Source organism: Nostoc sp. (genome assembly GCF_036917465.1).
Taxonomy (GTDB): Bacteria; Cyanobacteriota; Cyanobacteriia; order Cyanobacteriales; family Nostocaceae; genus Nostoc.
In genome coordinates this window covers 1-57,671 of the sequence record NZ_JBALDL010000003.1, presented here as the reverse complement: position 1 = coordinate 57,671, position 57,671 = coordinate 1, and the positions used below count along the sequence as shown (strand labels likewise).

Here is a 57,671-nt window from a genome sequence, read left to right as displayed (position 1 = left end):
ACTACCAATAGAGAGAGTAAAACGTCCCCAAAACTGGCAATACGCCCCTTTTAATGGTTACACTCTTCAAAACGAAATGATACAAGTTGCGGGTGGGGTAGTAAAACTCGGCAAAGCCTTTGACGAGCCGACTTATGGATGGGATATTGATTATGGCGATCGCACAGTTGAAGTTCAATCTTTTTTAGCCAGTAAATATCTGATTACCAATGCAGATTTTATTTATTTTGTCAAGGCTTGTGGCTATGAAAATCAAGCGTATTGGGATGAAGAATCTTGGTATTGGAAAACTGAAAATAACATCAAATATCCCAAATTTTGGATACCTCAAAATGGCAGCTACAAGTATCGAGCCATGTTTGATCAAATCGACTTACCCCTAGATTGGCCTGTAGAAGTGAATCACTATGAAGCAATGGCTTACTGTCGTTGGCAAGGAAAAGATACTCGTTTAATGAGTGAAGCCGAATATCATTTAGCAACTTATAATAGTGGTTTCGTAGAAGATGTAGACAGTTACAATGTCAATTTAAAGTTTGGCTCACCTAGTCCAGTAGGAATGTTAGAAACCGCCAAAAGTTATTCTGGATTGTACGATTTACGTGGTAATGTTTGGGAACACTTGAGCGATCATTTAAATCCCTTGTCGGGATATAAACCTCATTATCTCTACGAAGATAATTCTGCTATCTTTTTTGATACTAAACATCAGATGATGTTAGGAGGATGTTGGATAACTAACGGTACAGAAGCTTTAAAATATTATCGTAACTGGTTTCGTCCCAATTTTTATCAACACGCCGGTTTTAGGATTGTTGAAGATATCAAGCATTAACGTTACCATGAGGTTTTACAAAGATAATTTTGCAGAATACTAATAGTTACAGTGATAGTATTTTTTACATTATTCATTTCTCCCTGTAATCCTCATGCTCAATATTTGACTAAAACAACATATTACTAAGCCAAAATATCGGAAGACTAGTAGGAAAAATTTACCTAAAATTGAATTAACGCGAACTGACTTTGTATGTTAAAGGCAACGTAAAAACAGGAAATTATTAACTATGAGACCAAATCCTATTCCCCCCGAATCCGGTCAAGAGTCAGTTTGGGATTATCCGCGTCCGGCTCGTTTAGAAGATAGCAACAAATTAATTAGGATAATTGTTAATAATATTGTTTTAGCAGAAACAAGTAAAGCTAAAAGAGTCGTAGAAACTAGTCACCCTCCTTCTTATTACATTCCTTCAGAAGACATTAAAATAGAATATCTGATAGAAACACCTAAAAAAACTTGGTGTGAATGGAAAGGTAAGTGTCAATACTATGATATCAGCATCGGTGACAAGTATATAAATAACGCTGCTTGGCGATATTTTGACCCCACACTTGATTTTGTAACGATTCAAGAATACTATGCTTTTTACCCTAGTTTAATGGATGCTTGCTATGTAAATGATCAGCTAGTTATGTCTCAACCTGGTGATTTTTACGGGGGATGGATTACTGCTGATATTGTCGGGCCATTTAAAGGTAGTCCCGGAACAATGGGGTGGTAATTTTTGACATATCTTTAATCCCTCTCCTTAGTAAGGAGAGGGACAGCTTTTACTACGTAAAAGCAGGGTGAAGTTTCTCAGTGGCTCTGAGAAGTTGTTTGAAAAGTCATGATTGATGTATCAAATATTTTTTACCCCACCCTAACCCTCCCCTCTATAAGGGTAGGGAACCGGATTTTTCTTGTTTCCCCCCTTTACAAGGGGGGATTAAGGGGGGTAATAATGTGATTCAAATTACAGCAAACTACTTTTCAAACAACCTCTGAGACTTAACCGTAAATTGCCTCACCAAAGACTTGTGTGTACACCGTAGCTGATTCTTGGGGAGGGATTATCTACACTTAAACTACTCAATCCAAATTACTAGACGACTTCATCGTGATATGCTCCAAAGAAGCTACAGGAAACATAATTCCTAGCTTCTTTGTAGGAGGATTTAGTGTGTTGAATAACCTGTCCCAAAATCCTTGAATCCCATAGTTTCTCTTAAAACAACTGTGGTGAAGATCGTGAAAATCTGATGGAACAAAAAATATTGATAATGAACTATGACCTTCTAGATTGTAAGCATTGCCTATAATAGTCCAAGCACATAACTGGGTTATATCATACCCAAATATAAAGATAGGCAAAAGGTCTGTGATAGTAACAATAATATATTCAGTCAAACTCTTGTGTCCAGCAACAAAACTTGATGAATCTGCAAACTCATGATGTTTTAGATGTATTTTCTGTAAGAATTTTCTGTGAAGTAGAAAATGAGAAACGTAAAAACATAAATCAGCAATAATTATTCTCATCAAGAACCATCCAAAGTTGAGTAGCAAGCTATTTCCTCTATTTACCTCTGGTGCTAGATAGAGGATTATTAAAGCTGCTATCAAACTTCTAATTTCCCCAATAATCATACCTTTCGCAGTAAAAGAGGGAAATGGTTGTTTCTTGACTTTTTTAACCCTGACATTCAGTTTTTCTGTCCAATTGTCATTGTTTTTTATTACTTTTTCTATGAATAGACCAATGCTATAAAATGACACAGAACCAACTAGCCAGTACAAAAGCACCTGAATTATAAAGTTGAGTTCGATATTGTGCAAGAACCAATAAAATATCTGCTGAACAATTGTGCAACTAATAGCGATTTTTAGATAAAATTCAACCTCAAAACAGAAATCAAAAATTTTTTTCATCACTGTATTATTGTACTTGTTACTTCATCAGATTTAATCTTTTCATGGAATCAGATTTTTTGTGTAAGTATAAATTAAAACACACATCCTTTTTCTGTCGCTTCATCTGTTTTTAACCAACATAATCAATAATTCCTTCATGGTACATAGCAAGCAGATTTATCCGTGGGGTCAATTCAAAATTCCAACTTCTCTGACTTATGTTCCCATTTTATTTAGCAGTTTCTTAGACTTTAGCCACTTGCGAACGACTTCTTCAGCTGGGCGAGATTGATTATCAACTTGATAATTCATTTTTTGCATTTCCTCATTAGAAATTAACCCAGCTAATTGATTAATAACTTCTCGTAACTCTGGATATTTTGCCAGAATTACTTGATTAAAGATAGGGACAGCTTCATAAGGTGGAAAGTATTTCTTGTCATCTTCTAAAATGACTAAATTTAAAATAGGAATCAAGCCATCTGTGGAATTAGCTGCTATTAAATCTACTTTTTTTTCTTTTAAAGCTTGATACATCAATCCTAACTCCATTTGTCGGGGAGGTTTGGCAAATTTTAAGCCATAGGTTTTAGCTAACCCTGGATAACCATCTTGTCGTTCCAGAAACTCATATCCAAATCCTGCTTGCATTTGAGGTGTATATTTAGCAGCTTCAGAAAGGGTTTTAATCTGCCACCGTTTAGCATCTTCACCCCTGAGAATTATAGCAAAGGTGTTGTTAAATCCTAAACTTTGCATGACTTCTAATTTAAATTTTTGACTGTAATCTTGTTTAATTTTTTCGTAGACAAGTTGAGAATTGCTAATAGGTTTATGTTTCAAAATAGATGTGAAACTCGTTCCTGTATATTCTACATAGCCAGCAATTTTCCCTGCCTTTACAGCTTCATGACATATAAAAGTTCCTCCTAGATTTAAGCGTCTATCAACCCTTAATTTAGTATGAGATTCAATTTGTTGAGCCAGTAACTCTCCTAAAATAACTTGTTCGGTGAAATTTTTAGAGCCAATAATAATTGTTGGTGGTGTTAACCAATAAGTAAAGCCAATTAATCCTCCAATAATTAACGTTAAAATAGCCAAAAAAACGGTAGTTTTGCGATTAATTTTTATACTTTTCTCTCTTTGCTGCGTCAGATTTTTTTCTAACCATCCCAAAGACAAATCTGCACCTAACGCAATCAACGCGGCGGGTATTGCTCCAGCTAAAATTAGCTGATTATTAAGGGTAGAAATCCCCCGAAAAATAAACACACCCAAACCCCCGCCGCCAATAGCTGAGGCAATGGTAGCAATTCCCACAGAAATAACTGTTGCTACCCTAACTCCTGCCAAAATCACGCCTAAAGCTAGGGGAATTTCTACCTGAAACAGCAATTGATTATCTGTCATCCCCATCCCTCGCCCAGCCTCTCGAATTGCTGGATCGACGCTATTAATGCCAATATAAGTGTTACGAATAACTGGAAGCAAAGCATAGAGAATTAAGGCGAAAATAGCCGGAATTTTGCCAATTCCTCCAATAAATGGTACAGAAATTAGAAAGCCAAATATAGCTAAACTAGGAGTAGTTTGAATAGCATTAGTTAGACCGATAATAGGTTGAGCGAGTTTCGGTTGGCGAGTGATGAAAATGCCTAAAGGAATGCCGATGGCAATGGCTACCAGCATTGCAATGAAAACTAATATTAAATGTTCCCCAGTGCGGAGGAGAATTTCTAGGAAATATTGGCTGAAAAACAAAGTTATCTCCTAATACAGTTCATTAATTGTAACAACATATATTTATCACCGAAGGTAGGAGGGAAAATGCCCTCTGTCTGCTACCACCCTTTCCTGCCTTTATTGATAATACAGTTTTTTATAAATAATCAGATTTGCAGGTAAGTAGATAAACAAAAATATTTACAGTGATTGCGAACGATCGCGTCTCCTTTACGGGAAAGCTTCGCCTACATTCAGCTTAAGTAAGTTGGCATGATAAAACTCATGTATATTTAGTTTTGTAAAAACTATGGAATGACCAATTTATTAGCTATTTGCTGATTTTATATCTCGTCACATAGCCTGATTTTTTAACGCCGACTTACTTACTTATTCATTACAGAGTGATACCTTCTCTACGAGAGGCTACGCCAACGCTAACGCAAAAATTTTGGTCTACTGACATTTGCAATTATTTTCTAGCTACCTACTCACTGACAGAATTTTTGTGCCTACGGGATTTTTAATCAATAAAAATTCTAAACATTACACAGTGAATGATAGAATTTGGATTGGATTAATGCCAACTTCCTTTACCTTTTAATTGCAATTTAGAAAAAGACATGAAATTACGAAAATCAAATTAGTACAATTTGCCCAACTAAAAATTCTAAATTTAGAAGGCACTGACTGGACGCAAGAAAATCAAAATTCTCTATGCGATCGCACTTTCTATCGATGTAAAAAAACATTATTCAATCAATTGGTTTGATGCAAATTGAAAATACGTTGCGTTTTAAAGGAATAATGCTGCTTATCCTTGTTAATGTGATTAGCGCTACAACTTTTCCATTGACTAAAGACATCGTTAGTAGCCTTCCACCAAGTGCAGTGATTGCTACACGTTTTGTCATAGCAGCAGTAGTATTTACCGTCAATTTACGTAATATTAACGCACTTTTACTTCGTGATGCTACAGTGCTAGGGCTTTTCCTTTTCTTGTTTTTAGCCATAGAAACAATAGCACTTAAGACAATACCAGCAAACCGGGCTGCATTCATTGGCAGTTTGAACGCACTCATCGTCCCGCTACTAGGATGGCTGAGTGGTCAGCGCGTACCATTGAAAACTTTCCTAGCTTCTGGATTAGCTGTGATTGGTATTGGGGTGATGTTTTTGGAAGGGGGAGAACTAGGAATTGGCGATCTGTTAATGTTTGTTGATGCTTTTGTATATGCAGGTTACATAATTTTCCTAGACCGAGTTGCGTCCCGTCACCCCACCTTAACACTTACCAGTGTTCAGCTTTTATTCATTGCGGTGCTAGGTCTGCTCTGGAATAACACGCAAATTCTTAACCAATTTGAGGTAATTTACCAACACTGGGGAGTGATTTTATACTTAGGTGTGTTGGCAACGGCTGCTGTCATTTGGCTTCAAACATTAGCGCAGCAATGGGTTTCAGCTGAAGAAACAGCTTTACTTTATACACTTGAGCCATTGTTCGCCACAATTTTCTCATTTTGGCTACTGGGAGAGCATCTAGGAATACGCGGTCTAATTGGCGCGATTCTGGTGTTAGTAGCTCTGCTTCTAAGTCAAAGCCCTGAAAAGATTGATCCGGAAGCAAAAGTTGAGGTACAGAGCAGTTAACTGACTTTTACTTCAAAAGTGAAATCTAACTAAGCCAAGTTTGAAACTTGGAAGCCGCAAGAAATTTAAACATAGTAGGTCTTTATCTATGAATACAATAGAGTCGATTTCAGTTGCAAAGCTCAATTTTCATGTGACGATTCAGGAAACAGCAAAAGGACGAGGAGTGTTTGCTACAAAAAAATTTGCTCAAGGAGAAACTGTTGTGGTGGGTATCCCAATTGAAGAAGTTCCCCAACGAACAATTTATTCCTTTCAGATGGATTTTAATTTGTATGTCAACTTAGATGAGCCTGCTGTCGTAATTAATCATTCTTGTAATCCAAATACTGGAGTAAGAAACAATCAGTTTGGGGGATATGACTTCGTTGCTTTGTACGATATCGAAGCAGGTGAAGAAATTAGCTGGGACTACGAAACTACTGAATATGAATCAATTGCTGTCTCTCGGTGCTTGTGCAAATCTTTATCCTGTCGAGAGAAAACATTAGGATTTAAATTCAGAGAACAAATGTTGCGCGATCGCTATGGAGAGTACATTGCAGATTATCTCAAAACTAAAAGCAAATGATGTTTGGTAATGCATCTATCTATGCATTATCAAACATCATCTATACTAATTTCAAAATCATTGTAGAGAGACGTTACAACAATGCAACGTCTCTACATTCTTAAGCTTTTTTCAACCAGCTAAACATAGCGCGTAAATCTTTACCAACTTCTTCAATTTTGTGTTCAGCTTCTTTACGACGCAAGGCGGTAAATCCTGGTTTACCAGCTTGGTTTTCTAGAACAAATTCTCGTGCAAATTGCCCAGATTGAATTTCGCTGAGAATCTTCTGCATTTCAAGCTTGGTTTGTTCGGTAACAATCCGTGGGCCACGGGTATAATCGCCATATTCAGCAGTGTTTGAAATGCTGTCGCGCATTTTAGCTAAACCGCCTTCCACAACCAAGTCAACAATCAGCTTGACTTCATGCAGACATTCAAAATAAGCTAATTCTGGTTGATAACCAGCTTCTACCAAAGTTTCAAATCCGGCTTTGATTAAAGCACTCAAACCACCGCACAATACGGCTTGTTCGCCAAATAAATCTGTTTCGGTTTCTTCACGGAAAGTAGTTTCGAGAACACCTGCGCGAGTCCCACCGATACCTTTAGCATAAGACATGGCGCGATCGCGTGCCTGACCACTAGCATCCTGATAAACTGCAAACAACGCGGGTACCCCTTCCCCACTTTCATAAGTCCGTCGTACCAAATGCCCCGGCCCTTTGGGTGCTACCATCACCACATCTACATTAGCCGGTGGTATAACTTGCCCAAAGTGAATATTAAAGCCGTGGGCAAAGGCTAACACATTCCCTTCTTCTAGATTTGGTTCAATCTCGTTTTTGTAAATCGTTTTTTGGACTTCATCAGGTAACAAAATCATGATGAAATCAGCAGCATTGGCAGCATCTGCGACATTTTTCACAGTTAACTCAGCAGCTTCAGCTTTTGCTACTGACTTACTACCCGGATATAGTCCCACAATCACATTCAAACCACTATCTTTGAGATTGAGAGCGTGGGCATGACCTTGAGAACCATAGCCGATGATAGCAATAGTTTTTCCAGCCAAAAGGTCTAAATTGGCATCTTCGTCATAATACATCCGGGCCATAGAAGCATCTCCTGTCAGCAAGCATCGTCATAAATTGGCAGACTTTTGATTTTACCTCAAATTGAGTACCTACAGTTAACAATTCAAAATTCAAAATTAAAGACAATTTAAGACAGGAATTGAAGCTACGTGTAATGGTACAGGTCTTTAACCCTTCGATTTACGATGAACTGTGAGCAATTACTAATGACAAACCCCGTTACATAAATCGCAACAATACAGGGTTTTAGTTTTACATCAGCAATACTGGGGTTAACTTCATCCATCTGAGGATAGATTATGTACGCTTCGACTAAATTACCGCGCACATCTGCTTTATTTGTGAGTGCATTGTTAGGAGGGTTGATTTTTAGCAGCTGCGCCTCTTCTCCTCAGTCAGCAAATAAGGCTTTACCTCCAATTGCAGCCGATGGTATGGCAAATCCAGCCGCCGCACCTGCTAGGGAAAGTAGTATTTCCCAAAAGGCGCAAGCTTCACCAATAACCCGTTCTCGTCCCCAACTCATAAAAAAGGCAGCAATATCTTTAACTGTCAACTCTGTAGATAAGACTATTAATGCTGTTTCGCAAATTATTAATAAACAGCAAGGAGATTTAATTGGGTTGAAACAACAACAACCCAAAAGTGACAACCCGCGTTACACAGCAACAATCCAATTGCGGATACCAGAGAATCAGCTAGAACCTACTCTGGAAGAACTAGCTAAATTAGGCACTGTTGAAAGTCGTAATATCACTGCCGAAGATGTAGGCGATCGCTTGGTAGATTTCCAAGCTAGATTAACCAATTTGCAGAAGACTGAAGCCAATTTACAAAAAATTATGGATCGGGCAGGTTCGGTTAGAGATGTGCTTAGTGTTGCCCAAGAACTGAGTAATGTCCGAGAAACCATAGAACAAATTAATGCCCAACTCAAAAGCCTACAAAATCAAGTTGCTTATTCCACCATTACGCTGAATTTAGAAGCAGCAGTTTCTAAATTCAGCCCTCAACCTGCCTTTGGTTTGCAAGTTCAAGAAACTTGGAACAATTCCACCCACTCTTTGAGTGCATTTTCTGTTGGCTTACTCAAGCTGGGTATTTGGTTAATTGTTTACAGTCCCTATTTGTTAATTTTTGCTGCTCTTGTCTATGGCTTTAGCCGTTGGAGGCGAACTCATTCACCACGTTGAACACAAAAAAGTTCTCTTTATCTTGTAGTTTTGATTACTTTAATACTTTTTCAAATGTAAACAGCAATACAAAATATCTGACGACAAATTTGATACAAATTTGTTAAGAATAGTTACAATAGTCAGAATACCGGATAATATTTCTTATGGTAAATTCACTTGACAATAATCCACCCCATCAAGTAGTTATTGTTGGCGGTGGCTTTGGTGGACTTTATGCGGCAAAAACACTCGCCAAAGCGGCGGTAAACGTTACCCTAATCGATAAACGTAACTTTCATCTATTTCAACCCCTCCTATACCAAGTCGCCACAGGTGCGCTGTCTCCTGCGGATATTTCCTCACCGTTGCGTTCTGTTCTCAGCAAGAGCAAGAATACGAAAGTGCTACTGGGAGAGGTGAACAATATTGATTCAGAAGCAAAACAAGTGACTGTGGGCGACGAAGCAATAGCTTACGACACCTTAATTGTTGCTACAGGTGCGAAGCATTCCTACTTTGGGAAAGATAACTGGGAAGAATTCGCCCCAGGCTTGAAAACAGTAGAAGATGCTATAGAAATGCGTAGCCGGATTTTTTCGGCCTTTGAAGCCGCAGAAAAAGAAACCGATTTAGAAAAACGCCGGGCTTGGTTAACTTTTGTAATTGTGGGTGGCGGCCCAACCGGTGTAGAGTTAGCGGGTGCGATCGCAGAATTGGCAAATCAAACTCTCAAAGACGATTTCCGCAACATCGACACATCAGAAGCCAAGATTTTGCTGTTAGAAGGGCTTGATCGCATTCTGCCACCCTTTGCACCAGAGTTATCACAAGAAGCGGAGGCATCTCTGACGCGGTTGGGGGTAATTGTCCAGACAAAAACGCTGGTAACGAATATTGAAAATGATGTTGTTACCATCAAACAAGGCGATGAAGTTAAAGAAATTGCCTCAAAAACGGTATTATGGGCAGCAGGTGTAAAAGCTTCAGCAATGGGAAAAGTTCTAGCAGAACGCACAGGTGCAGAATGCGATCGCGCTGGACGCATTATTGTTGAACCTGACTTGAGTATTAAAGGACATCCTAATATTTTTGTAATTGGCGACTTAGCAAATTTTTCTCACCAAAATGGTAAGCCGCTACCTGGTGTTGCACCTGTAGCGAAGCAGCAAGGTGAATATGTAGCAACATTAGTTCAACAGAGGCTTGTAGGTAAAAATTTGCCACCCTTTGCTTATACCGATCATGGTAGTTTAGCAATGATTGGGCATAATTCTGCTGTGGTAGATTTGGGCTTTATCAAGCTGAAAGGTTTCTTTGCATGGCTGTTTTGGCTGGTGATTCACATCTATTTCTTAATTGAATTTAACAACAAATTAGTAGTGATGATTCAGTGGGCATGGAACTATTTCACCCGTAATCGTGGAGCAAGATTGATTACAGGCCAAGAATCAATTACGCAATTTGGAATTAGCGATCGCACCAATTATTCAGCCGATAATAAACAGCCTGTAAACGTCTAATTGGGCATTGGGCATTGGGCATGGTTATTCTCTTAGTCCCCATTCCCTAATCCAAGTCCATAATCCAAGTCCCAATACGCTTTGGTTAAGATCCCCCCGCCTGCGGCGACTCCCTTAAAAAGGGGGTAAAAGATAGTTAAAAGCCCCCCTTTTTAAGGGGGGTTGGGGGGATCTTCAGACATATAGCAGTCGCCAAAGCCGTTAAGACAGTTCGCGGGATAACGCACCTTCAACAGCGTACTTTGTGATTTTATTGCTGTCCTAAGCTCCCTGTCCGTTGCTATATTAAAACGTTAACCGAACCATATTGATCCCAGTCCCTAATCCCCCGCCCTCATAAATTAGCAGTAAGCTGTTTGAGGGCGTTTTTCATAACTTAGACATGGCAACTATTAACGACAACTACCTGAAACTGAAAGCAGGTTATCTGTTTCCAGAAATTGCTCGGCGGGTGAATGCCTTTGCTGAAGCCAACAGTAATGCTAAAATTATCCGACTGGGCATTGGCGATGTTACCGAACCTTTGCCGGAAGCTTGCCGCACAGCGATGATTAAAGCTGTGGAAGAAATGAGCGATCGCAATACCTTCAAAGGCTACGGCCCAGAGCAAGGTTATGCTTGGTTGCGGGAGAAAATTGCTACTCACGATTTTCAAGCACGGGGAGCCGATATAGATGCTTCCGAAATCTTTATCTCCGATGGTTCCAAGTGCGACAGTGGCAATATTCTGGAAATCTTTGGTCATGACAACATCATTGCCGTTACTGACCCAGTTTATCCCGTATATGTAGACACTAACGTTATGGTGGGAAATACTGGAGATGCTAATGACAAAGGCGAGTTTGAAGGCTTAGTTTATTTACCAATTACGGCTGATAACAACTTCACCGCCGAAATTCCCTCCAAGAAAGTAGATTTAATTTATCTCTGCTTTCCTAATAACCCCACTGGCGCAACTGCTACCAAGGAATATCTCAAAGCATGGGTGGACTATGCTAAAGCCAATGGCTCGATTATTTTCTTTGATGCAGCCTACGAAGCTTATATTACCGATCCATCACTTCCGCATTCAATTTATGAAATTGAAGGTGCAAGAGAAGTTGCGATCGAGTTTCGTTCTTTTTCCAAAAATGCAGGTTTTACAGGAACTCGTTGTGCGTTAACTGTGGTACCGAAGACACTCACAGGAAAAGCCGCCGATGGTTCCGATGTAGAACTATGGAAACTCTGGAATCGCCGCCAGTCTACCAAATTTAACGGCGTTTCTTACATCGTCCAACGGGGAGCCGAAGCGGTTTATTCTGAAGAAGGACAGGCGCAAATCAAAGGATTAGTTAGTTTCTATCTAGAAAACGCCAAAATTATCCGTGAAAAACTCACAGCCGCCGGATTATCAGTTTATGGTGGCGTGAATGCACCTTACGTTTGGGTAAAAACACCCAATGGTTTATCCAGTTGGGAATTATTTGATAAATTGCTGCAAACTGTCAACGTTGTGGGGACACCTGGTTCAGGCTTTGGTGCTGCGGGTGAAGGTTACTTTCGCATTTCAGCGTTCAACAGTCGGGAAAATGTCGAAGAGGCGATGAAGCGGATTACAGAGAAGTTTAAGGTGTAAGGCATATTTTGCATTAAGTCTAACTATCTTAGTTAAACTCAATCTGTAAGTCTCAAAGCTTAGGGTGGGCAGTGTCCACCCTATTTGAGAATCAAGATAGTTAGTATCAAGTTGGCAATAGGAGCTTTTTATGAAATTACTACGAGTCCAAGTTCCAGATTTTCGCATTTTAAAAAACGTTGATATAACTTTTGAGCCAGAATTTATACCTAGTATTTTCCCTCTTGGAAGTCAAAATGGTGGTGGTAAAAGTACACTTTTGCAATTAATTTTTATTTTATTGCATTGTTCTACCGATCCTGAAAAAAAAGATTTTGTGAAAAATATACTTTATGGATTTACGATTAATAACAATTCTAACAAGAGAGTATTAGCCATAATTGATATCTGGAACGAAGATAAAATTGTACAGCTTCAATTTTTATCTTATAACGACTCTTATCTTAGAGAGCTATTAATATTAAATGATAAGACCGAGGTTGATAATGATAATTATCTACAATTCTCTGCTTCCAGTCAATTAGAAAAAATTATAAATAAAATTTCAATTACTGAAAAGGAAATACAAGATTTAGAGAAAGCTATTACTAAATTAGATAGTGTGATAAAAATTGAGAGTAGTGAGGATAGACGTTATATATTGAGAGAGCTAATGGATGAACTTCGACTATTTGGATTTAGAACTCTTAAACTAATGTCGAGATTAGGACTAACAAATACATCTATAGAAGAATTTAAAGAAGAAGTTCAAACAAGACTCGATATATTTAAATTAAATCTTGAAAAATATTATGAACAACGTGAGCAGCTTAAACGTATCTTACAGAGAGTTTTAAAATATTTGCAATCAGAAAATCTATTATATATTTGTAATTATTCAGCTAATGGTAATAAAGATGAAGATGAAGTTTTACTTTGCCGGATAAGTAACATAGATATGAACAAAGTAGAAATATTCATGAAGGAATTATCACAAAAAATATTTCTTGCTGCTCCTTCTACCCAAGTTTTTCTTTTTAATTCTAAAGAATCTAGAAAACTATTATTTAAAAAGCAGGATAATGAAACTGATTACTATTCACATCTTAAATTAGCCAAATCTAAACTATCAGGCTTTTTTACCTATGATTTTCTGGCTGTAGATATCCTTATTGAAGCCTTTAAGTCTGCTCGAGACAAAGACTTTGCTGAAGCTATAAAAAAAGGGGAGTATGGTAATAGCTACAAAGCACTAATAAATGATTTAAATATAATATTGTCTAATAAAAAAATAAATGTAGATGCAGATTTATCAGGTGTCAGTTTCAAATTAGATAAAGATGATTTAGAACTATATCCCGAAGACCTCAGTCATGGTGAGTTAAAAAGATTGAGCATTTATATGTGGATAAAGTACCATAATATAGAAAATGCGATTGTGCTAATGGATGAGATTGAAATAGCATTTCATCTAGATTGGCAATATCAAATAATTGCAGATATCAACCAATGGTCGCCAAGTAATCAATATATTCTTGCAACTCACTCATACGAGTTATGTCAAGCTCTTACACCTGCTCACGTTAAGGAACTAGAACCAAAACTTTTAAAGTCAGAAGCTAAAAATTAAATATGAGTCTTAAGCCGGAACAACTAAAACAACATTGTGAAATAATCTCGTAGAATTAAAAATAAGATCGTTGTACTGTGCGAAGGCGAAGGTGGTATTTGGGATACTGAAGGCAGACCATCACCTCAATCATATAGCAAGATGGAACAGATGCCAGATTCCAACTTTTATAAGGCGTGTGTTCCAAAGTTATGGAGTCAATATCGACCAGAGTTTTTTAACTGCGGAGATCGTAAAGATGTATTAGATACATATTTTACTCTTTCAAAGTTGCATGATGAAAATAAGAACAATTCATATTTAACTTTAGAAAAACTTTTTGCAATTGTAGATGTTGATCTACAAACACAAAATATAACAAAAGAATATAGTTATAGTTTTTCAGATACAGAAGCAATTTTCTGTGATCTTTATACAAAACTCAATATAAATGAAGAAAATGCAAAACAGCACCGTATATGGGTTACGGGTCTAATACATAAAGAAGCATATTTTATCATGCCTGAAATACAGCCAATATTTGATACTTTTTCTACACTTTATAATAGTAATTCTCTAGTACTTAGAGATATTTATCTTACTATGGCAGATGCTATAATTACTGATTCTGATTTAGAAAGTAATTTATCAAAAGTATCTAATCGCATTAGTCATTGCTCTGGATTAGATTGTACTGCAATAGATAAATTGAGAGATTCATGGAAAGAACAGTTTGAAAATGCTCAAGATGATACGCAAAAGAATGAGTTAATTTTAGCTTTATTGGCACTCAAAAAAGCTAAGTATTACTGGAACCAAATTCAACCACCAAGTGACTGGACTTCTTCAGTTCAGACATTTAAAGATCAACTCTTGTTAGAAATAGGAAGATTTTATTCAGAACAAAGTAATCATACTAAATATCATATCCCTTGCTTTTTTAAGATATTAAGGCAATTTGCTGAATAGCTCTAACAAATAAATCAATTACTTCCTCGTGCTTCGCTATCATCAGGTAAATCAATTTTTTGCTCAACTTTTTGCAGTCCATAATTAGCCAAAGTCACCCCTTCTTCTAAAGATACAGCAGAGTATTTACTCAACCCAATACGTTGTGCAGAGTAAATTCCAGAATGACCTGAAAATAGATAGCTCACTACACAGCCAATAGCAATAAATACTCCCGATTCCAGACCAAATAATTCAATTCCCATTAAGGTTGATGCTATCGGTGTATTTGCTGCACCCGCAAACACACCCACAAATCCCATTCCTGCTAACAATGGTACTGGTAATGCTAAAAGCAACGACAAAGCATTACCTAAAGTTGCACCAATGAAAAACAAAGGTGTAACTTCTCCTCCTTTAAAACCTGCTCCTAAAGTTAGGGCAGTCAAACCTAATTTTGCTGCAAAATCCCAAGGGGGTAGTTGAGTGAAAAAAGAATCAACGATAGTAGGGATACCAAGCCCAATGTATTTAGTTGTTCCACTCAACCCAACAATTGCTGCTATTATCGCACCGCCTATAAAAGGACGCATTGGAGGATAAGATATTTTTGCTTTAAAGAAGTGACTAATTTGGTGAGTTACTTTAGCAAAGAATCTCGCTACTATTCCAAAGATTGCACCTGCAATAATGCTAGAAATCAGTCCCCAAATTGTAAGTGTCGGTATAGAGGGAGTGTGTCGGTATGCGGTATGATGCAAACCTAATAACAAGGTGACTTGATTTCCAACGATCGCAGCAATCAAAGAAGGGAAAAGAGCGTCATAATTAAGTTTCCCAATCGCTAAAACTTCTAAACCAAATACAGTCCCAGCTAAGGGAGTGCCGAAAACTGAAGCGAATCCCCCACTGATACCCGCCGTTAATAAAATTCGCCGATTGGCTCCTTGAAAATGTAATATTTTAGTTAACTGATCTGCCAAAGAAGCACCCATTTGTAATGCTGTACCTTCACGACCGGCTGAACCTCCAAATAAATGTGTCAGGTTTGTTGCTAGCAAAACAAGAGGAGCCATACGGAAGGGAATAACACTTTTGGGGTTATGGATTTCTTCTAGTAAAAGGTTATTTCCGGCTTCCACAGTGCGACCGAATTGATGATATATCCAACCACTTAAAAAACCACCAAGGGGAAGTAAGGCAATAATCCAGCGATGAGATTCTCGCCAATCGGTTGCCCATTCTAATGATGCTAAAAGAACCGCCGAAGCTGTTCCAGCAAAAATTCCAACTACAACGGAAATAGGCAACCATTTAATTAAGTGTGGTAATGCAATAAATGGTTCGAATTGACGAAACTTTTTCATAAATACACTGGCGAACATCCCGTGACTCCTTGAAGCGCAATTTGTAGATTCACACTTTCTACAGGGGAGTCAGGTGATGCATTTAGCCAAGCCCTACTCTCCCGCAGTCAGCGAAGAAAGTAGGAGCCATCAGCCTTCAGTGATTATTTTTAGTCCTGAAAAGGCGGTTTTGGCGAGCTCCATCGCCATTGTTTTAAGGATACCATTTTTGCTTTTGGTGGAATTAATATTTGTTTTTTTGAGTGATTAATAATAATACAGATGCGATCGCAAACAAACTCCCAGCGATGAATGTCGCCTCTGCTCCCAATGTTTGCCACAATCCCCCAGCTAGCAAACTCGCAGGTAAAAGCGCTAATCCTACAGCCAAGTTGAGAAATCCAAAAGCAGTACCGCGCAGATTTGCAGGTATGCTATTTGCCACTAATGCCAATAGCAATCCTTTACTCATACCTAAATGCAGTCCATAAAGGGCAAACAATCCCCAGACTTGCCAAGGTGCTTGTACGAAGGCGAAACCCAAATACACTAGAGCATATAGGAGAAATCCGCCTACTAGTAACCAAAATCTACCCAAGCGATCGGAAAGTATTCCTATTGGGTAGGCGCTAAAGGAGTAAGCCATATTCATCACCACTAATGTCAACGGGATGAGTGAGGCAGAAATCCCTATTTGCTCGGCTCGCAGCAATAAAAAGGCATTGCTAGAGTTTCCTAAATTGAATAGTAGCGCGACTGCTACGAGTACCCAATATTTTTGACCCAAACTGCGTAAAGTTTCCCATTGCAGAGGATTGCTTCGACTAACTTGAGTTTGCTCTGCTTTCGGTTCGCTCACTCCCACAGTTAATAAAGCCACCGCCAAAAAACCAGGAATGAGTGCTAGCCAAAAAACGAGGCGGAAGTTGTTTTGGAAAGCAGCCATCAAGATAAATGCTGCCAATGGCCCCAAGAATGCTCCAATCGTATCGAGGGATTGACGTAATCCGTAGGCTGCACCGCGTACCTCTGCATTAGTAGAATCGGCAACTAAAGCATCACGGGGTGCTACCCGAATGCCTTTGCCAATGCGATCGCCAAATCGAGCTATTAACACCCCAGTGGAACTAGTAGCTATAGCAAATAGTGGTTTAACAAAGGTAGATAAACCATACCCAAATATCGCTAATCCCTTGCGATGTCCCAAATAATCACTCAATGCTCCCGAAAATATCTTTAAAACTGAAGCTGTTGCTTCTGCAATGCCTTCAATAATGCCCACAGTCAACACATTCGCCCCTAAAACTGACACCAGAAATAAGGGCAATATAGAATTAATCATCTCAGAGCTAATATCTGTCAGCAGACTGACAAATCCCAATACCCAAACAGTGCGGGGAATTGTCTGGAAAAATTTGTTTTGTAATTGCATATTTCCTGTTTATCTGACTGGCATTTACTGGAAGCATCTCATTTTTACAGATTACAACTCAGGAGTGAAGACTATAGAAAGAGCTAGTTGATAGAGTTCACGACGGGGAAGGGAGGTAAATTTTGCTAACTGACGGCTAGCTTGCGATCGCGATATTCCCTGACTGATTAACTGTTTCAATTCGGCTTTCAATTCCTCTTCTGTCAGTTGGGGCTGACTAGCTGGAATTCCTGCCACTACTAATGTATATTCACCTTGGGGTTCTCGTTGGCTGTAGTGAGCGATCGCTTCGGCAATTGTTCCCCGCCAAAATTCCTCATACAATTTAGTTAACTCTCGACACAGCACAATTTGGCGATCGCTTCCCCAAACTTGTGCTAAGTCTTGTAAAGTATCTCGCAAGCGGTGGGGCGATTCATAGAAAATCAATGTGCGAGATTCTGTTTGCAGAGATTCTAAATGTTCTTGTCTCTGTTGAGTTTTCGCCGGGAGAAAGCCTTCAAAGACAAATCGATCTGTTGGTAATCCAGCCGCACTCAAAGCGGTAATTGCTGCACTAGCGCCAGGAATGGGAACTACGGAAATCCCCGCCTCAATACAGGCTTTCACCAGTTCATATCCAGGATCGGAAATTCCTGGCATTCCAGCATCACTCACAAGAGCGATCGCTTTATCGTTAACTAAATGCTCTAATAATTCTGGAATGCGGCTAGTACGATTGTGTTCGTGGTAACTCACTTGGGGAGTCTTAACTTGAAAATGTTGTAGTAGTTTCCCTGTGTGACGGGTGTCTTCCGCAGCAATAATGTCTACTGTTTGCAAAATTCGTACCGCCCGAAAGGTTATATCTTCCAGGTTGCCAATGGGTGTGCCGACAACGTAAAGTGTTCTTGGTTTTGGATCGGTTTGCATGAGCAAGAGTTAGGAGTTTGTAGAGACGCGATTCATCGCGTCTGTGCAGGAGAGACAGGAGAGACGCGATAAATCGCGTCTGTACAAGAGAGACGAAACATATATGATATATGGTTAATCCAAAATTCAAAATTCAAAATCCAAAATCGGATTGTGGGTTATTTGTAGGTTTAGTAACCTTAGATTTGATTTACCTTGCTGACTCTGCCCCGAAGAATAATCAGAAGATTGTTGCTACTGACTATACTGTAGCGGCAGGTGGCCCAGCAACGAATGCGGCTGTGACTTTCAGCCATTTAGGTAATCAGGCTACAGTCTTAGGTGTAGTAGGTTCTCACCCAATGACACAGCTAATTCGAGGTGATTTGGCAAATTACCAAGTTGCGATCGCAGACCTTGAGCCTACCACTGATTTAGCACCGCCTGTTTCTTCAATTATTGTCACTCAAGCCACGGGTGAACGGGCTGTGGTTTCGATCAATGCTGTCAAAACCCAAGCTAACAGCGTATCTATCCCGCCAGATATTTTGTCAAATATCAATATAGTACTAATTGATGGACATCAAATTGCAGTTAGTTATTCTATAGCTCAAATGGCTAAAGCTAAGAATATCCCAGTAGTAATTGATGGTGGCAGTTGGAAACCTGGATTTGAGCAAATTTTGCCATTTGTAGATTATGCCATCTGTTCGGCTAATTTTTATCCACCCAATTGCCAGACCGCAGAAGACGTTTTTGCCTATCTGAGCGGATTTGACATTCCTGACATCGCCATTACCCACGGACAAAAACCAATTGAATACTTGAGTTGCACTAAAACTGGTATCGTATATGTGCCACAGATTCAAGCGGTTGATACATTAGGGGCTGGAGATATTTTCCACGGTGCTTTTTGTGATTACATTTTACGGGAAAGTTTTACTGATGCGCTGGCGCTGGCAGCTAATATTGCTGCTGATTCATGTAAATTTTTTGGCACTCGACGCTGGATGAATTTAAAAAACTAAATTATACAAGGTCAAATTTAATGAAAGACTTAGAAGAAATATTAGCGATCGCTCGTGAGATCGGCTGGGGTGCAGCAGATATACTGCGATCGTATTACCACGGCACAGCAAAAGACCCTAATTTAGACGTACAATATAAAGAAAATGAGCCTGTTACCGTTGCCGATGTAGCTGTAAGTCAATATATTTTGCAGAAACTACAAGCAACTTTGGGTAACGAAGATTTTGCTTACATTAGCGAAGAAACTTATCAATCGCCAACTATGGGCGCACACCCTTCTGCCCCTTGGGTATGGATAATTGACCCTTTGGATGGTACACGAGATTTTATTGAAAAAACTGGAGACTATGCAATTCACATTGCTTTAGTCAAGGAAACACGCCCAGTATTAGCAGTTGTAGCAGTACCAGAAACAGAAAAATTATATTACGCCATCAAAGGTGGAGGGACATTTGTAGAAACCCGTGATGGATCTGTTCCTTTACAAGTATCGTCAGGTAAACGAGTTGAGGATTTAACTTTAGTAGTTAGCCGCTCTCACCGCAACCAACGCTTAGATTACTTGCTACAAAAATTGCCCTGCCAAAATCAGAAAGCTGTGGGTAGTGTAGGTTGCAAAATTGCTACCATTGTCGAGCAACAGGCAGATATCTACATTTCCCTCTCCGGCAAGTCTGCGCCCAAAGATTGGGATATGGCAGCACCAGAACTGATTTTAACAGAAGCTGGTGGCAAATTTACGCACTTTGATGGCACTCCGTTGCAATATAACACCGGAGATATCAATCAATGGGGAGGTTTGCTGGCTAGTAATGGTGAATATCATGAAGTACTGTGCAAGGAAGCAGAAAAGGTTTTAGCACAGTTTGACCAAAGCTAATGAGTATTTGAGAATGAGTGTTGTTTAATTAATTTGTTTTTAAAATATACCCATAAAGTATTGTAGATATCGTTAGTCTGCGGCTTTGGATTTTGAAAAAAAATGTTACGACTTTATCATTTATTATTAGGTTCTATCTTGGTGGTGTCAGTACCTCTGGGAGCAAAATTTGTTCTTACGCAATTTTCTCCACCCAAAGTAGTAAAGTCTTCTACCGTTGTAAAACTTCCCAACCCTAAAGAGGGAAATATCTGGCAGAAAATTCTGGGAACCACTGCTGCTCCAACTAACTGGCAAGTTGCAGCTTGTGAAGGAAATGCACTTTTGTTGTGTATCTCCTCCAAAGGGGAACGTTTAGGTACAGTTGAGATTAATGTTTACCCTTTAGCAAACCATGAGGATTTCCAAAAGAAACTCGTAGCAGCTGGTATTCCACCTGGTTCTCAAGTGGACTACCAAAGTCCTAAGTATCAAACTCAGGTATTACCAGCACTCAAGGCTTGGGTTACAGATCACTACGCTGTGTTTGCGAAAGATCGTCAGCGTGAATATGGAAAAGAGATTACTTTCTCAACCTACCCAACGCAACCGATACCCATTGGTAAGCTTCAGGGAATCCGCTATGGGTTCGCCGGACTTAAGCAAAAAGGCGGAGTACAAGAGCAACATATCGGTTATGTTGCTTTTGATGGTACTCAACTTTACGTAATTACCACTGCATTTGACACAGGTACACAAACAGGTAAGTTTGAGAAACTAGAAAACTTAGCTATTTTTCAACCTTACTTGGATGCGATCGCAGCAGATTTGCGTTTACCCTAAGAGCCAAGGTTACAGGTTACAGAGAGAAATCTGTCTCCTGTAATCTGTAACCTATTCCCTTCTTTAATCCCCCATCAACCTAAATCTCAGCCACCGCTCGTTCAATCAAGCGACGCGCTAAAGTTTGCGTGCCAGTATGTTCATAATAATTCGTTGCGACATCTAGAAATGCCGCGAGATAGTCTAACTTGTCATCGGCAATATCGGCAAAACTTTTCAAGTTGTGGACAACCTTTTGTGGCGTTAAATTATTGGCGGAGACTAGCCCACTCATCCAACCTTTAACTGAGTCAAAGCTTTCGCCGATAAAGTTGAGTTTACCAGCAGGACTGTCCCCTGGAATCACATCTTTAATGCTTTGGAAAGTCGAGTTTTGCTCTAATTCGTGTGGATTTGTTTGATTAAGCCCAGATAAAGCTTTGCTGATAAAATCTGGGCCTAGGGGTATCAAACCATCAACGCAAATCAATGCCACCATCCGAATGAGTGACTCACCACTATACTCACCTAAAGAGGCAACAAAATCCCCAATACTGTCTCCAGGAATGCCGTTAATTTGACAGAATGCTACCAACTCAGCTACCAATTTTAATGTCAAATCAATAGTTTGAGCTTTGTCTGCTTTAGGGGTGACAGAGTTTAAAAAACCCAATAAAGGAATTTTTTCACCGATTTTGTTAGCTAATGCGGCTGCACCAAGGGCTTTATCTGTAGCATCAACGGTTTGATATAACCACAAAGCCGTTTGGTATCCTTGGGATTTGTCATTGAATAGAAAAACCGCTCTTTCGCCAATTTGCTGAATTAAATCTTCGTCGTCTTCGCCAGTGACAGTTTTAATGGTGTTGACAAAGCCGACAGTATTTTGCCACTCTCCAGGAGCAACAAAATCGAGGGACTTCAACATAGAAATAGTCAAGCCACCGGTTGGCAATTGATCGACTAAATCAACAATCGATTTGCTCACAAAAATCTCCTTATTTAGGTTTTGTTATCTCAGTGTTCGTAGTCCAAATTATTTGAGTTTAGCTAGAGCATTAAGATTAAACTTCTCTAGCCAATTGGCGCGATCGCTAGCTGTAAATGACGGATCGCGGGAAAGTACTTTTACTTGGTACTTACCTACCAAAATTGCAGTTTGCGTTTTACCAACTTCTACTGCGGGATAACCGCCAATTTTTTTGGTACTTTTAGAAAACTTGGCTGCTGTACTAGGTGTACTTGTGGTATCAGAAATAGATAGTAATGCTAGTTCTTTACCACCTTTTTTCAACTTCGCTTCTGCAAAGCCTTTTTTCTCTTGGGTATAGACGCGCTGGTAGCCATCACCTGACTCAGGGAAAAGTTTATTAAATTCGCTACCCTGAGTTGCGGTTTTAGCTACTGCAACGTTTTTTTGTTGAGTACTTTCTTTTTGCGCTTGGTCAAAACGTCCAGGTGTTTTTGGACTACAAGCCGTTGTAAGTAATACCACTGACAGCAACAAAGCGGCTACTGCCCTACGCCCACGGTGTAAAATCATTCTTGGCTTCTCCTTATACTTGAGCTTTGAGGCAATTATCTGCGCTGCTAGCAATTATTACCCGTAAAATTAACTTTTTGAAATTATTACCTAAATTCTGGATTTAATGAACGTTAATCAATGCAAAAACGCCCCCCTTTCGGGAGAGCGCTTACCAAGCAACTGAGGTACAGCTTAACCTCACCCCGATAAAGAATAAGCTTTATCTCCCCTCTCCTTAGCAAGGCTACGGTGTACACACATCTTTGTACAAACCTAAAATCGTTGGAGATCCCCCTAAATCCCCCGATAAATTGGGGGACTTTAAGAGACTTTTGCCCCCCTTTTTAAGGGGGGTTGGGGGGATCAAAAGCCTATGAGGCCACTCTCAAAGAGTTGTGTGTACACCGTAGCCTTAGCAAGGAGAGGGGTTAGGGGTGAGGTTTTAAATTTGTTAATGCATTTACTTCTTTATTAAAAAATATGCTGTGGCATACTCTGGCAATTGTGTGATATTTTGCCCAAATTCTTGTTTATTCTTAAAGATACCTGCTAAAAAATCGAGTTGATAAAGATTGGGTAAAAAGGCTCCGCCTGTATCGGCGATGACTCCCATTCGCAGATGTTTGCGGCCACCTTGAGTATGCTCAATCACAACCACTTTACCTAAACCGATATTCAAAACATCTCCCGCAAAAGTAACTCCGGGTTTAACAGAAATTTTTGCGTCTATTTTATATCCATAGCCTTTAATATCATCAACTTCTCTAAAATACCAATAACGCTTTTGTGCTGTTGCTTTCAATCCGCGGATATAAGATATTCCATTATTTCTATCTACATTAAAAAATGCCTTATAACCATCTGTAAAATTAATTAGTATTGTTCCTTCCATAATTGCTTCTTCTAAGCCGTTTCTGGTTAGATAAGCAAGATTGGTAACTTTTCCAAATTCTCTACCACCCGGTTCATAAATCCCTGACAAAACATCCTGTTTGGTATATCTTGTATAGAATTTATCGTTATTAGCGTTTTCTTTTAAGCTATAAATTGGTGTATTAAAAGTAGAGGTTTTCTGGCGAGAACCGGGATGAGTAAAGACAGCATATTTGGTAATTCGTAATTGCTTTTGCTGTTTATCCTTTGGGTTGTAAGCAGACCATTTAATTACTCGGAAATTGGTATTGATAAAGTTAGAATCTTGCAAACGAGTAACTCGATTATTAGCAATATCTTCCTTTAAAACAGTAATCATGAAGTTCAAAGTGTTGAGAACATCTGGCAGAGTAACGCCTTGAGTGGCAAGCATTCCTGGACGAAGAATATCTGGGTCTTCTGAAGAGTAAGTTTGAAAATATTTTCTAGTATTAACGAGAACAGTTAATAAATCTTTTTGATTAAAATTCACCTTACTACTTGGTAGTTTGGCTGGGGTAACAACTTGGCTGCCATTAATACTAAATTTATATTTCTTGAATTCATCGACAACTGCAAATGGTGCAGATGCAGCTAACAAATTCTGCTGAGAGAAGAAAGCGTTTTGCTTGCCTATAACCTCATCAGATATTTCTTGAGCGACAAAAGGACTTTTAAAATTAGAGGCGAGGGAAATTTGTGATTGAAGTAGGGTAAAGGGCTGATTTTGCTGATCTAACTGTTTACTTTTTGACTGAGTATATAAATGGCTACTGGCTAAACTTGCAACTAATAAGGCAGCACAACCTACTGTGAAGCGAAATTTGGAGCTGGATAAGATATTCATAACTGGGAAAATAAATTTTTAATACTCAATAATCAAGGTTATGTTTCTATCACTTCACGCACTAATTGGGCTAACTTCTCAGCACTATCGGGTACTGCGATCGCATGAGCGTTTTCCCCCATTTTTGCTAACTCTTGCGGTGACTGCAACAAATTCAACACATTACTTTGCAATATTTGGGCTGTCAACTCCGATTGCTTCAGCGTTAACGCCGCGCCAGCTTTGGTAAATACGTCTGCATTGTAAGATTGATGATCTTCTGCGGCAAAGGGGTAAGGAATCAAAATCGCTGGTTTCCCACATACTGCCAATTCTGTCAAGCTACCTGCGCCAGAACGACTAATGGCAAGAGTTGCTCGTTGTAACAACGCCGCCATATTATTGTAGAAAGGTAAGGCTATATACTGTGGATGTTTGAGAGTATCTGCTTCGGGATCGCGATCGCCAGTTAAGTGTACTACATAAGCACCAGCATCAAACCAAGCCTTTGCAGATTGGCGCACCAACTTATTAACCGCAACTGCACCTTGGCTACCACCAAAAACGACAATTAAGGGAACATCGTCAGGAATAGCTAAATCCAGGGGTGCATGAATTGCGCCATCGAGAAATTGCGCTCTTACTGGTGTACCAACGCAGACATTTTTAGCACGGGGCAAATACTTAGCAGCGACTTCAAATCCCAAAGCTACCGCACTACACCAAGGGCCAAAAAAGCGAGTTACTTTACCTGGTAAGGCGTTAGATTCGTGGAAAACCACGGGTAAATTAAGGGAACGCGCCGCAATGACGGCTGGCCCGGCAATGTAACCGCCTGTGGTAAAAACTCCTTGAAAATTTCCCTGCTTGAGAATTCGTCTAACTTCTAGAATCGAAAGGGCGAGTTTACCGAAGATGCGAATCGAGGAGAGTCCAAACCCTTGCTGAAACCCTTCAACTGCAATAGTATTCAAGGGATACTCTTTAGGGACAAGTTGAGTTTCTAGGCGATCGGGTACTCCCAGCCATTCGATTTGATAATCTGGAAGTTTTTGTGCCAGTGCGATCGCTGGAAACAAGTGTCCACCAGTTCCACTGGCAGCTATTAATAATCGTATCGGTGCGTTTGCCATCAAACCTCTACCGTTTAGCGTCTAGCTTAACTAAGATAAAACAATTTCCTGACTTTCTCTCATCAAATCAGTAAACTCTTGCCAATGACTAAAATTATTACCGCTTTAGTGAAACGTCAACTTAGATTTCCAACCAGTATTTGCCTGGTTTCATTTTTACTAACTCTTGGTTTAACAAGTGGTTGGCAACGCACTCAAGCGACGACACCACAACAATTAGCCCAAGCGGGGACAGCCAATCTACAAAATCTGTTGACACAAGTTGATGCCGCCGCAAGTCGGGGTGATGTCAAAGGGGTGTTGCAATTCTACAGCCCTTCTTTCACTCATGGAGATGGATTAAACCTCCAAACCCTGGAAAAGTCTTTGATTTCACTTTGGCAAAGATATCCTAAATTACAATACAGTACCAAACTGCTATCTTCAAAATCTGAAGGCAATGGAATTATTGCTGAAACAGAAACTAAGATAACTGGCTTACCCTCCGGTAGTGGTAATAATTCGACTCTCAATGCCACGATTAAATCGCGTCAGCGCATTGAAAGCGGTAAAATTGTGCGCCAAGACATTTTGGCAGAACGCACCCTAATTACCTCTGGCAGCAAGCCACCCAAAATTGATATTAAGTTACCAGAGCAGGTACAAGTCGGGCAGAAGTATAGTTTTGATGCGATCGTTCAAGAGCCACTTGGTGATGATTTCCTACTAGGAACGGCGCTAGAGGAACCTATTCAAGCAGATAAGTTGTTCAACCCCACATCCGTAGATTTGCAATTATTAACATCTGGCGGAGTGTTCAAAACGGGACAAGCACCATCTACCCCTGGTAGCCAATGGGTTTCTGCTGTCATCCTACGCGGTAATGGGATGACGATGGTAACTCAGCGCCTACAAGTGGTGAAGAAGTAGTTGGGAGTTAGGAGTTAAGAGGTTGTTTGAAAAGTCCTCTTATCGGTATCAGAAGTTTTAGATCCTCCTAAATTCCCCGATAAATTGGGGGACTTTGATTCCGGTTTCCCCCTTTTTAAGGCTACGGTTTACACACAAGTCTTTTCAAGCTGCCCTACACCTTGACTTGCAATGTCAATGCATCGACCTGCAATGCCAATGCATCGACCTGTAATGCCAATGCATCGACCTGCAATGCCAATGCATCGACCTGTAATGCCAATGCATCGACCTGCAATGCCAATGCATCGACCTGTAATGCCAATGCATCGACCTGTAATGCCAATGCATCGACCTGTAATGCCAATGCATCGACCTGTAATGCCAATGCATCTGCTAATTCATAATTTATAACTATTGAGGGACATTCCAAATAAAAAAATACTCAACTACTTTCTGTGGGGTGAGCAACATGAGCGCCCTCTTTAACTGGGCGCTCATGTTGCCCACCCCACAAGATTAGATAATTTATTTGTTGGAAGTCCCTAACTGTTCACTCATGACTATCCTAATGACTTCTCTAGAAAATCAAATCATTTTGATCACTGGTGCAAGTAGTGGTATTGGTACTGCTTGTGCGAGAATCTTCGCTGATGCGGGTGCAAAACTGATCTTAGCGGCACGACGGCTGGAACGTTTGCAGCAGTTAGGAGATGCTCTCAATCAAGAATTTGGTAGTGAAATTCATTTGTTAGAGCTAGATGTGCGCGATCGCAACGCTGTGGAATCTGCTATTTCTACTCTACCCTCTGCCTGGTCTAACATTGATATTCTCATTAATAATGCTGGTCTAAGTCGTGGTTTAGATAAGTTGCACGAAGGTAGCTTTCAAGACTGGGAAGACATGATTGATACTAACGTTAAGGGTTTACTTTACGTTTCTCGTTATGTCGTTCCGGGAATGGTGAGTCGCGATCGCGGTCATGTGGTAAATTTAGGTTCCATTGCTGGGCATCAAACCTATCCCGGTGGTAATGTCTACTGTGCAACCAAAGCTGCTGTCAGAGCAATTTCTGAAGGTTTAAAGCAAGACCTCTTAGGAACGCAGGTACGTGTAACTTCTGTTGATCCTGGTATGGTGGAAACGGAATTTAGCGAGGTGCGCTTTCATGGAGATGCTGAACGCGCCAACAAAGTCTATCAGGGAGTTAAGCCTCTGACAGCAGATGATGTGGCTGATGTGATATTTTTCTGCGTGACGCGATCGCCCCATGTCAATATTAATGAAGTTGTGTTGATGCCTGTTGACCAAGCTAGCGCTACCCTAGTTAATCGACGAACTTGAACGAGGCAGGGGGCAGGGGGCAGGAGGAAGGGGTATCAACTCAGTACTGGCTAAACGCACAGCTACCGTTAACAGCACTCGCAACTCAGGACTTTTCATGTGTTCTTAGAATTGCATAACGGGATTTAAAGCGTGACTTTGCGTATACTCCTAACTGGGGGTCACTTCCTCCTTAGTTGCTAATACACTCAATCAATCGATCATGCAACCACCCATTACAGTTGGCACTGTCTTGCAAAACCGTTACCGCATAATTCAAATTCTCGGACAAGGAGGATTTGGTAGAACCTATCTGGCAGAAGACCAGAGGCGCTTTAACGAACTTTGCGCGATCAAAGAATTGATTTCAACAGCAACAGAGGCTTTGGCTTTGCAGAAGGCACAAGAGCTTTTTCACCGAGAAGCTGCCATTTTGTATCAAATTGAACACCCACAAGTTCCTAAATTTCGGGAAAGATTTGAGCAAGACCAGCGCTTGTTTTTGGTGGAGGACTATGTTGCAGGTCAGACTTACCGCAATATGCTGGATGAACGGCTAGCTGTTGGTCGAACTTTCACAGAGACTGAAGTATTGCAACTGATACAGTCGTTATTGCCTGTTTTAGAGCATATTCACAGCCGAGGGATTATTCACCGGGATATCTCGCCAGAAAATATTATTTTGCGAGATAGTGACACTAAACCTGTGTTAATTGATTTTGGGGTGGTAAAGGAACTAGCAACACGTTTGCGATCGCCAGAGAGCGCAATGCCAGAAACCACTGTGGGAAAATTAGGCTACTCTCCGAGTGAACAAATGCAAACAGGGGGAGCTTACCCTAGTAGTGACTTGTATGCATTAGCGGTGACTGCGATTGTTTTGCTGACTGGCAAAGAACCAAGGGAGTTATTTGACGAAAACCAGCTAACTTGGAATTGGCAGCGATGGGTAAAAGTGAATCCGCGATTTGCTTTAGTGTTGAATCGAATGTTGAATCATCTACCGAGCGATCGCTATCAGAGTGCTGCTAGTGTATCTCAAGCACTACAACCTTTAGAGCAAGTCAGTCTTCCTCCCCTGAATGCGTCGAACTTGCAGACAATGGCTGTTAGTCGCCGTCCTGACTCAGTACCACCAGCTTCGCCGAAAAAACAACCCGATCCTGTAATTCCACCAAGTTCCACTAGTTCAGTCTTGGATAATCCATTAGCGATCGCGGCAATTGGTACTGCTGTAGTGATCGTTGCCGGATTTGGTTCTTGGGCATTGGTAAGTTCTATCCGCAGTCAGTCAAAACCATCACCAACAGAGACGCTTCCACAAAATTTCCCTTCACCAGTTATTTCTGGTGGTACTACATTCACATCTACACCTACCATTGAGCAACCTATTTATAGGCGGCTCGATCTCGGAGCAAATAACACAGCCACGGTTACAGATACTCTCAAAACAAATCAAATCATTCGGTATACTTTTTCTGGGCAGCAAGGTGATAAGTTAACTGCCTTTATTGACCCAGGAAGCAACGTATTGCTAAAAGTTTTAAGTCCTAATGAACAACCACTTGATAAGAATACCCAGCCAGTAACAGCTTATGAAGGGATATTGCTGGTTACTGGTAGGTATACTATTGAATTAACAATGCCTTCAGGAGTTGCTGAAAGCAATTACAACCTGAACCTTTCATTAGAAAAACCAGTCAAACTAACTCCTACACAGACACCGACTCTAATTCCTACAGAGACACCGTTCCCAATTCCTACACAGACACCGATTCCAATTCCCACAGCAACACCAATTCCAATTCCCACAGAGACACCGATTCCAATTCCTACACAGACACCAATTCCAATTCCCACACAGACACCAATTCCAATTCCTACACAAACACCAATTCCAACTCCGAACACTGGTGAAACGCCAACCTTGCCGCCGGCTGATGGAACACAACCATTTTCTGGCCAAAGAAATTAATGTTAAACACACTACTAATTACTGGAACTGATACCGAAGCTGGTAAAACTGTTTTAACAACAGCGTTAGCAGCCTATTGGCAAAAATATTACCCACAGCGTAGTTGGGGAATCATGAAACCGATTCAATCGGGGATTGGCGATCGCGAATGGTATCAAAAGCTATTTACGCTAGAACAATCCTCAGAAGAAATTACACCGTTATACTTTGAAGCACCTTTAGCGCCTCCCATCGCCGCAGCACGAGAAAATCGCCAAGTTGATTTAGGAGTGGTTTGGCAAGCTTTGTCTAAGTTGCGATCGCATCGTGATTTTGTGCTTGTAGAAGCTTTAGGAGGGTTAGGTTCGCCAGTAACAGAGGAGTTAACAGTAGCCGATTTAGCAGGAGAATGGCGTTTACCAACGATATTAGTAGTTCCAGTTAGATTGGGTGCGATCGCTCAAGCAGTAGCCAATGTAGCATTAGCTAGGCAATCGCGCGTTAATCTCAAAGGCATTATTCTGAACTGCGTACAACCCCGAACAGATGCAGAAATAGCCGATTGGACACCATTTCAATTGATTCAATCACTTACTAACATACCAGTTTTAGGCTGCTTGCCCCATTTAGATAACCTGACAGATTTAGATAAGCTTGCTCAAGTAGCATCAGATTTAGATTGGGAAACATTGATGCTTTGAATTGGGCATTGGGAATTGGGCATTGGGCATTGGGCATTGGCTATCCCTTCTCACTCATTACTCATTACTCAGCACTCAGCACTGATGAGGGGTATTGGGAAAAAACTAGCGAGCATCCAATCACTTTTTGCAACTGGTGCAGTCACAGTTCTGACATAACTTGGTAATAGCTTTGTCAATAAGACATGCAATGGTAAGAGAAGATGAAGTTAACCTAACTTTGGTGACACACAAGGCAGGATTTACCTGCCTTATTTAATATTTGGGATTAAAATAATACTTCATTAGCAGGTTTCGGATGTGCGAAATATGACTACTTAAAGACACTTTTAGAAGAACCAAATGGTATTGGTTGCCTAAGAGGATGTTTGAAAAGTCTTCTTATAGGTATGAAAACGTTCTAGATCCCCCTAAATCCCCCTTTTTAAGGGGGACTTTGATTCCGGTTCCCCCCCTTTTGAAGGGGGGGTTAGGGGGGATCAACAAGTGCCTAAAATCACAGTCAAATACTTTTCAAACAACCTCTAACGTTACGCTACCTGAACACACTATATTTTTTATTTGTATTTAGATGTCATCCAAGTGCCATGTCTTAGTCACAGAAGCGTCACTAATATAAGTTACTTTGTCGGTGTTTGATTAAAAGTAAATTATTTACGCCTGATATCATGATGCTTTCTTTTATGGTAGCGAGTGCCGTCTGTGGCAATGGTAGTGAAGTGAATCTAGACTTTGCTAACCTTAGCTGGATTGACGTGATTATTTTAGGCATCGTTCAGGGAATTACAGAACTACTACCAATTAGCAGTACTGCTCATTTGCGGATAGTGCCAACTCTACTGGGACTGAAAGATCCGGGATCTGCTTTTTCAGCAGCAATGCAGTTAGCTAGCTTGACAGCTGTTTTAGTCTATTTTTGGCAAGACTTAAAAAAATTAACCGGAGAGACAGTTAGAGCAATTAGCGGACAAGACTATCAATCTAGTTCTTTGCAACTGATGTTGGGCTTATTGATCGGAACCTTGCCCATTGCTGTGGCTGGTGTGCTACTCAAACCAATTCTTAACGCTTGTAACTCACCAATGCGAGGGTTAGTAGTTATTGGTGCAGCTTCAATTATTATGTCAGGATTGCTAGCGATCGCCGAAAAACGTGGAGGACGCGATCGCACTTTCGACAACCTCACCCTCTGGGATGGCATTTGGGTAGGGGTTGCTCAAGCTTTTGCCCTGATTCCTGGTGTTTCTCGCTCTGGTTCCACCCTCACTGCTGGGTTATTTTTGGGCATGGAACGAGAGACATCTGCTCGATTTTCTTTTTTGTTAGGCTTACCAGCCGTGATTTTGGCAGGTGCTGTAGAACTCCATGCTCTGACAAAAGCAGGACTGAGTACGGCTGGTTGGTTGACTTTGTTGGTGGGCTTAATCTCCGCCAGCATTTCCGCTTTTGCAGCGATTTGGGGACTCCTCCGCTACCTGGAAAAACGCAGTACCTGGATTTTTGTTTTCTACCGCTTGGCGATGGGTGTATTTTTGATAGTTGCTGTGATGGCTGGTTGGTTGCAGAATTAATGGAAGCATCTCAATGAGTGTAAAAAAGCCCTGGCAAGGGAATGATGCCTCCGGCACACCTACACCTCCCGTAGGATGCCCGTTCGCGCAGGCTATATTGCATACAAACCAGAAGCGCTATAACCTGGGTTTTAGCAACCTTTTACCCAGATAAGGATTATGAAAAAGCTGATCAACAAGCCGGAAGACTTTGTGCGGGAAAGTCTAGAAGGTATGGCACAGGCTCATTCCGATTTAATTAAACTGAACTACGATCCCGCATTTGTCTATCGAGCCGATGCACCTATAAAGGGTAAAGTAGCAATTATTTCTGGTGGTGGCAGTGGACATGAACCCATGCACGCTGGCTTCGTGGGCAAAGGAATGCTTGATGCAGCTTGTCCTGGTGAGGTTTTCACTTCACCTACTCCTGATCAAATGTTAGAAGCAGCAAAGCTTGTAGATGGAGGCTCTGGTATCCTTTATATCGTCAAAAATTACAGTGGCGATGTGATGAACTTTGAAATGGCAACGGAGTTAGTCCGTGGTGAGGGTATTCGATCGCTAAATATTTTGATTGATGACGATGTAGCAGTGAAGGATAGCCTCTATACCCAAGGACGGCGGGGTGTGGGAACAACAATATTGGCAGAAAAAATTTGTGGTGCGGCGGCTGAGGCTGGGTATGATTTGCCACAAATAGCAAATTTATGTCGCCGAGTAAATCTGAATGGGCGCAGTATGGGAATTGCCCTAACATCTTGCACAGTCCCCGCGAATGGAACACCGACATTTGAATTGAGCGATCGCGAAATTGAATTAGGTATCGGTATTCACGGTGAACCAGGAATAGAACGCACAGATATAAAGTCAGTAGATGAGATTACCGAAATTTTAACGCGATCGCTCCTAGAGGATGCAGCATACAGCCGCACACTGCGCGAGTGGGATGAAGACAAAGGAGAATGGGTAGATGTAGAACTAACAAATCTCCCATTTGCAAAAGGCGATCGCTTATTAGCTTTTGTCAATAGTATGGGTGGAACCCCGATTTCGGAACTGTATATTGTTTACCGCAAACTCGCCCAAATCTGCGAACAGCAAGGATTGCAAATCGTGCGAAACTTAATCGGCCCTTACATCACATCTCTAGAAATGCAAGGTTGCTCCATTACCCTGCTGAAATTAGATGATGAGATGATCCGGTTATGGGATGCACCAGTAAAAACAGCAAGTTGGCGCTGGTGAATTTAACTAATTACGAATTATTATGGTAACTCAAGCGCAGATATTGCAATGGTTGCAGGCTTATGCAACCGAGATAGAGCAGAATAAATCATATTTAACAGAATTAGATGCTGCGATCGGAGATGCAGATCACGGGATCAATATGGATCGCGGCTTCAAAAAAGTAAATACTCAGTTACCAACTCTTACAGACAAGGACATCAGCAAGATTCTCAAAGCTGTGAGTATGACCTTGATTTCTTCCATTGGTGGTGCTAGTGGCCCTCTTTATGGCACTTGGTTTTTACGAGCCAGTACAGCAGTAGCAGATAAGCAAGAATTAACAGCACAAGATATCTTAGAGCTACTCCAAGCAGGCTTAGATGGCGTACTGCAACGTGGCAAAGCGCAACTAGGAGACAAAACAATGGTAGATGTCTTATCTCCGGCTGTAGCCGCTTTTAGGCAGGCTATAGGAGAAAGTCAGGGGACGCTGGAAGCGATGCAACAGGCTGTAGCAGCAGCCCAAAGGGGATTGCAAGAAACTATACCAATGCAAGCGAAAAAGGGACGAGCTAGCTACCTCGGAGAAAGAAGTATCGGACATCCAGATCCAGGAGGGACTTCTGCTTATTTGATGTTAAAGAGTTTTTTAGGGGTATTGGAAAGTTGTAGGGAATTTTGAATTGAAATTTTTAGCGGTTAGTGTATGCAGGTTTATATCAATTTCGCTTCAAGTAAGTAGATCGGTGCAATTAAAGCTAACTAGTGGGGGCTGTTATTTGTCCTTTGTCATTGGTAAGAGTTTGAAGCCTGTTTACGTTTCGTAATATATAGCGGTTCTCAATTGCATAGAATACAGACCTAACCCCCAGCCCCAACCCTTGTAGCGTTGGGGAGTAAGATTCAAAGCCTCTCTCCTAAAAGGAGAGAGGTTTGGAGAGAGGTCAAAGTGTATTGCTTACATTCGAGAACCGCTATAGTTGAATTTATTTCCGCCCACTTACTTATCGTAATTTTCGTGAAGGTATGGAGGAATATAATAACTGGATTGAACCAACAATATTACAAAATATTTGGACTAGAGAGGTACTAACTCCGCTTGTGGATATTCAATTAGTAGAGTTATCAGCTTAAGTAATGAAAATAGAAAATACAACAGTAGGCGAACTGTTAACATCGCCTAAAAATTCAAACTTATCTAATTATCTAATTCACAACAGATGTACTCTGAATACGCCATTTACCTTGTTCTCGAATTAAATCATACCGAACTCGCAAATTATCGTTAGAAGAGTTTTTAAACTGACCATTTTCATATAACTGCGTCACTTCCTTCACCCTAGCTTCCACGGCAGCACGATTTGCAAATAGCCCAATTTTTTCAACAGATTCTATCTTAAAACTATGCTCGTACTTGCGGTAACGATTGTCTGACCTATCCTGTTGAGCAATCAGCCGCCATTGAGATAAAGCTGAACCAGTTAAAATCTGCTCTAAATTATTAATCTCATAATTTGGCCCTAAAGCTGCGGCTTTGGTAGATAACCAAGTGTTAATAACTTCCCTTGCCTGTGCCTTTGTTAAAGAGCCTTCTTCTGATTCTAGTTTACTTTTTGGATCGGGAATAGATACTGGTGGTTCATTTATCTGTACAGACAACTGTACACCACGTAGAGAAGGTGGAGGAAACAACAGATTTTTTAACCATCCAAAAGCTGTTGTAGCTAATACCCAGAAAACTAATATACTCACCAAAGAAATAAACACTCTCCATACCAGCCGTGTTTTTCCTTCTATGGTGTTCGCAAAAGTTCGCCGCCGCCGAGGACGATGAGAACGAGGACGATTATCTGGTAGACGCTCTCGGCTAGCAGATGGAGTGGGTTTTCTCCGCCGACGCTTTTGGCTATGACTGGATGCAGCACTCTTAGCTGAACCGTTCAAATGCTGATTAGTACTTCTGCTTATCCGTTCAGCAGCAGGAACCTCTGATTTTACACTTCCAGACGAACTCCACATCTGTGGTGAGAAGTTTGGATATTCGGGCGTTTCTCTTGGTGGTGTTTCTGGCAAATCTGGGTTAGGTGTTCTGCTGTGATTAAATTGCGCTGAAGTCTTGGTTGAATTGTTGTGGAAATGAGGATTATTTGCCTTGGGCTGAGGAAAGTACTGGGGGTTAATTACAGCCCATTCATTAGTTGTTTCTGCATCAGTTGGCAATGCTTCTAAATAAGCTTGTACCTGTTGATTAGCAAAGTAATCTTTTAGGAAAGCTTGCTGGTTTGCTAAATCCCGAAAATGGGGAAATACTTCGTGTTGCAGCCACTGTTCTGCATATAAACACAGCCCCGGTAACAAATCTGGAGAATCTTGAGATTTTTCCCGAATAAAAGCTAATGCCTCATATTCCTGACTAAGTTCTAAAACACGAGTTGCTTCTTCAGTTTGTCCCAAGAGTAATGCAGATAGCGATTGTTCTAAATGTACATCTTGGCGCTTGCCCAGACGCACGAGCATTTGTCTTGCTTGACGAATTAAAGCAGGTTGCCGTTGAGCAAATCCCCGCGCTATCAAGGCATAAACAGCTAAGTAAGTGGCAACAGCAGAAGGACGTTTGCTTTGGGCTTCAAATAATTTGTGCTGCTCTGCGACTGTTAAGTGGTTGCGTAACTGCTGGATAAATCGCAAAAAGTCATCTATATTTAAACCAGAGTCATCATTATTCGTGCCATCAATGCCGCCACGATCTTCTAAGAGATTTTGCAATAATTCCAAGCCTTGGTGTCGTTCGGCAGTCTTTTCTTGAGGTAGTGCCAGCAACTCCAAAATTCGATATGGCCGCAATTTGTAAAGATCCGCCTGAATTTCTGCCTGGATACTGGAGAACAGTCCTTCGCGTACTAGCAGTTCTTGACCAGTTTCTAGGGATATGGCGGCATTTTCGTAGTGACCTTGCTGCCACTGTTCACGACCTAATTCTAGACAAGCAAGGGCAACAGTGAGAACAACATCTGGATGTTCAGCATTTTCATAAATTTCTTCCTCTGCTAAATTCTTACTTTTTCTGGCACTTTTGACACCATTTTTATTTACCAGGTACGGACGACCTAGTTTCAATACAAGTTCGTATTCGCCCAACTCTTGCAAAATCAATAAAGCACCAATTAATTCGTCTTGGGTAATTTCGATACCCATACTCTGGGTGTCAATGCCCCTTTTGGTGCTTTCTGTGCGATTTTCCAGTGCTACTGCGGCAGCAGCAAGGTTATCAGGATCATAGGCGTGGGCAAGATAAAGCTGATCGTAGGTACTGCGTTGTTTTGGATCTGATAAAACCACGTAAGCTTCTTCTATGAGTTGTTTACGAGAAGAAATTGCTGCCTGAGAATACTCACGTCGTGGCAATTGTACAATGCGATCGCTGTACGCCTGTCGCAATTGTTCTTCACTTGCCGCTAACGGTAGTCCTAAAATTCGGTAGTAATCTAGCGGAATTCGCACAGCCTACTTCCCCTGCACCGCGATCAACATAATGTCACCTAGAGATTTCCAGGCATGTAAAACCGTGCCATAAAAATGCCGTATAGAACTTACTCTACAAGTGTATATTGCAACAACTTGTTTTGTACCTTCCCGAAATTTTGAGTCACATTCTAGTACTAATTTTTTGCTTTCGCCTAGAAAGCCTCAATTGTTTGTCTTAATTCTTAGTATTTTTGTTTAACACGACTATTATCAGCCTTCGATAGCACAAACCACAACTACCGCTTTTAATCACGGCATAAATGTTGTGGTTGCAAAAATCTATTGATGATTGATTTTTTTGGGACTTTTCCAGTAGGCGGTTACTAAAATACTACTATTGTGGTTTTGACCCTGATAACAGCAGAAAAAGATAATATCATAATTTACTTTTAATTACAATTACCTATTTAGGTAGATAGATTTTACTTCTTTTTTTAAATTGTTAATGGATATGCAGAAAGCAGTCTATCTTGATTGCTAGTCTATGAAGGGGAATAGTGAGAGAGCAAAACCCAAAGCGACATATATTGTCCTTAGAGTCAAATCCTCACAGGGCATAGGCTGAAAAGTTAAAAATCAAAAATTAAAAATTCAGCTATTCCCTAAGACCCTTTTTTGGTGCATAAATAAAGTTTGATTGTTGAGTCTTGCAAACGCTAGCCTGTTAAAAGCTGAGGTGTTATCAGACCAACTTATTTAAGACCGTAACTTTTAAGTTGTACAACAGGGATACTCAAAAATAATGATTCAAGAGCGTACGTTACCCACATTTAATCCTGCTACTACGCACATTAGTAAAGAAGAAGGATTACGCTTCTATGAGGACATGGTATTAGGGCGCTTGTTTGAAGACAAGTGCGCCGAAATGTACTATAGGGGCAAAATGTTTGGTTTTGTCCATTTGTACAACGGTCAAGAAGCCGTTTGCAGTGGTGTTGTGCAGTCAATGCGACCCGGTGAAGATTACGTTTGTAGTACTTACCGCGACCACGTTCATGCTTTGAGTGCCGGTGTACCAGCAAGAGAGGTAATGGCAGAATTATTTGGCAAAGCCACAGGTTGCAGCAAAGGGCGCGGTGGTTCCATGCACATGTTTTCTGCCGAACATCGCTTGCTGGGTGGCTATGCTTTTGTGGCTGAGGGAATTCCTGTAGCAGCTGGAGCGGCTTTTCAAAGCAAATACCGCCGCGAAGTCTTGGGAGATAAAAACGCTGACCAAGTGACAGCTTGCTTTTTCGGCGACGGTGCAGCTAATAACGGTCAGTTTTTCGAGACGTTAAATATGGCAGCTTTATGGAAACTGCCAATTCTTTTTGTAGTCGAAAATAATAAATGGGCTATTGGGATGTCTCACGAACGGGCGACTTCCCAGCCAGAGATTTATAAAAAAGCTAGTGTGTTTAACATGGTGGGCGTGGAAGTAGATGGCATGGATGTACTAGCAGTCCGAGCCGTGGCTCAAGAAGCTGTAGCCCGTGCCCGTGCAGGTGAAGGCCCAACATTAATTGAGGCGCTTACCTACCGCTTCCGGGGTCACTCCTTGGCTGACCCAGATGAGATGCGAAGCAAAGCTGAGAAAGAATTTTGGTTCGCCCGTGACCCAATTAAGAAGTTGGCAGCTTATTTGCTGGAGCAAAATCTTGCAGATGAGGGAGAAATCAAAGCAATTGATCGTAAAATTCAGGATGTAATCGACGACGCAGTTAAGTTCGCCGAAGACAGCCCCGAACCAGACCCAAGCGAGTTATATCGTTTCGTGTTTGCAGAAGACGAATAAATTCTGGGGATTGGGGACTGGGGACTGGGAACTGGGAAAGAGTTACTTGAATCCTAATCCCCAATCCCTAATCCCTAATCCCCAATCCCTAATCCCAGGACTAAAATTTGTGTTTAGCATTGCAGTTCAACAGCAACAGTACAAGACGTACATTCTTTCTGACGAAGCCGCTAGTTCTCAATTGGAAGTGGTACCAGAACGCGGTGGTATCATCACCCGTTGGCGGATTCGAGGGCAAGAAATTTTCTATCTGGACACTGAACGCTTTACTCATCCTGATTTGAGTGTCAGAGGTGGGAATCCAATTTTGTTTCCTATTTGTGGCAATCTACCAGATAATACTTACACTCATGACGGGCAAAAATATACTCTAAAACAACACGGTTTTGCCCGTGAATTGCCGTGGAAAGCAACAGAACAAGAAACTGGAGATAAAGCTAGTCTCACTGTTGTTCTTGATAGCAATGAGCAAACCAAGGCAGTTTATCCTTTTGATTTTCAGCTGGCTTTCACCTACAAACTTCAAGGTAATACTCTAGAAGTCCAGCAGCAGTATAAAAACTTGTCATCTACACCAATGCCCTTTTCGGCTGGTTTCCATCCCTACTTTCTATGTGGTGATAAAACTCAGCTAGAGCTTGAAATTCCTTCTAAGCAGTATCAAGACAATCAAACTAAGGAATTTTACTCTTTTGATGGCAATTTTGACTTTAGCCGTGATGAAATTGATTTTGCCTTTGGACAGTTAACAAGTCAATCGGCCACTGCGATAGATGGCAGCCGGAAGTTAAAACTCACCTTGGATTATGATGATTTCTCTACCTGGCTGGTATTTTGGACAGTCAAAGGCAAAGAATTCTACTGTTTAGAACCGTGGAGTGCCACCCGTAACTCTCTCAATACTGGTGATAACCTGACTGTATTAGCACCAGGAGCTAGCCACACAGCATCTGTAAGGTTGACGGCTAATTTTTTCTAAACCTCTTTACAAATCTACAGATGTATATGCTATGATGGCAAAGTTGCGAAATACAGCGAAAGGGTCGCTAACTCAACGGTAGAGTACTCGGCTTTTAACCGATTAGTTCCGGGTTCGAATCCCGGGCGACCCATATAAAATTTTAAGGAATACTGGCTGAAGCTTTTGAGATGAAAGTAAAAGCGAGTTTTATTATTAGGGAATTTTTCACGAGTGCTGAGTGCCTCAGCTTAGACTAACCCCATAGCTAAATCTAAGGGATTGATTTTGGACGTATTATAACTTCATAGCACTCTCCTCTCGAAATAAATAACTCAAAGCTCTTTTGTCATAAATACGCTATGCCAATCTTCAACATCATCCACAAACGGTTCGTAATATGTAAAGCCAAAATTAGCGTATAGCCTACGAGCAGGCTCGAATACTATTGATCTCGTTTCTAAACTTAACCGACTATAATAACGGTGCTTTGCTTCTTCAAATATGTTATTAAGAAGATTTTTCGCAACACCTTTTCTAAGATGTAAGGAAGATGTTCGCATAGACTTGATTTCGGCATGTTGAGAGTCCAGCTCTTTGACTGCTCCACAGCCAAGTAGCACATCACTTTCCCATACAGTCCAAAACGTAATTTCCGGTTTGCGTAATGCCTCAATATCTAGGGCATGTACACTTTCAGGCGGCGAGTGTAGAGCCATACTCTGAAGATGTTCTTGCAATAGTTCATATATCTCGGAACCGTTTAGCTCGTCTATTTTAATATGCATGAGAAACTTGATTTATTGTGTGGCGAATTTTCATTAGACCTCTTGCAATAATCAAGAAAACAGAGCAAGTTCGTAGTTGAGGAGTCCAGCAATCAAGTTGCAACGTAAACTAAATTGTTCTTTACAGTGCGATCGCTTGATCTTGTAAGGTGCGTTATGCTTTGGCTAACGCACCTTGTTAATTGTCAGCGCGATCGCATTAGCTATGTATAATATACTCCTAAATGCAATAGTCAAAGGAAAAGACAATCACAGCATTTATCACCCAAACAGTTTGAAATAACCATTTTGGATACTGGGCTACCAGAGCTACTAGCTGTAGGGTAACTAAATGTACAGCAATACAGAGCAACTATGGCGCATAGTACAGCAGTATAGAACATATTTTATAGTAACAATGGCGTAAACTTTTTCAACATAGACACACGACAGTAGTTATAATTTCCTATAAGTTGAAAAAACTCTTAAAATTTAGCGTAATAAATACGCTTTTCTCAGACCGACTAGCTGACAACCACATTAGGAGGACTATCTATGGCGCTTGTACCACTGCGGCTGCTGTTGGATCACGCAGCTGAAAACGGTTACGGCATCCCAGCTTTCAACGTTAACAATTTGGAGCAGATTCAGGCGATCATGAAGGCTGCTGTCGAGACAGATAGCCCCGTAATTTTGCAAGCTTCACGCGGCGCTCGTAATTATGCAGGAGAAAACTTTCTCCGCCACCTGATTTTGGCAGCCGTAGAAACCTATCCTCAGATTCCCATTGTCATGCACCAAGATCATGGTAATGCGCCTTCTACTTGCTACTCAGCAATGAAGAACAACTTCACCAGCGTGATGATGGATGGATCTTTAGAAGCTGATGCGAAAACCCCCGCTAGCTTCGAGTACAACGTTAATGTTACCCGCGAAGTTGTAAATGTAGCTCATGCTTTGGGTGTCAGCGTTGAAGGTGAACTAGGTTGTTTGGGTTCTCTAGAAACTGGTGCTGGTGAAGCTGAAGATGGTCACGGCTTTGAAGGTACACTTGACCACTCTCAACTATTAACTGACCCCGATGAAGCTGTTGACTTCGTAGAAGCAACCCAAGTAGATGCTTTGGCTGTTGCCATTGGCACAAGCCACGGTGCTTACAAGTTTACCCGCAAGCCGACTGGGGAAATTTTGGCAATCAGCCGCATTGAAGAAATTCACCGCCGTCTGCCTAACACCCACTTGGTAATGCATGGTTCTTCTTCTGTACCTGAAGATTTACTGGCGCTGATTAACCAGTATGGTGGTGCAATTCCTGAAACCTACGGTGTACCTGTAGAAGAAATCCAAAAAGGGATCAAGAGCGGTGTACGTAAGGTAAATATCGACACCGATAACCGTTTGGCTATTACAGCTGCTGTACGTGAAGCTTTGGCTAAAAAACCAGAGGAATTTGACCCCCGTCACTTCCTCAAGCCTTCTATTACATACATGCAGAAGGTTTGTACTGAACGCTATCAGCAATTTGGCACAGCTGGCAACGCAAGCAAGATTAAGCAAATTTCTTTGGAAGATTTTGCTGCTAAGTATGCTAAGGGTGAACTCAACGTTGTCACCAAAGCTGCTGCTAAAGTTTAATTAATAAAAGGGACTGGGGATTGGGGAATAGGGACTGGGTTAAGATAGCCCTTTGCTAGAATCTTTCTAATTCCCAATTTCTTTAATTTACAAATAGGAGCCGAAGCACTCCTATGTTCCGAGAAGTTGAAAATTGTAATCTTGAGATAAACTGGGTGACTTCAATGCCACCCGGTTTTTTGTTTTATTCATCAGGACTGGGGATTGAGAGTAGTGTTAGCGGTAACGGGGCGTTTAGCGGGTGCTGACTTAGGAGTTAAAAGTTATTCTGCCCAGTCCCCAATTACCAATCCCCAGTTCCCAATTCTTAGAACACCCGATGTTGTAAGGAGGGCATTTGACGGCGGACTTGTTCTAACCTAGTAGGCTTGATTTCTGCGATCGCAATTCCCGGTTTTTCTCCGGCATCGGCTAAAATTACGCCCCAAGGGTCGATAATAACGGCGTGTCCGTGGGTTAGACGGCGGGCGTAGTTATTGCCTGTTTGGGCAGGAGCAATGACGTAGGCAGTATTTTCGATGGCTCTGGCTTGTAGTAGTACTTGCCAGTGGTCTTTGCCAGTAAAGGCGGTAAACGCGGCGGGAATAAAGATAACATCGGCTCCCTTGTCTGCCAGATGACGGTATAGTTCAGGGAAGCGGACATCATAACAAATAGAAAGCCCTAAATTACCAAGTTTTTCTGAGAAATGGACAGGGGGTAGTTGTGTACCAGCCACAACAGTGCTGGATTCCCGATAGGTGTTACCGTCGGGGACATCAACATCAAATAAGTGTACTTTGTAGTAGCGGGTAAGTTCTTGACCGCTTGGATCGATGAGTAGAGTGGTGTTATAAACTTTGCCTGTATTGTCTACGGGAAGTGGAAAGCTGCCGCCCAAGATCGTAACTTGAAAGCGTTGAGCCATTTTTTTGAGAAATTTTTCACTTTCAATAGCGATCGCATCACCTTGTGCGAGTTTATCTTTTTCTTCTCCCATATAGGAAAAGTTTTCTGGCAAGCCTACCAATTCAGCACCTTGACGCACGGCAAGCTCGATTAATTCTTCTGCCTGAGCCAAATTTTTGTGTAGATCGGACACACTTGTCAATTGAATAGCGGCGGCTAAATAAGGCTTCATAGATTCAACAACGAACAGTTGATTTATCGAAGATAGATTATCAAAATATATCGCTACTTCAACATCTGTGGAACTTAATTAGAAATGCGTCAGCGAAGATTTTCTTTAAGAGGCTTGTTTTATTATCGATTTTAATCTTTCTCTGGGTCTTAGCACACTGAGCAAGATAAGGCTTAGATTGCGATCAAACCTTGATAAAAGCTGTCTACCGTGGATATTTCTATTCTCATTCAAACATTTATCGTAAATAAAAGGGTTTAAGACTCCAACCATAAAGGTAGCCCCAGTTTCAGTCGCGGTTTAAATCCCCCGGAGTTGCTCCTCTTCTCCCTTGGCGCTAGCCTCTCCCTTTGGGAGAAGGGGAGACGCTACGCGAACGTCTGAAATTGTCTAAAATGTTTGAATTTTGAATTTTGAATTGTTAACGCTGTGTTTTTCTTGGCGGATACTGTGGGCAATATACCGATTGTTTTAGTTTTGACTAAGGGCATCATGCCAGACCAAAGAAACAAAGTTATAGATAAGGCAATTATCGTTGCGATCGCAACGATAATTGCTATTTGCTTTTGCTGGGCAAGTAATTCTAAATTATTTGGAAATTAGTATTGGCTCTTTCCGAGTCGGAGGAGGACTATTGTTGCTGTTAATTGCTTTGCAAATGCTGCGGGGAGAATTAGATCAGCCAATTATTGAAGAAGGACGGGATGTTGCAATTACTCCACTAGCTTTACTACTATTAGCGGAGCCTGGGACTTTGACGACGCTAATGCGCTGATGTCTAAATCACAGAGTCCGTATCTTAGTGGGGCGGTGGGTATCTTAAGAGCGATGTTTATTACTTGGTTGATTTTGCGTTTAGCAAATCTGATTGACCAGTGGATTGGTGCAGAAGGTGGAATGATTGTAACTCAGCTTCTGAGCTTTCTGTTGGCGGCGCTAGCGGTGGAAATTGGTAGTGTGGGAATTAAATAATTATTTTTGAGCTAGAAAACTCCTAAAAATATTCTTAAATTGTATACAAATGTAAACAAGTTTGAAAAACGAGGAATTCGCGTCTCTCAAACTTGTTGATAAAAATTAACCTAACGTTAGAACAACATGGATAACTCAAGAGGGTTTTGTTACCAATTGAGTTTCAAAGATACTTTTCTAGAGTGGAAGATAATGTACTTTTAGGTACAGCACCTACCACCATATCGACTTTTTGTCCATCTTTAAAAATCATTAATGTAGGAATGCTGCGGATGCCGTACTGACTAGCAACTTGAGGATTTTCATCCGTGTTGACTTTGACGACCTTAATTTGACCTTCGTACTGTAGTTTGATTTCCTCGACAACAGGAGCTACCATACGGCATGGTCCGCACCAGGGTGCCCAAAAGTCAACTAAAACTGGTACATCGCTGTCGAGTACTTCTTGCTTGAAACTAGAGTCGGTAACTTGTGCGGCTGTTGACATGCCTAAAACCTTCGCCAATAATATCTGAGCTTGGTGAAAATTCTACCATAGCAAAAACCTCAGCTTGGGAGTCTAAGGATGTACATTTGCAAAGAAGCTCTCTTATTTTATTTACAAACATAAGGAACCGCCCGAACAGTAGTCCGGGCGGAGTGTGGTGTGAGGAGTGAACGGAAACATTCGTCTCCGCTATCTCTATTGTAGGCGACATATAGGATTTTTCCAGCAATTGTTTAGGGGGCTGGAAAGATTTATTGATGAATTGGGCATTGGGAATTGGGAATTGTCTGCCCCATGCCCCATGCCCCATGCCCCATGCCCCATGCCCCATGCCCCATGCCCAAATTTTATTTCCCCATACCTAATTGTTGAGCTTTTTGGTAAACTTTACCTTCGGTTAATAGGGAAGGGGCAATCACAACTTCCACTTGCTGCATTTCTTTAATATTTTTGGCTCCTAAAGTGCCCATACTCGTCTTTAAGGCTCCTAAAAGATTGTGAGTGCCATCATCTAGCCCTGCTGGCCCAATGAGTATTTGCTCTAGGCTACCGGTGGTGGCAACGCGAATGCGGGTTCCACGAGGCAACACCGGGCTGGGAGTCGCCATGCCCCAATGATAACCTCGTCCTGGGGCTTCTGCGGCTCTGGCAAAGGGGGAACCAATCATCACACCATCAGCACCACAGGCAATGCATTTACAAATGTCGCCACCAGTGATTAAACCGCCATCAGCAATAATGGGGATATAGTTACCAGTTTCGTTGTAGTAATCATCTCTTGCTGCTGCACAATCTGCGATCGCAGTCGCCTGTGGCACACCCACACCTAACACCCCACGAGATGTACAAGCAGCACCAGGGCCAATTCCCACCAGAACCCCAGCCGCCCCAGCTTTCAACAAATTCAACGTAACTTCGTAAGTAACGCAATTCCCCAACACTACAGGGATGGGCATAGAACGACAAAATTCTGCTAAATCAAGTGGTACTACAGACTGTGGTGACAGATGTGCAGTAGAGACTACCGTAGCTTGTACAAAAAATAAATCTGCCCCAGCTTTAGCCACTGCCTCGCCGTACTTACTTGCACCGGCTGGAGTTGCGCTTACCGCAGCAATGCCACCTTGTTCTTTAATTTCCTGAATACGTTTTTCAATTAATTCCGGCTTTATTGGTTCAGCATAGAGTTCTTGCATCAGGGCAACAAATTCATCTTTCCCCACAGAGGCAATCCGATCTAATATTGGCTCTGGGTCAACGTAGCGAGTGTGAATACCCTCTAAATTGAGGACACCTAATGCTCCTAACTGCGACAAACGTACAGCCATACGAACATCTACTACGCCATCCATCGCACTGGCAATTATTGGGATTTCTCGCTCAATATTGCCAATACTCCATTTAGTATCTGCCAAACTGGGGTCTAGAGTTCTGTTACCAGGAACTAGAGCAATTTCATCTATTCCGTAAGCTCTACGAGCTGTTTTTCCCCGCCCAAGTTGAATTTCCACGCTTTAACTTTTTTCAAATCTGTTTAAGCTAGGGTATCAAATTGTGAGATAAGTTGGGGCGTTTTTTTCCCTGAACTACACAGATAAATTCCATTCACCCAACCCACGACTCGAAATTTTGGTGGATGTAAAGTATTTACTTAGCAGCTAAAAGAGCAAAAATTGTTAATTGGTTTTTATATTCTGTTGTTTGAGGGTTGATGTTGCGCTAGTTTTTCGATCCTTGGAGTTTCATGTGTCTATTATTACTTAGTTAGTATCACAATTATTGGCATTAATTGCTCTAATTTGCCTATACTGAGTTACCTTAAGATCGGGCAAATTCGCTCTGATAATTTACCGTTTATTTTTAACTGCATCCACACCGGTGTAACCAGTTGCTAACCAAACTATTGCTCTAGCTCCATCGCGGATAGATTTTTCGAGAGATTCAGAGGGTTTTTCTGAAGGAACTGGCACTGGTTTTAAATAAATACCTCGACTACCCAAAATAATTTCGCCGATGACACAAGCTCGACGCATGTGGAAGTCTGAAGTAATCAAATAAACGCTCTTGATACCACGAGCTTGCAAATCATCTACCAAGGTAGTAAAATTAGTAACTGTATCTACGGCCTCATAGTCCAAGTGTAAACGTTTGGGATCAACACCAGCTTTGGTAAACACTCGTTGGGTGAATTTAGGTGGACTACCGCCAGTAATCCAAATTGGTATATTTGGATGCTGGCGAACGAATTCAGCCGTGAACTTCTCTCGCTCTAAACGTCTTGTTGAACCACCCAACACTACAACTGCTTGCGGCTGTACAAATTGGTTTTGTACTTCTTTGTATCCCCACCAGATAATTAGTGGTAAGACAAAAGCCATAAAACGAAAAGATTTACCTGTAAAGAGTAGCTTATTCAAGGCTCGATAACTTTTTTTACTGAGTCCAAAATTTCCTCTAGCTAGAAGAAAAACAACAATTCATAGTAGAGTAGCAAACTCTTCTCAAAACTGCCCAAATTTATATTTGGGTAGTTTTCATGTTACAACCCAATTAAGGGGCTTGAAGTTTTTCCTCTAATTGATGGATTATCCTAACCTGTATCGGACAATTCATCAAAGGGTTCTAGCACATTGTCAGAGAAGCGCATTTAGATTATCTGGAAAACCTCTCCTAAAAGGAGAGACTTTGAAATTTCCCTCTTCCCGCGTCGAGAAGGAGGTTATGGGGTTAGGTTTTTCCAGATGACGCTAAATTGGCATCTCTACTAAATCTGTATTGAAATATAGTTGGCATCTATCCTACTCGCTAGTTGCTGCTTCTAGCCAAACTTCCACATCATCCGCTAGCAACTTCTGTGCTGCGTCCATCATTGATGTTGCTATATCTTTGAGGTCTTCGCGGTTGTTCAAGTAAGTTTTTAAGGCTTCCATTGGGTCGATGCTGCTACTTGCACTCAATTCAGGAATCCGGGGTCTGGCTAATTGACTGACTAATTCTGCTTGAATGGTGTAGGTGTGAGCGGAACTTAAAGCAGTATGTAGAGAGGAACTGTCAATTAAATCCATCTGTTCGGAGCGGAGTTTGTAAATTAGCCGCACTACGGCATCTTGAATATCATACTTAGCGATCGCTTTCATTAACAACGCTTGCGGATCGTCAGCTTTCGAGATATCCACCTCAATGGTGCGGAAAGTCCGAACTGTTAAGGGACAAAATTCCCATTCAGCCTTCCCCCGCTCTAATTCCAGCATCACATAGCCTTTGTCTTCTTTTTCTTCACTAAAATCTACCCGCTCAATGCTCCCCGGATAAATCACTGGTGGGTTATTAGATTTATTCAGGTTCTGGTGGCGGTGGACGTGTCCCAACGCTACATAATCAAAACAAGGTCGCGTCAGCAAAGATAGGGGTAGAGTAAAGCCTTTACCTACTGCCAAAAAGCGTTCTGCGCCCAAGGTAGCATTGTCAGCCATCAAGTGAGCCAAAAGGACAGTTGGCACATTAGGGTCAAGACGGCGAATTTCCCCTTCCATAACAACTCGCAGACGTTCCGTTAAAAGTTCGTTGACTTCTGCCAAAGATGAACCTTCAGTCTCTTGGCGAGTCATCAGAGTCGAACGGGTCAACCAAGGGAGGGTAATTACTTGCACCTTGCCATTGCGGGTTTCGATGCAGTGAGTAGTTAATGTATCTCCGACAACAAACCCTGGCACTCCCAAGGTGCGGTAAATATTTAAACTCGCTCCTCCCTGTCCTTGGGAATGTTGGTCATGGTTGCCTACCAATAGCACTGTTGGAATATTGGCATCCATGAGACGGCGAAATTGGCTAGCAAAAGCTTGTTGTACATAAGGCGGTGGTGTAGCATCCGGGAAAGCATCGCCACCAAATATCACTATATCAACAGCATCTGTCAGCGCTCGGTCAATACATACAGACAAAGTATTGACAAAATCCTCCAATCGTGTATTTAATCCAGTAGCAGGATTAACTCGTCCGTGGGAGAAGCCGCTTCCCATGTGGATGTCGGAAAGATGGAGGATTTTAATCATAATTTGTCTTATTCAACTCTTATGAAGTTAAATTACCACGCTCATCATATTATCGCTTACGGCAGTTTGCGTTTCAATAATATATATCTAACCTCGCTACATTGAGATTTTTAAAGGTGTAGTCCAAAAAAATGACAACCCTTGTATAGGAATCATATTTGATTTTTGAAAAAATAAATATATATGTAGGGTGTGTTAGAGGATGTTTGAAAAGTTCTCTTATCGGTATCAAAAGTTTTAGATCCCCCTAAATCCACGCCACATGCTCCACTTGGGGAGACCCCAAGACCGCAGTGGCTCCCCTTAAAAAGGGGGACTTTGACTCCGGTTCCCCCCTTTTTAAGGGGGGTTAGGGGGGATCAACAAGTTCCTAAAATCACAGCCCAAGACTTTTCAAACAACCTCTTAGACGGAACGTCGTAACGCACCATCTTAAGCTTCTGGTCGTGTACTTTCCGCTAACATAACGCCAGTAACCCATTGAATAGAAATTATTTTTTTAACTGCGATGCTCAATCCACAAAAGTTACCTTTCTTAGAGTCTATTGGTTGGCAGCTAAAAAATGTATATCAATTAAACGAAGGAGAAATGATTCAATTATATCAGCGCAGCTGGCATTATAGAAATACTTTCAAGAATCTAGAACAGGAAGAAGAAAGCTTTATTTATTATTTGGCAAAAAAACATAACTCTTGGATACTATCAGATTTAGAGATGTTTAATATCGATCATCACAATAAAATACTTAAAATCCTTAACGCTTTCAATCCTGAAGTATTAAAAAATGCTTCGGCACTTTTTGCAGGCGGAACATTGTTAGCTTTAGAATATGACGAATATCGGCTTAGTAAAGATATTGATTTTCTTTTTCCCTATGGAACTGAACATTATAGATACTTAAGAAATTTAATTTATGATAACGGGATTGCTGCATTCTTCATAAATACTACAAATATTATATTGGGTGAAAGCACAGCAAATCAGTATGGGATTCGATTTCCTGTTACTGTTAATGAAACAACTATTAAAGTAGAAATTGTAGCTAATGGAAACTTTAAATTAGATCCCCCTGTTTATCCTCAGTGGGCAAATATTCCCTGCTTGAGTATAAGTGATAGATTCACATCAAAACTGATGGCTAATGCTGATCGTTGGAATGATACCAGTACCAAATCTAGGGATTTAATTGACTTGGCAATTCTACGGGTAAATAACGACATTCCGGCGGGTGCAATTTCTAAAGCTGAGGCCAGCTATGAAGTGCGTTTACCACTAATTAGAGCGATTAATCAATTTCTTGAAAAGACAGAATATAGTCAGAAATGTTTTCAGGAATTAAGTATTACTGAAGAAAAAATTCCAATAATAATGAATGGAATAGATTTGCTTCTTGTTGATTTTAAAAGAAATCCTTCTATCTAGAACAATACCTTCACCAAATCGAAAAATACCTTGATTTGTTTATAAGTTTGGGTTGGGTTGAGGAACGAAACCCAACCTCCATTGAGATTATAAGTAATCACCTGAACTTGATATAACCGCAAGGCAAGGGAGAGTTAGGGGAAATTATTTTTTTATTCCCCAGTCTCCAGTTGTGCTTAAATATGAATTCCACATTCTGTTTTATCACTTCCCCGCCAACGTCCGGCGCGTTCGTCTTCGCCTTCACCGACTCTAGTGGTGATAGGTTCGTCGCCAATACTGGGATAACCTTTGTCGTGCAGTGGGTTGTAGATGACTCCGTGTTCAGCCACGTAAACCCAGCTGTCTTGGCGTGTCCAAGTGGCAATAGGATTTACTTTCAGCCGACCTTTTCCGTCTAATTCAAATATGGGCATATTACCACGGGTTACGGCTTGATCGCGGCGGCGACCGGTAATCCAAGCGACGCTGTTGAGTTCGTCTAGACCCCGTAGTAGTGGTTCAATTTTTGTAATGTGATGGAATTTGGCAATATCTTTGTCCCAGAGTTTGTCGCCGTATTTCGCTTCAAAGGCTTCGCGGGTTTCTACGTCTGGAGTTTTGAAAGTTTGCAAATCCAGGTTGTAGATTTCTTTGGCTTTGGCTACTAATTCTAGGCTTTCAGGGAAGTGGTGCAAGGTGTCGAGAAAAATTACAGGAACGGGATGCTTGAGTTCGCTGTAAAGAATATGGGTAATTATCATGTCATCCACGTTAAAGGCGCTTGTTTGCACCAATCCCGTTGGGATATTCACTATAGACCATGCCAGTATTTCTTTGGGAGTGGCAGTTTCAAATTGCTCATTTAATTTTTCTAAGTCAAAAGCGATCGCTTGGTTTCTAGATGCCGTGGAGACTGTCATGATAATCTTCTGTTCAAATATTTTTACCTTGATTAAGATTTATTTTAACCCATAAAGGCCCGTATTCCGCTCGGAGATAAGGTAATTATTTTGTTCGGAAATTACTACATTGTGGTAATGGGGAATAGCTCACTACAAGAAGTAAAAATTGATACTTAAATATAAAAATAAGAATATGTTGAGAAAATTTACATAATTTTAAGTTTTACAGCGCTTTTATAGATATTTATACTGATTTTGATATGGTTAAGGAAGTATTAAAAAACGGGTTTTTACTTAAATGAACGATTCAAAATTCAGCAATCCATTAGGCCAATCTATAATTATGGGCGCTTTAATGATCTTAACCAGTGTTGGCATTATTACAATAATGAACTTTTTCTAAGATCGTAATTTCTAATTTTAGCAATAAAACTTTACGTAGCCTCCTGCTCAAAATTGAGCGGGGCTTTTATTTTTCTGATGTATATATAGGACTCCTATTTGATTTTTGAACAAAATTAGGTATGTAGGGGAGCCAGTTGCTACAACGGAGGGAAACCCGCCCACACGACTGGCTCCCCTGCGGATCTTTATCAGAAATCAAACCGTATTCCTATATCAGCAAAAATATCCTAATCCGAGCCTAGTGATTCAGCAGGAAATTGAAGCCCTGGATCTTGATTTTCTTCAAAAGGATATTAAAAAATTACTCCAGTCAATAGAGACAGGTTCTCAACGGATTAGCGAGATTGTTAAATCTTTGCGAAACTTCTCTCGATTAGACGAAGCAACATTCAAAGCGGTTGACATTCATGAGGGTTTAGAAGCTGCATTGATGATTTTACAAAGTCGCCTTAACCCTAGCGATCGCTATTGTGGGACTGAAGTAATTAAAGAATATGGAGAATTGCCTTGGATTTATTGTTCTCCTGGGCAAATCAATCAAGTGTTTATGAATCTTTTAATGCGATCGCTATTTACTCTACCTCTAATGACCGACTGGCGCTTTTACTCCTGCACCGCCTTTGCCTAGGAATAGTAACAAAGGTAATGAGCAAAGAAACCCAATCCCTACGACTCGAAAGCAATCTGCATAAGATAAAACAGCAGCTTGAGTATCTACAGTTTGACTTAATAAAGCTAGTGCTTGTTGTTGAGCCGTTGTCGCATCCATACCTTGATTTTGCAGCGCCCCATTCAGTAAATCGAGGCGCTGATTGGTTTCTGGATCGTAAGGACTAAGTTTTGATAACAAGATATCTCGATGAAAAGTGTGTCGTCGATCGAGCAGAGTAGTCAGTAGGGCAATGCCGATACTGCCACCTAGTTGTCGAGTCAGGTTATAGAAACCAGAACCAGCAGAAACATCTTTTTTGGGTAGTGGCCCTAAAACTGCCAAACTTAAAGGGAGAAACATAAACACAGTAAAGGCTCCGCGCCATACCAATGGCCAAAATAAATCGTCTGTCCCGCTTTGTGGCGTAATTGCTGCCAATTGAAACATGACTCCAGATGAGCCGACAGCACCGATCGCAATTAAAAATCGGGCATCAACTATGCTAGTGAGTTTGCCTAATAAAATCATCCCGATCGCAGACGCTAAAGCCCCAGGTGCTAATAATAGTCCTGTCTGTGTTGCCGTAAATTGCAGCACACTTTGAGCAAATATCGGCACAGCAAAGAGTGCGCCATAAAGCCCCATACCCACTACTGCTGAGAGAACGCTTCCCGCAGCTAGAGAACGGTGATGCAAAACTCTCAAATCGACGGCAGGGTGAGCTATTTTCAGTTCTCGCCAAATAAACAACCCCAAGCCAATAATGCCCAGAATGGTCAGAGTGATGATGAAACTAGAGGAAAACCAGTCATCTTGCTCCCCTTGTTCTAATACAGTTTGTAAGCTGCCCACAGCCACAATTAAAAACCCGATTCCCCACCAATCAACAGCTTGGTTTTGGGTATCGCTTTTGTCCTTATTCTTGGGCAAAAATGCCAAAGACATGGCTACTGCAATGATCCCAAAGGGAATGTTGACAAAGAAAATCCAGCGCCAGCCTAAACCATCTACTAAGAATCCTCCTAATGTTGGGCCAATTGCCGGGCCAGCAATCACACCCACACCAAAAACTGCTTGAGCCAAACCTTGTTCGGCTGGGGAAAAAGTCTCGAACAAAATCGCCTGGGCTTTCGCTAGCAATCCACCACCGCATAAACCTTGGAGAATCCGAGCGACGATCAACATTGGGAGATTGAAAGATAGCCCACATAAAACAGAGGAAATCGTAAAACCAATCAGTGAGAAAATAAAGTAGGTTTTACGCCCAAAGTAATCTCCCAACCATGCAGATAAGGGAATTAAGACGACGTTAGCGATCGCATATCCGCTAACTACCCAACCCACTTCACTTATAGTTGCCCCCAAGGTTGCTTGAATGTCGGTGAGAGCGACGTTAACAATACTAGTATCAATAACTTCTAAAATTGCACCTAATGAGGCAGTGAAGGCGATCGCCCACTTCAATGGCCCGTGGACATAACCAAATTGATCGGTACTAGAACGTTTAATATTAGTAGCCATTTTAATTTGTAATTCGTAATACTCGCCAAAGACCAGAAGCAAGCTAGGTAAAGCTTTATTTTGAAAAATTGGTATCAATGCGATACCTGGATTGGGCTATTTATTTGGCATCACAGAAGCTAAAGTTAAGTATTGTATATATACGCTACGGTAGCGTATCATATAAAAATGGTCAAGGGAGAATTCAACGAGAAGTAGCAAAAATACTTATGCTAAAGATGGATGGTAGTTTCTGCTGTTTTCGTGCATGAAAGCTGGGTAGTAGGGCTTATTTGTTTCCCAGATGTTTGTTCTGTACCCAAAGGTAGAAGCAAATTGCCAAGAAGATATCGCTTGGGGATGAGATTTTTATGAGTAACCAAATCAACAGCCCTTCTGGACGACCACGCAGCATCCACGCCGACCAAGCAATTCTGCAAGCGACCTTAGACTTGCTTGCAGAGGTAGGATATCAGAGCATGAGTATAGAAGCGATCGCTTCTCGTGCTGGAGTTGGAAAAACAACAATCTATCGGCGTTACACTTCCAAAGAAGAACTAGTTGCAGACGCGATAGAAAGTTTCAGAGATGATTTAGCGATCCCCGATACTGGCAGCTTTTGGGGAGACATGGATATTTTGATTAATAATGCCGCTAAAAAAATAGATAGTCCCCTTGGTCGCCAGACACTCGCTTTGATAATTAGTACAGCATCTAGCAATCCTCAATTTGCAGAGGTTTACTGGACAAAATATACCAAAGTCCGACGTGAAGCTTTGTCTAAAGTACTTAAGCGTGCAAAATCTAGAGGCGAAATACACAAGGATGCGGATATTGAGCTAGTTATCGACCTTTTAAGTGGGTCACTCTACTATGCACTTATTTTTAAACCCATAACCGAGCCTGTAGAAGCGTATATGCGCCGCACAATGAATCTTCTCCTCAAAGGTATTGGGGTATAGGGAATTGGGAATTGGGGATTGGGCATCTCCCAAAAAGAATGTATAGACGCAAAAATTCGCATCTCTCAAGGATTTCAGGTAACGCATAATTAATTTCTGGAGATGTCTATTGGAGACAAAGAACAGGAGATTAAGGAAGCAGAAGGGAAGTTGCAGTAAGTGTTTCCCCATTCCCAATTCCCCATTCCCAATTCCAACTTGTTGCCAAAATAACTTTTCACGAACGGTTGTAAATGAGATGATGGAGAAATTCGAGAAAAAGGTGAACAATTGTTATTTTTCTCCTTCCGCTTCTGGTTGCAGAATAGCATTACAGTACCGAATGAGGGTTGTCAAGCGATCGCTAATCGTCTGAAGTCTCGTTTGTGCAGTAGATGCTTGCCGCGCTCCTTGCAAAAACATCACATCTATTGCCAACAAACGCAATTGCTTACTCATTTCCGTTTGATAAGACTGGACTCGCCAGTTTTCATCAGCCAAAGGCACAATCTGCTGTTGGAAAAATTGCTGCAACGAGGCTACACGCTGTCGCAGTTCGGGTGCAGCGATTTGGGTAGTTGTGGCATCCGTGCGTAATTGCTCTAGCAAGGTTACGAGTGCCAAATATTTCTCAGGGTTTAAAGACATCCAGTGCTAGTTAAGATAGTATTAATGTCAAGTAATTTTTCTTCTACAATAAACTTTCTTAAAGACTTATCAGCACGAAAAGCCTCAAATGATGGTTTGAGGCTTTGTTTGCCATCAATAGATTTTCAAGTTTATGATCCTTGAAACTCAAACTGGATGACTACCGTTTGCAATTGCAAAATCATCCTGACACTGTTTTTTCTACCCGTCTCTGGGCGACAGCATCTTCTTCAGTTGATGCTGCCAGTTTTATTTATCATTCACTTAATCTACCGATCCTATCCAGACCCAATTGTATGAGCAGTCTAGCTATTAATTCACCAATTGATCTAGCCATTCCAGAATGGTTAAAAAAATGTTTGAAGGAATCATCCACAAGTAATGGCGAAGGGGAAGATGACCGAAGGCATAATGATGTAGTCTTAATTGGTCGGGCATTTGAATTTGCTTACCAACTACATCAAGGTCAATACCGCAAATCGGGAGAAGCATACATTGCTCATCCCATCGCTGTAGCTGACTTGCTGCGTGACTTGGGAGGCAGTGCTGCTATGATAGCAGCTGGATTTCTTCATGATGTTGTTGAAGATACAGAAGTTACAAGTGAAGAAATAGAAGAACGCTTTGGCCCAGAAGTCCGGCAATTGGTTGAAGGTGTCACTAAGCTTTCTAAAATCAATTTCACCAGCAAAACCGAAAGCCAAGCCGAAAACTTCCGGCGGATGTTTTTGGCAATGGCGCAAGATATTCGGGTAATTGTGGTGAAATTGGCAGATCGTTTGCATAATATGCGAACTTTACAGTATATGTCAGAGGCCAGCCGCCGCCGTAGTGCGCAGGAAACGCGAGATATATTCGCACCTTTAGCCAATCGCTTGGGAATTTGGCGAATTAAATGGGAACTGGAAGATTTGGCTTTTAAGTATTTGGAACCGGAAGCTTACCGCCAAATGCAAGAGCATGTTTCCGAAAAACGGACGGCACGAGAAGAGAAATTGGCTAGGGCTACAGACATTTTGCGGGAACGTTTGCAGCAAACCGGAATCGCTTTTCAGGATATTAGCGGTCGTCCCAAGCACCTTTATAGCATTTATCAAAAAATGCACCGCCAGCAAAAAGAATTTCATGAAATTTACGATTTGGCTGCGTTGCGGATTATTGTTCAAACCAATGAGGATTGCTATCGGGCGTTGGCGGTGGTTCATGATGCTTTTCGCCCAATTCCAGGAAGATTTAAGGACTACATCGGATTGCCCAAGCCTAACCGTTACCAGTCGTTGCACACTGGGGTGATTGGACTAACTGGCCGTCCTTTAGAAGTGCAAATTCGGACAATAGAAATGCATCATATCGCCGAGTATGGGATTGCCGCCCATTGGAAGTACAAAGAAACAGGGGGTTCTAGTATTAGCCATTTGACAGCGACAGATGACAAATTTACTTGGCTGCGGCAGCTGCTGGAATGGCAAACCGATCTCAAGGATGCTCAAGAATATCTTGATAGCATCAAGGATAATCTATTTGAAGATGATGTCTATGTCTTCACCCCTAAGGGGGATGTTGTGCCTTTAAGCCCCGGTTCTACCACTGTAGATTTTGCTTATCGCATTCATACGGAAGTTGGAAATCACTGTTCAGGGGCGCGGGTGAATGGGCGAATGGTATCTTTATCAACACGGCTACAAAATGGCGATATTGTCGAAGTTCTCACCCAAAAGAACGGTCATCCGAGTTTGGATTGGTTGAACTTTGTGAGAAGTTCGGCGGCAAAATATCGGATAAAACAATGGTACAAGCGATCGCGCCGCGAAGAAAATGTTGCCCGTGGACGGGAATTGTTAGAAAAGGAACTCGGTAAAACTGGTTTTGATAGTCTGCTAAAGTCCGACGCAATGCAGATTGTCGGCGAAAAGTGTAACTACCACAGCGTCGAAGATTTACTCGCTGGTTTGGGTTACGGAGAAATTACGTTGAACCTAGTGCTAAATCGCTGGCGAGAAGTGGCCAAGGGACAACAGCCAGTTTCCACAGTATCGCCTTTTATTCCCAAAGAACCAACATCAAAGGCTTTGCGAGATGCACCTCCAACTACTTCTCGCGCCAGTGACTCGCCAATTGTTGGTGTAGAGGGGTTGGTATACTATTTAGCTGGGTGTTGTACCCCGATTCCTGGCGAACCGATTATTGGTGTGGTGACGCGAGGTAGGGGGATTTCAATTCATCGCCAAGGCTGCCATAATCTAGAAACTGTGGAGTATGAGCGCTTAGTACCAGTTAGGTGGAACCCAGGCGCAGAAAATAGCGGTCGTCCGCACACGTATCCAGTGGATGTACAAATTGAAGCCCTTGACCGTGTAGGAGTGCTAAAGGATATTCTCTCACGGCTGAGTGACCAAGGAATTAATGTCCGCCATGCTCAGGTGAAAACGTCTATTGGTCAACCTGCATTGATGGACTTAGGAATAGATATACGCGATCGCTTTCAACTAGAGCAAGTGTTCGTGCAAATTAAGAAAATGAGCGACATTTTAAATATCCGCCGCGTTGGTCAAATTGACGAGTAAGTAGCCAAATTGTAGCGATTGTCTTGAAAGTCAGACAATCGTTAACAAAAAACTGAGGCTGGGAACATGAGCAATGCTTGCTCATGTTCCATCGTGCTGCGTATGCATGAGAAAATCAGATAATCCAATCGCAATTGTTGCGATGATGCCAGGGAAGCAAAAAGATGTCGGAGAATTTAAGAAGCCAAATTGTGACGCAAGGAGTGCAGCGATCGCCTAATCGAGCTATGCTGCGTGCAGTTGGTTTTAAAGATGAAGATTTCAACAAAGCCATTGTCGGTATTGCCAACGGTTACAGTACGATCACTCCCTGTAATATGGGAATAAATCA

At 41.3% G+C, this 57,671-nt stretch carries 51 protein-coding genes, 1 tRNA gene and 1 riboswitch (1 of these 53 running past the window's edge); of the genes, 31 read left to right on the top strand and 21 right to left on the bottom strand.

What is annotated here, in order from left to right; translation table 11 throughout:
* Both ovoA and V7K38_RS00660 read left to right on the top strand, forming a co-directional pair.
* Positions 1–835: the 3' portion of a 5-histidylcysteine sulfoxide synthase gene (gene ovoA, locus V7K38_RS00665; RefSeq protein WP_334854794.1), read on the top strand. The gene continues 503 nt to the left of window position 1, outside the view; only the last 835 of its 1,338 coding nucleotides appear in the window; its start codon lies off the left edge, out of view; its stop codon occupies positions 833–835.
* Between the two features lie 232 nt (positions 836–1,067).
* Complete coding sequence (locus tag V7K38_RS00660) at positions 1,068–1,562, top strand: DUF427 domain-containing protein (RefSeq protein WP_334854792.1); 495 nt, start codon at positions 1,068–1,070, stop codon at positions 1,560–1,562.
* A 350-nt stretch (positions 1,563–1,912) separates the two neighbouring features.
* Here V7K38_RS00660 and V7K38_RS00655 read toward each other — a convergent pair whose 3' ends face one another.
* Both V7K38_RS00655 and V7K38_RS00650 read right to left on the bottom strand, forming a co-directional pair.
* Entirely contained in the window at positions 1,913–2,752 is an 840-nt protein-coding gene (locus V7K38_RS00655) for a sterol desaturase family protein (protein WP_334854791.1), read from the bottom strand.
* A 198-nt stretch (positions 2,753–2,950) separates the two neighbouring features.
* Positions 2,951–4,498: a glycine betaine ABC transporter substrate-binding protein gene (locus V7K38_RS00650; RefSeq protein ID WP_334854790.1), complete on the bottom strand. Its 1,548-nt coding sequence runs from the start codon at positions 4,496–4,498 to the stop codon at positions 2,951–2,953.
* A gap of 768 nt (positions 4,499–5,266) precedes the next feature.
* Here V7K38_RS00650 and V7K38_RS00645 point away from each other — a divergent pair.
* Positions 5,267–6,112: a DMT family transporter gene (locus V7K38_RS00645; RefSeq protein ID WP_334854789.1), complete on the top strand. Its 846-nt coding sequence runs from the start codon at positions 5,267–5,269 to the stop codon at positions 6,110–6,112.
* Positions 6,113–6,200: 88 nt separating this feature from the next.
* The gene (locus tag V7K38_RS00640) at positions 6,201–6,683 is read left to right on the top strand and encodes an SET domain-containing protein (RefSeq protein ID WP_334854788.1); all 483 of its coding nucleotides are present in this window, start codon (positions 6,201–6,203) and stop codon (positions 6,681–6,683) included.
* 100 nt (positions 6,684–6,783) lie between these two features.
* Here the strand turns inward: V7K38_RS00640 and ilvC are convergent, their stop codons facing one another.
* Positions 6,784–7,779, bottom strand: coding sequence for a ketol-acid reductoisomerase (gene ilvC, locus V7K38_RS00635; protein WP_334854787.1), 996 nt, complete (start codon positions 7,777–7,779; stop codon positions 6,784–6,786).
* 279 nt (positions 7,780–8,058) lie between these two features.
* Between ilvC and V7K38_RS00630 the strand changes: the two genes are divergently transcribed.
* The 5 genes from V7K38_RS00630 to V7K38_RS00610 all read left to right on the top strand — a co-directional run bounded on the left by V7K38_RS00630 (position 8,059) and on the right by V7K38_RS00610 (position 14,629).
* Entirely contained in the window at positions 8,059–8,952 is an 894-nt protein-coding gene (locus tag V7K38_RS00630) for a DUF4349 domain-containing protein (RefSeq protein ID WP_334854786.1), read from the top strand.
* A 146-nt stretch (positions 8,953–9,098) separates the two neighbouring features.
* A complete protein-coding gene (locus tag V7K38_RS00625) occupies positions 9,099–10,454 on the top strand; it encodes an NAD(P)/FAD-dependent oxidoreductase (protein WP_334854785.1) in 1,356 nt (451 codons plus the stop codon).
* Between the two features lie 382 nt (positions 10,455–10,836).
* Positions 10,837–12,072, top strand: a complete 1,236-nt coding sequence (locus V7K38_RS00620; protein WP_334854784.1) for an LL-diaminopimelate aminotransferase — start codon at positions 10,837–10,839, stop codon at positions 12,070–12,072.
* Positions 12,073–12,202: 130 nt separating this feature from the next.
* Positions 12,203–13,681 carry an AAA family ATPase gene (locus V7K38_RS00615; protein WP_334854783.1) on the top strand — a complete coding sequence of 493 codons (1,479 nt, stop codon included), beginning with the start codon at positions 12,203–12,205 and terminating at the stop codon, positions 13,679–13,681.
* 141 nt (positions 13,682–13,822) lie between these two features.
* A complete protein-coding gene (locus V7K38_RS00610; protein WP_334854782.1) occupies positions 13,823–14,629 on the top strand; it encodes a hypothetical protein in 807 nt (268 codons plus the stop codon).
* A gap of 14 nt (positions 14,630–14,643) precedes the next feature.
* On the opposite strand, the gene V7K38_RS00605 is transcribed toward V7K38_RS00610, so the two are convergent.
* The 3 genes from V7K38_RS00605 to rsmI all read right to left on the bottom strand — a co-directional run bounded on the left by V7K38_RS00605 (position 14,644) and on the right by rsmI (position 18,298).
* Positions 14,644–15,975: a voltage-gated chloride channel family protein gene (locus tag V7K38_RS00605; RefSeq protein WP_334854781.1), complete on the bottom strand. Its 1,332-nt coding sequence runs from the start codon at positions 15,973–15,975 to the stop codon at positions 14,644–14,646.
* Positions 15,976–16,088: 113 nt separating this feature from the next.
* Positions 16,089–16,171, bottom strand: a riboswitch (Fluoride riboswitch).
* 27 nt (positions 16,172–16,198) lie between these two features.
* Entirely contained in the window at positions 16,199–17,386 is a 1,188-nt protein-coding gene (locus tag V7K38_RS00600; protein WP_334854780.1) for an MFS transporter, read from the bottom strand.
* Between the two features lie 51 nt (positions 17,387–17,437).
* A complete protein-coding gene (gene rsmI / locus V7K38_RS00595) occupies positions 17,438–18,298 on the bottom strand; it encodes a 16S rRNA (cytidine(1402)-2'-O)-methyltransferase (protein ID WP_334854779.1) in 861 nt (286 codons plus the stop codon).
* 110 nt (positions 18,299–18,408) lie between these two features.
* Between rsmI and V7K38_RS00590 the strand changes: the two genes are divergently transcribed.
* The 3 genes from V7K38_RS00590 to V7K38_RS00580 all read left to right on the top strand — a co-directional run bounded on the left by V7K38_RS00590 (position 18,409) and on the right by V7K38_RS00580 (position 21,008).
* Positions 18,409–19,305, top strand: a complete 897-nt coding sequence (locus V7K38_RS00590) for a sugar kinase (RefSeq protein ID WP_334854778.1) — start codon at positions 18,409–18,411, stop codon at positions 19,303–19,305.
* Positions 19,306–19,325: 20 nt separating this feature from the next.
* On the top strand, positions 19,326–20,186 hold the full coding sequence (locus V7K38_RS00585; RefSeq protein WP_334854777.1) for a 3'(2'),5'-bisphosphate nucleotidase CysQ family protein: 861 nt from the start codon (positions 19,326–19,328) through the stop codon (positions 20,184–20,186).
* A 102-nt stretch (positions 20,187–20,288) separates the two neighbouring features.
* The gene (locus tag V7K38_RS00580) at positions 20,289–21,008 is read left to right on the top strand and encodes a hypothetical protein (RefSeq protein WP_334854776.1); all 720 of its coding nucleotides are present in this window, start codon (positions 20,289–20,291) and stop codon (positions 21,006–21,008) included.
* Between the two features lie 79 nt (positions 21,009–21,087).
* Here V7K38_RS00580 and V7K38_RS00575 read toward each other — a convergent pair whose 3' ends face one another.
* The 4 genes from V7K38_RS00575 to murG form a co-directional block, all read right to left on the bottom strand.
* On the bottom strand, positions 21,088–21,975 hold the full coding sequence (locus V7K38_RS00575) for a hypothetical protein (RefSeq protein WP_334854775.1): 888 nt from the start codon (positions 21,973–21,975) through the stop codon (positions 21,088–21,090).
* 48 nt (positions 21,976–22,023) lie between these two features.
* Positions 22,024–22,530: a hypothetical protein gene (locus tag V7K38_RS00570; protein ID WP_334854774.1), complete on the bottom strand. Its 507-nt coding sequence runs from the start codon at positions 22,528–22,530 to the stop codon at positions 22,024–22,026.
* 442 nt (positions 22,531–22,972) lie between these two features.
* Entirely contained in the window at positions 22,973–24,271 is a 1,299-nt protein-coding gene (locus tag V7K38_RS00565; RefSeq protein ID WP_334854773.1) for a hypothetical protein, read from the bottom strand.
* Positions 24,272–24,309: 38 nt separating this feature from the next.
* Positions 24,310–25,383 carry an undecaprenyldiphospho-muramoylpentapeptide beta-N-acetylglucosaminyltransferase gene (gene murG, locus V7K38_RS00560; protein ID WP_334854772.1) on the bottom strand — a complete coding sequence of 358 codons (1,074 nt, stop codon included), beginning with the start codon at positions 25,381–25,383 and terminating at the stop codon, positions 24,310–24,312.
* A gap of 84 nt (positions 25,384–25,467) precedes the next feature.
* Between murG and V7K38_RS00555 the strand changes: the two genes are divergently transcribed.
* Positions 25,468–26,292 carry a nuclear transport factor 2 family protein gene (locus tag V7K38_RS00555; RefSeq protein WP_334854771.1) on the top strand — a complete coding sequence of 275 codons (825 nt, stop codon included), beginning with the start codon at positions 25,468–25,470 and terminating at the stop codon, positions 26,290–26,292.
* 154 nt (positions 26,293–26,446) lie between these two features.
* Here the strand turns inward: V7K38_RS00555 and V7K38_RS00550 are convergent, their stop codons facing one another.
* A complete protein-coding gene (locus tag V7K38_RS00550; RefSeq protein WP_334854770.1) occupies positions 26,447–26,704 on the bottom strand; it encodes a hypothetical protein in 258 nt (85 codons plus the stop codon).
* Between the two features lie 138 nt (positions 26,705–26,842).
* On the opposite strand from V7K38_RS00550, the gene V7K38_RS00545 reads away from it, so the two are divergent.
* From V7K38_RS00545 to dhaL, 7 genes are all read left to right on the top strand, one after another.
* Positions 26,843–27,616 (top strand): SDR family oxidoreductase, encoded by a 774-nt coding sequence (locus tag V7K38_RS00545; RefSeq protein WP_334854808.1) that lies wholly within the window; start codon positions 26,843–26,845, stop codon positions 27,614–27,616.
* 202 nt (positions 27,617–27,818) lie between these two features.
* Entirely contained in the window at positions 27,819–29,570 is a 1,752-nt protein-coding gene (locus V7K38_RS00540) for a protein kinase domain-containing protein (RefSeq protein ID WP_334854769.1), read from the top strand.
* Complete coding sequence (gene bioD / locus V7K38_RS00535) at positions 29,570–30,250, top strand: dethiobiotin synthase (RefSeq protein WP_334854768.1); 681 nt, start codon at positions 29,570–29,572, stop codon at positions 30,248–30,250. The genes V7K38_RS00540 and bioD overlap by 1 nt, the downstream gene beginning before the upstream one ends.
* A gap of 668 nt (positions 30,251–30,918) precedes the next feature.
* Positions 30,919–31,821 carry an undecaprenyl-diphosphate phosphatase gene (locus tag V7K38_RS00530; RefSeq protein ID WP_334854767.1) on the top strand — a complete coding sequence of 301 codons (903 nt, stop codon included), beginning with the start codon at positions 30,919–30,921 and terminating at the stop codon, positions 31,819–31,821.
* Between the two features lie 13 nt (positions 31,822–31,834).
* Positions 31,835–31,975, top strand: a complete 141-nt coding sequence (locus V7K38_RS00525) for a hypothetical protein (RefSeq protein WP_334854766.1) — start codon at positions 31,835–31,837, stop codon at positions 31,973–31,975.
* 5 nt (positions 31,976–31,980) lie between these two features.
* Positions 31,981–33,048: a dihydroxyacetone kinase subunit DhaK gene (dhaK, locus tag V7K38_RS00520; RefSeq protein WP_334854765.1), complete on the top strand. Its 1,068-nt coding sequence runs from the start codon at positions 31,981–31,983 to the stop codon at positions 33,046–33,048.
* A gap of 22 nt (positions 33,049–33,070) precedes the next feature.
* Positions 33,071–33,712 (top strand): dihydroxyacetone kinase subunit DhaL, encoded by a 642-nt coding sequence (gene dhaL, locus V7K38_RS00515; RefSeq protein ID WP_334854764.1) that lies wholly within the window; start codon positions 33,071–33,073, stop codon positions 33,710–33,712.
* 524 nt (positions 33,713–34,236) lie between these two features.
* Here dhaL and V7K38_RS00510 read toward each other — a convergent pair.
* Positions 34,237–36,531 (bottom strand): IMS domain-containing protein, encoded by a 2,295-nt coding sequence (locus V7K38_RS00510; RefSeq protein WP_334854763.1) that lies wholly within the window; start codon positions 36,529–36,531, stop codon positions 34,237–34,239.
* 766 nt (positions 36,532–37,297) lie between these two features.
* Between V7K38_RS00510 and pdhA the strand changes: the two genes are divergently transcribed.
* The 3 genes from pdhA (at position 37,298) to V7K38_RS00495 (ending at position 39,444) form a co-directional block, all read left to right on the top strand.
* Complete coding sequence (gene pdhA / locus V7K38_RS00505) at positions 37,298–38,332, top strand: pyruvate dehydrogenase (acetyl-transferring) E1 component subunit alpha (RefSeq protein WP_334854762.1); 1,035 nt, start codon at positions 37,298–37,300, stop codon at positions 38,330–38,332.
* A gap of 109 nt (positions 38,333–38,441) precedes the next feature.
* Positions 38,442–39,311 carry an aldose epimerase family protein gene (locus tag V7K38_RS00500; protein WP_334854761.1) on the top strand — a complete coding sequence of 290 codons (870 nt, stop codon included), beginning with the start codon at positions 38,442–38,444 and terminating at the stop codon, positions 39,309–39,311.
* 61 nt (positions 39,312–39,372) lie between these two features.
* Positions 39,373–39,444: transfer RNA gene (locus tag V7K38_RS00495), tRNA-Lys, on the top strand.
* A gap of 181 nt (positions 39,445–39,625) precedes the next feature.
* Here V7K38_RS00495 and V7K38_RS00490 read toward each other — a convergent pair.
* Entirely contained in the window at positions 39,626–40,078 is a 453-nt protein-coding gene (locus V7K38_RS00490; protein ID WP_334854760.1) for a GNAT family N-acetyltransferase, read from the bottom strand.
* A gap of 534 nt (positions 40,079–40,612) precedes the next feature.
* On the opposite strand from V7K38_RS00490, the gene fba reads away from it, so the two are divergent.
* On the top strand, positions 40,613–41,692 hold the full coding sequence (gene fba, locus V7K38_RS00485; protein ID WP_196525303.1) for a class II fructose-bisphosphate aldolase: 1,080 nt from the start codon (positions 40,613–40,615) through the stop codon (positions 41,690–41,692).
* Between the two features lie 307 nt (positions 41,693–41,999).
* Here fba and V7K38_RS00480 read toward each other — a convergent pair whose 3' ends face one another.
* A complete protein-coding gene (locus tag V7K38_RS00480; RefSeq protein WP_334854759.1) occupies positions 42,000–42,812 on the bottom strand; it encodes a carbon-nitrogen hydrolase family protein in 813 nt (270 codons plus the stop codon).
* 429 nt (positions 42,813–43,241) lie between these two features.
* Here V7K38_RS00480 and V7K38_RS00475 point away from each other — a divergent pair, with 429 nt between their 5' ends.
* The 3 genes from V7K38_RS00475 to V7K38_RS00465 are packed head-to-tail and all read left to right on the top strand — an operon-like array spanning position 43,242 to position 43,784.
* Entirely contained in the window at positions 43,242–43,415 is a 174-nt protein-coding gene (locus V7K38_RS00475; RefSeq protein ID WP_334854758.1) for a MarC family protein, read from the top strand.
* Positions 43,405–43,587: a MarC family protein gene (locus tag V7K38_RS00470; RefSeq protein ID WP_334854757.1), complete on the top strand. Its 183-nt coding sequence runs from the start codon at positions 43,405–43,407 to the stop codon at positions 43,585–43,587. The genes V7K38_RS00475 and V7K38_RS00470 overlap by 11 nt, the downstream gene beginning before the upstream one ends.
* A complete protein-coding gene (locus V7K38_RS00465; protein ID WP_334854756.1) occupies positions 43,587–43,784 on the top strand; it encodes a MarC family protein in 198 nt (65 codons plus the stop codon). The genes V7K38_RS00470 and V7K38_RS00465 overlap by 1 nt, the downstream gene beginning before the upstream one ends.
* Before the next feature lie 163 nt (positions 43,785–43,947).
* Here the strand turns inward: V7K38_RS00465 and trxA are convergent, their stop codons facing one another.
* The 4 genes from trxA to V7K38_RS00445 form a co-directional block, all read right to left on the bottom strand.
* Positions 43,948–44,271 (bottom strand): thioredoxin, encoded by a 324-nt coding sequence (gene trxA, locus V7K38_RS00460; protein ID WP_334854755.1) that lies wholly within the window; start codon positions 44,269–44,271, stop codon positions 43,948–43,950.
* A 347-nt stretch (positions 44,272–44,618) separates the two neighbouring features.
* Positions 44,619–45,782, bottom strand: coding sequence for a GuaB3 family IMP dehydrogenase-related protein (locus V7K38_RS00455; RefSeq protein WP_334854754.1), 1,164 nt, complete (start codon positions 45,780–45,782; stop codon positions 44,619–44,621).
* Between the two features lie 336 nt (positions 45,783–46,118).
* On the bottom strand, positions 46,119–46,649 hold the full coding sequence (locus V7K38_RS00450; protein WP_334854807.1) for a YdcF family protein: 531 nt from the start codon (positions 46,647–46,649) through the stop codon (positions 46,119–46,121).
* A 420-nt stretch (positions 46,650–47,069) separates the two neighbouring features.
* Positions 47,070–48,323 carry an exonuclease SbcCD subunit D gene (locus tag V7K38_RS00445; RefSeq protein WP_334854753.1) on the bottom strand — a complete coding sequence of 418 codons (1,254 nt, stop codon included), beginning with the start codon at positions 48,321–48,323 and terminating at the stop codon, positions 47,070–47,072.
* A gap of 508 nt (positions 48,324–48,831) precedes the next feature.
* Here V7K38_RS00445 and V7K38_RS00440 point away from each other — a divergent pair.
* Positions 48,832–49,746: a nucleotidyl transferase AbiEii/AbiGii toxin family protein gene (locus tag V7K38_RS00440; protein ID WP_334854752.1), complete on the top strand. Its 915-nt coding sequence runs from the start codon at positions 48,832–48,834 to the stop codon at positions 49,744–49,746.
* 176 nt (positions 49,747–49,922) lie between these two features.
* On the opposite strand, the gene cysH is transcribed toward V7K38_RS00440, so the two are convergent.
* Positions 49,923–50,648 carry a phosphoadenosine phosphosulfate reductase gene (gene cysH, locus V7K38_RS00435; RefSeq protein WP_334854751.1) on the bottom strand — a complete coding sequence of 242 codons (726 nt, stop codon included), beginning with the start codon at positions 50,646–50,648 and terminating at the stop codon, positions 49,923–49,925.
* Positions 50,649–51,138: 490 nt separating this feature from the next.
* Here cysH and V7K38_RS00430 point away from each other — a divergent pair, with 490 nt between their 5' ends.
* Positions 51,139–51,663, top strand: coding sequence for a sensor histidine kinase (locus tag V7K38_RS00430; protein ID WP_334854750.1), 525 nt, complete (start codon positions 51,139–51,141; stop codon positions 51,661–51,663).
* Here V7K38_RS00430 and V7K38_RS00425 read toward each other — a convergent pair.
* Entirely contained in the window at positions 51,619–53,208 is a 1,590-nt protein-coding gene (locus tag V7K38_RS00425; protein WP_334854749.1) for a DHA2 family efflux MFS transporter permease subunit, read from the bottom strand. The genes V7K38_RS00430 and V7K38_RS00425 overlap by 45 nt on opposite strands.
* Before the next feature lie 350 nt (positions 53,209–53,558).
* Between V7K38_RS00425 and V7K38_RS00420 the strand changes: the two genes are divergently transcribed.
* Entirely contained in the window at positions 53,559–54,149 is a 591-nt protein-coding gene (locus V7K38_RS00420; protein ID WP_334854748.1) for a TetR/AcrR family transcriptional regulator, read from the top strand.
* Between the two features lie 273 nt (positions 54,150–54,422).
* On the opposite strand, the gene patD is transcribed toward V7K38_RS00420, so the two are convergent.
* The gene (patD, locus tag V7K38_RS00415) at positions 54,423–54,776 is read right to left on the bottom strand and encodes a heterocyst frequency control protein PatD (RefSeq protein WP_334854747.1); all 354 of its coding nucleotides are present in this window, start codon (positions 54,774–54,776) and stop codon (positions 54,423–54,425) included.
* A gap of 296 nt (positions 54,777–55,072) precedes the next feature.
* Between patD and V7K38_RS00410 the strand changes: the two genes are divergently transcribed.
* Complete coding sequence (locus tag V7K38_RS00410; protein WP_334854806.1) at positions 55,073–57,340, top strand: RelA/SpoT family protein; 2,268 nt, start codon at positions 55,073–55,075, stop codon at positions 57,338–57,340.
* Positions 57,341–57,671 lie beyond the last annotated feature (331 nt).

Coding starts and splice junctions, on each gene's coding strand:
- V7K38_RS00660 (WP_334854792.1), top strand. CDS start 1,068: ATGAGACCAAATCCTATTCCCCCCGAATCCGGTCAAGAGTCAGTTTGG.
- V7K38_RS00655 (WP_334854791.1), bottom strand. CDS start 2,752: ATGAAAAAAATTTTTGATTTCTGTTTTGAGGTTGAATTTTATCTAAAA.
- V7K38_RS00645 (WP_334854789.1), top strand. CDS start 5,267: ATGCTGCTTATCCTTGTTAATGTGATTAGCGCTACAACTTTTCCATTG.
- V7K38_RS00640 (WP_334854788.1), top strand. CDS start 6,201: ATGAATACAATAGAGTCGATTTCAGTTGCAAAGCTCAATTTTCATGTG.
- ilvC (WP_334854787.1), bottom strand. CDS start 7,779: ATGGCCCGGATGTATTATGACGAAGATGCCAATTTAGACCTTTTGGCT.
- V7K38_RS00630 (WP_334854786.1), top strand. CDS start 8,059: ATGTACGCTTCGACTAAATTACCGCGCACATCTGCTTTATTTGTGAGT.
- V7K38_RS00625 (WP_334854785.1), top strand. CDS start 9,099: ATGGTAAATTCACTTGACAATAATCCACCCCATCAAGTAGTTATTGTT.
- V7K38_RS00620 (WP_334854784.1), top strand. CDS start 10,837: ATGGCAACTATTAACGACAACTACCTGAAACTGAAAGCAGGTTATCTG.
- V7K38_RS00615 (WP_334854783.1), top strand. CDS start 12,203: ATGAAATTACTACGAGTCCAAGTTCCAGATTTTCGCATTTTAAAAAAC.
- V7K38_RS00610 (WP_334854782.1), top strand. CDS start 13,823: ATGGAACAGATGCCAGATTCCAACTTTTATAAGGCGTGTGTTCCAAAG.
- V7K38_RS00605 (WP_334854781.1), bottom strand. CDS start 15,975: ATGAAAAAGTTTCGTCAATTCGAACCATTTATTGCATTACCACACTTA.
- V7K38_RS00600 (WP_334854780.1), bottom strand. CDS start 17,386: ATGCAATTACAAAACAAATTTTTCCAGACAATTCCCCGCACTGTTTGG.
- rsmI (WP_334854779.1), bottom strand. CDS start 18,298: ATGCAAACCGATCCAAAACCAAGAACACTTTACGTTGTCGGCACACCC.
- V7K38_RS00590 (WP_334854778.1), top strand. CDS start 18,409: ATGGTTAATCCAAAATTCAAAATTCAAAATCCAAAATCGGATTGTGGG.
- V7K38_RS00585 (WP_334854777.1), top strand. CDS start 19,326: ATGAAAGACTTAGAAGAAATATTAGCGATCGCTCGTGAGATCGGCTGG.
- V7K38_RS00580 (WP_334854776.1), top strand. CDS start 20,289: ATGTTACGACTTTATCATTTATTATTAGGTTCTATCTTGGTGGTGTCA.
- V7K38_RS00570 (WP_334854774.1), bottom strand. CDS start 22,530: ATGATTTTACACCGTGGGCGTAGGGCAGTAGCCGCTTTGTTGCTGTCA.
- V7K38_RS00565 (WP_334854773.1), bottom strand. CDS start 24,271: ATGAATATCTTATCCAGCTCCAAATTTCGCTTCACAGTAGGTTGTGCT.
- murG (WP_334854772.1), bottom strand. CDS start 25,383: ATGGCAAACGCACCGATACGATTATTAATAGCTGCCAGTGGAACTGGT.
- V7K38_RS00555 (WP_334854771.1), top strand. CDS start 25,468: ATGACTAAAATTATTACCGCTTTAGTGAAACGTCAACTTAGATTTCCA.
- V7K38_RS00545 (WP_334854808.1), top strand. CDS start 26,843: ATGACTTCTCTAGAAAATCAAATCATTTTGATCACTGGTGCAAGTAGT.
- V7K38_RS00540 (WP_334854769.1), top strand. CDS start 27,819: ATGCAACCACCCATTACAGTTGGCACTGTCTTGCAAAACCGTTACCGC.
- bioD (WP_334854768.1), top strand. CDS start 29,570: ATGTTAAACACACTACTAATTACTGGAACTGATACCGAAGCTGGTAAA.
- V7K38_RS00530 (WP_334854767.1), top strand. CDS start 30,919: ATGATGCTTTCTTTTATGGTAGCGAGTGCCGTCTGTGGCAATGGTAGT.
- V7K38_RS00525 (WP_334854766.1), top strand. CDS start 31,835: ATGAGTGTAAAAAAGCCCTGGCAAGGGAATGATGCCTCCGGCACACCT.
- dhaK (WP_334854765.1), top strand. CDS start 31,981: ATGAAAAAGCTGATCAACAAGCCGGAAGACTTTGTGCGGGAAAGTCTA.
- dhaL (WP_334854764.1), top strand. CDS start 33,071: ATGGTAACTCAAGCGCAGATATTGCAATGGTTGCAGGCTTATGCAACC.
- pdhA (WP_334854762.1), top strand. CDS start 37,298: ATGATTCAAGAGCGTACGTTACCCACATTTAATCCTGCTACTACGCAC.
- V7K38_RS00490 (WP_334854760.1), bottom strand. CDS start 40,078: ATGCATATTAAAATAGACGAGCTAAACGGTTCCGAGATATATGAACTA.
- fba (WP_196525303.1), top strand. CDS start 40,613: ATGGCGCTTGTACCACTGCGGCTGCTGTTGGATCACGCAGCTGAAAAC.
- V7K38_RS00480 (WP_334854759.1), bottom strand. CDS start 42,812: ATGAAGCCTTATTTAGCCGCCGCTATTCAATTGACAAGTGTGTCCGAT.
- V7K38_RS00465 (WP_334854756.1), top strand. CDS start 43,587: ATGTCTAAATCACAGAGTCCGTATCTTAGTGGGGCGGTGGGTATCTTA.
- trxA (WP_334854755.1), bottom strand. CDS start 44,271: ATGTCAACAGCCGCACAAGTTACCGACTCTAGTTTCAAGCAAGAAGTA.
- V7K38_RS00450 (WP_334854807.1), bottom strand. CDS start 46,649: ATGGCTTTTGTCTTACCACTAATTATCTGGTGGGGATACAAAGAAGTA.
- V7K38_RS00445 (WP_334854753.1), bottom strand. CDS start 48,323: ATGATTAAAATCCTCCATCTTTCCGACATCCACATGGGAAGCGGCTTC.
- V7K38_RS00440 (WP_334854752.1), top strand. CDS start 48,832: ATGCTCAATCCACAAAAGTTACCTTTCTTAGAGTCTATTGGTTGGCAG.
- cysH (WP_334854751.1), bottom strand. CDS start 50,648: ATGACAGTCTCCACGGCATCTAGAAACCAAGCGATCGCTTTTGACTTA.
- V7K38_RS00425 (WP_334854749.1), bottom strand. CDS start 53,208: ATGGCTACTAATATTAAACGTTCTAGTACCGATCAATTTGGTTATGTC.
- V7K38_RS00420 (WP_334854748.1), top strand. CDS start 53,559: ATGAGTAACCAAATCAACAGCCCTTCTGGACGACCACGCAGCATCCAC.
- patD (WP_334854747.1), bottom strand. CDS start 54,776: ATGTCTTTAAACCCTGAGAAATATTTGGCACTCGTAACCTTGCTAGAG.
- V7K38_RS00410 (WP_334854806.1), top strand. CDS start 55,073: ATGAGCAGTCTAGCTATTAATTCACCAATTGATCTAGCCATTCCAGAA.